Annotated in this window: 36 protein-coding genes (2 of these 36 cut by a window edge); 26 read left to right on the top strand and 10 right to left on the bottom strand. The window is 73.7% G+C overall.

What is annotated here, in order from left to right; all coding sequences use genetic code 11:
* A protein-coding gene (locus JOF41_RS15650; RefSeq protein WP_209619820.1) for an aldo/keto reductase crosses the window boundary here: on the top strand, positions 1-543 show its 3' portion. Its footprint begins 378 nt before the window's first position; 543 of the gene's 921 nt are visible here — the last part of the coding sequence; its start codon lies beyond the left edge, outside the window; it ends in the stop codon at positions 541-543.
* Here JOF41_RS15650 and JOF41_RS15645 read toward each other — a convergent pair.
* Positions 540-1,121 carry a TetR/AcrR family transcriptional regulator gene (locus JOF41_RS15645; protein ID WP_189227395.1) on the bottom strand — a complete coding sequence of 194 codons (582 nt, stop codon included), beginning with the start codon at positions 1,119-1,121 and terminating at the stop codon, positions 540-542. The two genes, JOF41_RS15650 and JOF41_RS15645, sit on opposite strands and share 4 nt — an antisense overlap.
* A 133-nt stretch (positions 1,122-1,254) precedes the next feature.
* On the opposite strand from JOF41_RS15645, the gene JOF41_RS15640 reads away from it, so the two are divergent.
* Positions 1,255-2,166 (top strand): alpha/beta hydrolase family protein, encoded by a 912-nt coding sequence (locus JOF41_RS15640; protein WP_189227396.1) that lies wholly within the window; start codon positions 1,255-1,257, stop codon positions 2,164-2,166.
* Between the two features lie 43 nt (positions 2,167-2,209).
* Here JOF41_RS15640 and JOF41_RS15635 read toward each other — a convergent pair whose 3' ends face one another.
* Positions 2,210-2,731 (bottom strand): NUDIX hydrolase, encoded by a 522-nt coding sequence (locus JOF41_RS15635; protein ID WP_209619818.1) that lies wholly within the window; start codon positions 2,729-2,731, stop codon positions 2,210-2,212.
* A gap of 102 nt (positions 2,732-2,833) precedes the next feature.
* Here JOF41_RS15635 and JOF41_RS15630 point away from each other — a divergent pair, with 102 nt between their 5' ends.
* The 5 genes from JOF41_RS15630 (at position 2,834) to prcA (ending at position 8,846) form a co-directional block, all read left to right on the top strand.
* Positions 2,834-5,308, top strand: coding sequence for an FtsX-like permease family protein (locus JOF41_RS15630; RefSeq protein ID WP_209619815.1), 2,475 nt, complete (start codon positions 2,834-2,836; stop codon positions 5,306-5,308).
* Between the two features lie 51 nt (positions 5,309-5,359).
* Positions 5,360-6,853 (top strand): depupylase/deamidase Dop, encoded by a 1,494-nt coding sequence (gene dop, locus JOF41_RS15625; RefSeq protein WP_189227399.1) that lies wholly within the window; start codon positions 5,360-5,362, stop codon positions 6,851-6,853.
* 83 nt (positions 6,854-6,936) lie between these two features.
* On the top strand, positions 6,937-7,131 hold the full coding sequence (locus JOF41_RS15620) for a ubiquitin-like protein Pup (protein ID WP_189227400.1): 195 nt from the start codon (positions 6,937-6,939) through the stop codon (positions 7,129-7,131).
* A 31-nt stretch (positions 7,132-7,162) separates the two neighbouring features.
* Positions 7,163-8,008: a proteasome subunit beta gene (gene prcB / locus JOF41_RS15615; protein ID WP_189227401.1), complete on the top strand. Its 846-nt coding sequence runs from the start codon at positions 7,163-7,165 to the stop codon at positions 8,006-8,008.
* A gap of 40 nt (positions 8,009-8,048) precedes the next feature.
* Positions 8,049-8,846, top strand: coding sequence for a proteasome subunit alpha (gene prcA, locus JOF41_RS15610; RefSeq protein WP_189227402.1), 798 nt, complete (start codon positions 8,049-8,051; stop codon positions 8,844-8,846).
* Positions 8,847-9,011: 165 nt separating this feature from the next.
* Here the strand turns inward: prcA and JOF41_RS15605 are convergent, their stop codons facing one another.
* Complete coding sequence (locus JOF41_RS15605) at positions 9,012-10,433, bottom strand: bifunctional phosphatase PAP2/diacylglycerol kinase family protein (RefSeq protein ID WP_372448481.1); 1,422 nt, start codon at positions 10,431-10,433, stop codon at positions 9,012-9,014.
* An 80-nt stretch (positions 10,434-10,513) separates the two neighbouring features.
* On the opposite strand from JOF41_RS15605, the gene pafA reads away from it, so the two are divergent.
* From pafA to JOF41_RS15540, 13 genes are all read left to right on the top strand, one after another.
* Positions 10,514-11,872: a Pup--protein ligase gene (gene pafA, locus JOF41_RS15600; RefSeq protein WP_189227403.1), complete on the top strand. Its 1,359-nt coding sequence runs from the start codon at positions 10,514-10,516 to the stop codon at positions 11,870-11,872.
* 40 nt (positions 11,873-11,912) lie between these two features.
* A complete protein-coding gene (locus tag JOF41_RS15595; protein ID WP_189227404.1) occupies positions 11,913-12,938 on the top strand; it encodes a WD40/YVTN/BNR-like repeat-containing protein in 1,026 nt (341 codons plus the stop codon).
* Between the two features lie 78 nt (positions 12,939-13,016).
* Positions 13,017-13,577: an ArsR/SmtB family transcription factor gene (locus JOF41_RS15590; protein WP_189227405.1), complete on the top strand. Its 561-nt coding sequence runs from the start codon at positions 13,017-13,019 to the stop codon at positions 13,575-13,577.
* Positions 13,570-14,451, top strand: a complete 882-nt coding sequence (locus JOF41_RS15585) for an SRPBCC family protein (protein WP_209619813.1) — start codon at positions 13,570-13,572, stop codon at positions 14,449-14,451. The genes JOF41_RS15590 and JOF41_RS15585 overlap by 8 nt, the downstream gene beginning before the upstream one ends.
* A gap of 71 nt (positions 14,452-14,522) precedes the next feature.
* The gene (locus JOF41_RS15580) at positions 14,523-15,506 is read left to right on the top strand and encodes a helix-turn-helix transcriptional regulator (protein ID WP_189227407.1); all 984 of its coding nucleotides are present in this window, start codon (positions 14,523-14,525) and stop codon (positions 15,504-15,506) included.
* A complete protein-coding gene (locus JOF41_RS15575; RefSeq protein WP_189227408.1) occupies positions 15,503-16,474 on the top strand; it encodes a helix-turn-helix transcriptional regulator in 972 nt (323 codons plus the stop codon). Before JOF41_RS15580 ends, JOF41_RS15575 begins: the two co-directional genes overlap by 4 nt.
* A gap of 18 nt (positions 16,475-16,492) precedes the next feature.
* Positions 16,493-16,759, top strand: a complete 267-nt coding sequence (locus tag JOF41_RS15570; protein ID WP_189227409.1) for a bacteriophage holin — start codon at positions 16,493-16,495, stop codon at positions 16,757-16,759.
* A 34-nt stretch (positions 16,760-16,793) separates the two neighbouring features.
* The gene (gene tatA, locus JOF41_RS15565) at positions 16,794-17,096 is read left to right on the top strand and encodes a Sec-independent protein translocase subunit TatA (protein ID WP_229796359.1); all 303 of its coding nucleotides are present in this window, start codon (positions 16,794-16,796) and stop codon (positions 17,094-17,096) included.
* A gap of 105 nt (positions 17,097-17,201) precedes the next feature.
* On the top strand, positions 17,202-18,092 hold the full coding sequence (gene tatC / locus JOF41_RS15560; protein ID WP_209624231.1) for a twin-arginine translocase subunit TatC: 891 nt from the start codon (positions 17,202-17,204) through the stop codon (positions 18,090-18,092).
* A gap of 63 nt (positions 18,093-18,155) precedes the next feature.
* Positions 18,156-19,037, top strand: coding sequence for a diacylglycerol/lipid kinase family protein (locus JOF41_RS15555; RefSeq protein ID WP_209619810.1), 882 nt, complete (start codon positions 18,156-18,158; stop codon positions 19,035-19,037).
* Between the two features lie 73 nt (positions 19,038-19,110).
* Positions 19,111-21,879, top strand: coding sequence for a DEAD/DEAH box helicase (locus JOF41_RS15550; RefSeq protein WP_189227412.1), 2,769 nt, complete (start codon positions 19,111-19,113; stop codon positions 21,877-21,879).
* Between the two features lie 103 nt (positions 21,880-21,982).
* The gene (locus tag JOF41_RS15545) at positions 21,983-22,639 is read left to right on the top strand and encodes a DUF4333 domain-containing protein (protein ID WP_189227413.1); all 657 of its coding nucleotides are present in this window, start codon (positions 21,983-21,985) and stop codon (positions 22,637-22,639) included.
* Between the two features lie 111 nt (positions 22,640-22,750).
* Complete coding sequence (locus JOF41_RS15540; RefSeq protein WP_209619808.1) at positions 22,751-23,953, top strand: GNAT family N-acetyltransferase; 1,203 nt, start codon at positions 22,751-22,753, stop codon at positions 23,951-23,953.
* A 365-nt stretch (positions 23,954-24,318) separates the two neighbouring features.
* Here the strand turns inward: JOF41_RS15540 and JOF41_RS15535 are convergent, their stop codons facing one another.
* Positions 24,319-25,311 (bottom strand): 5'-3' exonuclease, encoded by a 993-nt coding sequence (locus tag JOF41_RS15535; protein WP_189227415.1) that lies wholly within the window; start codon positions 25,309-25,311, stop codon positions 24,319-24,321.
* Here JOF41_RS15535 and JOF41_RS15530 point away from each other — a divergent pair.
* Positions 25,310-26,440 carry a M24 family metallopeptidase gene (locus JOF41_RS15530; protein WP_209619807.1) on the top strand — a complete coding sequence of 377 codons (1,131 nt, stop codon included), beginning with the start codon at positions 25,310-25,312 and terminating at the stop codon, positions 26,438-26,440. The two genes, JOF41_RS15535 and JOF41_RS15530, sit on opposite strands and share 2 nt — an antisense overlap.
* On the top strand, positions 26,437-26,886 hold the full coding sequence (locus JOF41_RS15525) for an Lrp/AsnC family transcriptional regulator (RefSeq protein ID WP_189227417.1): 450 nt from the start codon (positions 26,437-26,439) through the stop codon (positions 26,884-26,886). The genes JOF41_RS15530 and JOF41_RS15525 overlap by 4 nt, the downstream gene beginning before the upstream one ends.
* Before the next feature lie 68 nt (positions 26,887-26,954).
* Here the strand turns inward: JOF41_RS15525 and JOF41_RS15520 are convergent, their stop codons facing one another.
* On the bottom strand, positions 26,955-27,701 hold the full coding sequence (locus tag JOF41_RS15520; protein WP_209619806.1) for an aminotransferase class IV: 747 nt from the start codon (positions 27,699-27,701) through the stop codon (positions 26,955-26,957).
* 79 nt (positions 27,702-27,780) lie between these two features.
* Here JOF41_RS15520 and JOF41_RS15515 point away from each other — a divergent pair, with 79 nt between their 5' ends.
* From JOF41_RS15515 to JOF41_RS15500, 4 genes are all read left to right on the top strand, one after another.
* The gene (locus JOF41_RS15515) at positions 27,781-28,734 is read left to right on the top strand and encodes a GlxA family transcriptional regulator (RefSeq protein WP_189227419.1); all 954 of its coding nucleotides are present in this window, start codon (positions 27,781-27,783) and stop codon (positions 28,732-28,734) included.
* 14 nt (positions 28,735-28,748) lie between these two features.
* Positions 28,749-29,390 (top strand): DJ-1/PfpI family protein, encoded by a 642-nt coding sequence (locus JOF41_RS15510; protein ID WP_209619803.1) that lies wholly within the window; start codon positions 28,749-28,751, stop codon positions 29,388-29,390.
* Between the two features lie 120 nt (positions 29,391-29,510).
* Positions 29,511-32,855 carry a tetratricopeptide repeat protein gene (locus JOF41_RS15505; protein ID WP_209619798.1) on the top strand — a complete coding sequence of 1,115 codons (3,345 nt, stop codon included), beginning with the start codon at positions 29,511-29,513 and terminating at the stop codon, positions 32,853-32,855.
* Entirely contained in the window at positions 32,852-34,141 is a 1,290-nt protein-coding gene (locus JOF41_RS15500; protein ID WP_209619795.1) for a carboxylesterase family protein, read from the top strand. Before JOF41_RS15505 ends, JOF41_RS15500 begins: the two co-directional genes overlap by 4 nt.
* Before the next feature lie 15 nt (positions 34,142-34,156).
* Here JOF41_RS15500 and JOF41_RS15495 read toward each other — a convergent pair whose 3' ends face one another.
* The 5 genes from JOF41_RS15495 to JOF41_RS15475 form a co-directional block, all read right to left on the bottom strand.
* On the bottom strand, positions 34,157-35,818 hold the full coding sequence (locus JOF41_RS15495) for a DEAD/DEAH box helicase (protein ID WP_189227423.1): 1,662 nt from the start codon (positions 35,816-35,818) through the stop codon (positions 34,157-34,159).
* 248 nt (positions 35,819-36,066) lie between these two features.
* Positions 36,067-36,258 carry an MbtH family protein gene (locus JOF41_RS15490; protein ID WP_189227424.1) on the bottom strand — a complete coding sequence of 64 codons (192 nt, stop codon included), beginning with the start codon at positions 36,256-36,258 and terminating at the stop codon, positions 36,067-36,069.
* Positions 36,255-37,472 (bottom strand): MFS transporter, encoded by a 1,218-nt coding sequence (locus tag JOF41_RS15485; RefSeq protein WP_209619792.1) that lies wholly within the window; start codon positions 37,470-37,472, stop codon positions 36,255-36,257. Before JOF41_RS15485 ends, JOF41_RS15490 begins: the two co-directional genes overlap by 4 nt.
* Positions 37,469-56,215: a non-ribosomal peptide synthase/polyketide synthase gene (locus JOF41_RS15480; protein WP_209619790.1), complete on the bottom strand. Its 18,747-nt coding sequence runs from the start codon at positions 56,213-56,215 to the stop codon at positions 37,469-37,471. Before JOF41_RS15480 ends, JOF41_RS15485 begins: the two co-directional genes overlap by 4 nt.
* Before the next feature lie 8 nt (positions 56,216-56,223).
* Positions 56,224-57,671 carry the 3' end of a non-ribosomal peptide synthetase gene (locus JOF41_RS15475; protein ID WP_209619787.1) on the bottom strand. The gene runs 6,265 nt beyond the window's last position, so 1,448 of the gene's 7,713 nt are visible here — the last part of the coding sequence; its start codon lies beyond the right edge, outside the window — the gene reads right to left on this strand; its stop codon occupies positions 56,224-56,226.

Below are 57,671 nucleotides of genomic sequence, written 5' to 3'. Positions count from 1 at the left end.
TACCAGGTGCACTCGCTGACCGACGACAGCCCGCTGTTCGGCGATTCCGAGCTGCTCGCCGCACTGGGGGCGCTGCGCGACTCCGGGGTGCGGCTGGGCTTGTCCACCTCCGGACCGCGCCAGGGCGAGGCGGTGCGCCGGGGGCTGGAGGTGGAGGTGGCCGGGCGGCGGCTGTTCGACGCGGTGCAGTCCACCTGGAACGTGCTGGAGCCCTCGGTGGGGCCCGCGCTGGCGCTCGCGCACGAGGCGGGGGCCGAGGTGCTGGTCAAGGAGGGGCTGGCCAACGGCAGGCTCGCGGTGGACCCGCCGCGCCGCGTCCGCGAGCTGGCCGCCGAGCACGGGGTGGGGCCCGACGCGATCGCGCTGGCCGCGGTGCGCGCCCAGCCGTGGGTCGACGTGGTGCTCTCCGGCGCGGCCAGCCCGGACCAGCTGCGCGCCAACCTGGCCGCGCGCGAGGTCGAGCTGGCCCCCGACGCCATGGCCGAGCTGGCCGAGCCCGCCGAGCGCTACTGGGCCACCCGAGCCTCCCTGCCCTGGAACTAGTCCTTCACCGCCAGCCCCGCGACGAGGACCGCCACCAGTCGGCGCGCGTCGTAGCGGCGGTTCTTGCCCGCGCCCGCGCAGATGCCCCCGACGCCGCGCATCAGCTCGTAGGCCGCCAGGTCGTCCCGGATCTCGCCGGAAGCTGCGGCGGCGTCCAGCAGTCGGGCGCACACCGGCACGAGGTGGTCGAGGAAGTAGGTGTGCAGGGGGTCGAAGCAGGGGTCGTCGGACTGCAGCACGGCGGCGAGCCCCTGCTTGGTGATCACGAAGTCGACGAACGCGTCCATCCACCGCCGCAGCGCGGCGTACGGGGTGGGGCTGGTCGCCAGCAGGACGGGACCGGCCTGGGCGAGGGATTCGACCTGGTGCCGGTAGACGGCGACGATCAGGTCCGCCCGCGTCGGGAAGTGGCGGTAGATGGTCGCCGTCCCGACGCCCGCCGCGGCGGCGATGTCGCGTATCGGCGCTTCCACGCCGGAGGTCACGAAGACCGAGGCGGCCGCGTCGAGCAGGGCCTCCTGGTTGCGCCGCGCGTCCGCCCGCTTGGGACGGGCCGTCCCCCGATCGCCGTCGTCCACCGCGCGTTGCCTCCCATCGCCCCGGCTAAGCGGGACACTGTCCCGTATGCTTAAAACGGGACGCTGTCCCGCTTACATGGTGCCAGGTCGGCGCCGCCGGCCCCACCACGGGTCACTACGAGGAAGACTCCCCATGACTGGAACAGCCCTGCCCGTCATCTCGGTCAAACCGGTCGCGCTGCCCGCCCCCGGCCGCGGCGAGGACCTGCGAGTGCGGGTGTCCGCGCCGGTGACCGGCGACGGACTGCCGATCGTCGTCTTCTCGCACGGCTTCGGCTCGTCGATGGACGGCTACGGCCCCCTGACCGACTTCTGGGCCGCCCACGGCTTCGCGGTGGTCCAACCCACCCACCTCGACTCGCGCACGCTGGGCATCCCCCCGGACGACCCCCGCACCCCGCGGATCTGGCGCTTCCGCGTCGAGGACGTCAAGCTCGTCCTCGACCGGCTCGACGTGCTGGAAGCCGCCGTCCCCGGCCTCGCGGGCCGCCTGGACCGCGACCGGATCGCCGTGGCCGGGCACTCCTTCGGCGGCCAGACGGCGGGCAACCTGCTGGGCCTGCGGGTCCTCGACCCGGCGGGCGGGGGAGGGCAGGACCTGTCCGACCCCAGGGTCGCGGCCGGCGTGCTGCTGGCCACGGCCGGACGGGGCGGAGCCGACCTGACGCCGTTCGCGGCCGAGAACTTCCCGTTCCTCAACCCCGACTTCACGACCATGACCACGCCCGCGCTCGTGGTCGCCGGGGACCGGGACGACTCCCCGCTGACCGTTCGGGGACCGGACTGGATGACCGACCCGTACTTCCTCAGCCCCGGCGGCAAGAGTCTGCTCACCCTGTTCGGGGCAGAGCACTCGCTCGGCGGCATCCCCGGCTACGAGGCCAAGGAGACCACGGACGACAACCCCGAACGGGTCGCCCTGCTGCAGCGGATCACCTGGGCCTACCTGCGCCACGCCCTCGGCGTCGAGGACGACAGCTGGGCGGCGGCGCGGAAGGAGCTGGCCGACAGCCCCCGACCACTGGGCCGCCTCGAATCCCGCTGAGCCGCCTGCAAGTACTACCCGAGGCGCCCGCGCGGGCCGCTGACTACCACCCGCCGTCGCGAAAGCGCGGACCACCGCCGTCGAACCACATCCGAACCAGCTCCCGGCCATCCGGCACCACCGGCCAGTCGGGGTCGGCGACCAGCCGCCGGACCTCCGCCACGTCCACCCACCCGCCCCAGGCGACCTCCTCGGACTGGTGGTGGAACGGACCGTCGCTGCGCGCCAGGTAGACGTGCGCGACGTAGCGGATGGTCCCGTCGACGAACCGCGACCGGAACAGCGGCGTCAGCGGCGCGGTGACGCCCAGCTCCTCGGCCAGCTCGCGGCGCGCGCACTCGTCGGGCGTCTCCCCGGCCGCGACCACGCCGCCGCACGTCGGGTCGTACAGGCCGGGGTAGACGTCCTTGGTGTCGGTGCGGCGGTGCACGTACAGCCGCCGCCCGTCCAGCGAGGTCACCACGATGGCCGCGCACGCGTGCCACAGCCCTTCGGCCCGCACCCGCGCCCGCGTCGCCGACCCGACCGGCGTGCCGTCGGGGTCCACCAGCGCCACCAGCTCCACGATCGTCCTCCTCCGGTCGTACCCGATCGTGCTACCGCGGGCCGACGCCCGCCGACGAACCCCGTTCCTACCTTCGTGACGTCCACGTCACGAGGAGGAATCGTGCCCACATCCCTGCGGCTCGCGGTGGCCGAGTTCCGCTCCCGGCCGGGCCGAGCGGTGCTGCCCGGTGTCGCCCTGGTCGTCGGCGTCGCCTGCCTGCTGGCCTCGCTGGTGCTCAGCCAGGCCATGGTCCAAGCCGTCGAGCAGACCGCGCCCGCGGTGCCCGCCGGGGTCGACCACGTCGTGCGGCCCGGCACGTCCGGCGGGGCCGTGCTGGACCAAGCCGCGCTGGACCGGGTCGCCGCGCTGCCCGGCGTCGCGGAGGTCGTGCCGGTCCGGCAGGTGCGCGTCGACCTGCTGCTCGACGGGGGCCGCGCGGGGAGCCAGCGGGCCGACGCCGACGTCGAGCCCGACCGGGCGGAGCTGCACCGCATCCCGATCCGGGACGGCCGCACCCCCGCGCGCGACGGGGAGATCGCGCTCGACCGGGTCACCGCCCACCAGCACGGCCTGGGCCCCGGCTCGGCGATGCGGGTCGCCGACGCGCGGGGCAGGCCGCTGGACGTGGTCGTCCGAGGCGTCACCGAGCGCGGGTCGCTGAGCGAGGAGCCGCTGGTCGTGGTCGGCGAGGACCTGGCCGCGAAACTGGGGACGCCGCGGGTGGTGGAGGCGCACGTGCGGGGCGGCCACGCGGCGGCCGTCGAGCGGGCGCTGGGCGAGGGCTTCGCGGTGCGGTCCGCCGCGCAGGTCGTCGCCGCCGCGGCGGACGACGCCGACGACCTGCGGGTGATGCTGCTGCCGTTCAGCGTCCTGGCGCTGGCCACCTCCGTGTTCGTCTCCTCGGCGACCTTCCGCGCGGTCTACGCGCAGCGGCAGCGCACCACCGCGCTGCTGCGCTGCCTGGGCGCCCACCGGGCCCCGCTGCTGCGCGCCAACCTGCTCGAAGCGCTGTTCACGGGCGCGGTGGCGGGCGTGCTGGGCGCGCTGCTGGGCGGCCCGGTCGCCCTGCTGCTGGCCCGCCTGTTCGACGCGACCGGCCTGTCGGCGGTGCTGGGCGCGGTCGAGCTGAGCCCTCGGCTGCTGCCCTCGGCCGACCACCTGCTGCTCGGCGGGTTCGTCGCCGCCGCGCTCAGCGCGTTCGCCGCGGTGCGGCCGTCGCTGGCCGCCGCGCGGGTGGCCCCGCTGTCGGCGTTGCGGTCCTCCGAAGGGGGGACCCCGGACGCGGCCGTGGCGCGCAGGCGGCTGGTCCTCGGCCTGCTGCTGGTGGGCACCGCGGTCGCGCTGGCCGCGCTGGGGGTGCTCGCGAAGGGCTCGATCGGCGCGGTCTTCCTCGTGCTGTTCTCCGGCATCGCCGCGATGGCCGGGCTGTTCGGCGTGCTCGGCCCCGTCGTGGTGCCCGCGCTGGGCCTGCTCTTCGGGCACATCGCGGGCCGCTTCGGCGGCGCGCAGTGGAAGCTGGCCGCCGCCGAGGTGCGCCGGGTGCCGCGGCGCGCCGCGTCGGTGGCCATGCCGCTGGTGCTGGCCGCGGCCATGGTGACCTTCTTCGCGGTCGCGGTCGGCACCGCGCAGCGCGTAGAGGACGAGTTCAGCGGCGCGTCGCGCCCGGACGTCATGGTCGCCGACGTGGGCGACCGCCCCCTGCCCGCCGGGGCGGAGGCCGCCGTGCGGCGGCCAGGAGCGGAAGCCTCCGTCGTCCTGCACGAGGCCGAGAGCGCGGAGGTCGACGCCCAGGGCGAGAGCAGGACCATGACGGTCGCGGGCGCCGATCCGCGGCGGATGCGGGACTGGCTGGCCGCCCAGCAGGCGGACGCCCCCGACTTCGCGACGGGCCAGGTGCTGCTGTCGGAGGGGACCGCGCAGCGGCTCGACGCGCGGCTCGGGCACGCCGTGACGCTCTACGGGATGCCCGGCGGGGCGCGCACCGCCACGTTCGCGGGCACCTACCCCGGCGAGCTGGTCGAGGCCTCCGCGGTGCTGGCCGACCCGTCCATCGCGCCCGCCTCCCGCGTCCTGGTGGCGCTGGAACCCGCCGCCGACCCGGCCGCCTACCGCGACGGCGTGCGCGAGGTGCTGGCGGGCGCGCCCACCGTGCTGGTGACGACCAGGGCCGACATCGCCGCGCGCAGCCAGCGCTACCTGGACATGGGCACCACGCTGCTGATGGTGCTGCTGGGCCTGTCCGCGGCGGTCGCGGTCACCGGCATCGGCACCGCGCTGGCGATCTCGGTGCAGGAGCGCCGCAAGGAGCTGGCGCTGCGCCGCGCGCTGGGCGTGACCAGGGGCGGCATCCAGGGCGGCGTGGTCGCCGAGGCGGTGCTGCTGTCGCTGGTCGGCTTGCTCGGCGGCGGGGTGTTCGGGCTGGTGTACGCGGAGCTGGCGATGGCCGCGCTCGGGGTGTTCACCTGGCCGACCGCGGCGGTGCCTCCGCTGCTGCTGGGCGGGCTGGGCGTGGTGGTCCTGGCGGTGCTGGCCGCGGCCGGACCCGCCCGCGGCGCGGCCCGCGTCCGACCCGCCGCGGGGTTGGCGGCAGGCTGAAAACGCGCGTGGGTGCCGCGCGGTGCCCGCCGTAGGTCGTAGGCTGCAGCTATGCGGCGGATCATGGGAACCGAGGTCGAGTACGGCATCGCGGTGCCGGGTGACGCGACCGCCAACCCGGTGCTGACCTCCACGCAGGTGGTGCTGGCCTACGCGGCCGCCGCCGACATACCGCGCGCCCGGCGCGCGCGGTGGGACTACGAGGTCGAGTCCCCGCTGCGCGACGCGCGGGGGTTCGACCTCGGCGCCCCCGGCGGCCACCCCGGCGACAGCGACGTGGAAGACCTCGGCGCGGCCAACGTCATCCTCACCAACGGCGCGCGGCTCTACGTCGACCACGCGCACCCGGAGTACTCCGCGCCCGAGGTCACCAACGCCCGCGACGCGGTGATCTGGGACAAGGCGGGCGAGCGGGTGATGGAGGAGGCGGCCATGCGCGCCGCCACCGTCCCCGGCCAGCCGCGCCTGCAGCTGTACAAGAACAACGTCGACGGCAAGGGCGCCAGCTACGGCACCCACGAGAACTACCTGATGGCGCGCAGCACCCCGTTCACGGCGGTGATCGCGGGCCTGACCCCGTTCTTCGCCTCCCGGCAGGTCGTGGTCGGCTCCGGCCGCGTCGGCATCGGCCCGGCGGGCGAGGAGGCCGGGTTCCAGCTGTCCCAGCGCTCGGACTACATCGAGGTCGAGGTCGGCCTGGAGACCACGCTCAAGCGCGGCATCATCAACACCCGCGACGAGCCGCACGCCGACGCGGACAAGTACCGCAGGCTGCACGTGATCATCGGCGACGCCAACCTCGCCGAGTACTCCACCTACCTGAAGGTGGGCACCACCTCGCTGGTGCTGGACATGATCGAGGCGGGCAGGCGGTTCGACGACCTGCGCCTGCTGGACCCGGTCCGCGCGGTGCACCAGATCAGCCACGACCCGACGCTCAAGACCCGCGTGGAGCTGGCGGGCGGGCGCAAGTTCACCGGCCTGGACCTGCAGTTCGCCTACTTCGAGCGGGCCTCGCAGTTCGTCGAGCAGGAGGGCGTCGGCGACCGCGACGTGCTGCGGGTGTGGGGCGAGGTGCTCGACGCGCTGGCCCGCGACCCGCAGGAGTGCGCCGACCGGCTGGACTGGCCCGCCAAGCTGCGGCTGCTGGAGGGCTACCGGGCGCGCGACGGGCTGGCCTGGGGCTCGCCCCGGCTGCACCTGGTCGACCTGCAGTACGCCGACGTGCGGCTGGACAAGGGCCTGTACAACCGGCTGGTGGCCCGCGGCTCGATGAAGCGCCTGGTCAGCGAGGAGGAGGTGCGCGCGGCCGTGCTCGCGCCGCCGGAGGACACCAGGGCCTACTTCCGCGGCCGCTGCCTGGAGCGCTACCCGACCTCGGTGGCCGCCGCGTCGTGGGACTCGGTGATCTTCGACCTGGGCCGCGAGTCGCTGGTGCGCATCCCCACTCTGGAGCCCCTGCGCGGCACCAAGGCGCACGTCGGCGCGCTGCTGGAGGCCGCCGAGACGGCCGAGCAGCTGGTGGAGGCGCTGACCAGGGGCTGATCAACTTACCCGAGTGGTAGACGAAAATTGTCACACTCGATGGGTAGGGTTGACGTGCACGACCCGAGGACCGGGAGGTCGACATGGCCCAGGAACAGGTTCAGCGCCAAGGCGGCGGTGACGGCGACGACGGCGGCGACGCCGCGGCGGCGGCGGGCCAGGAACGCCGCGAGAAACTCGGCGAGGACGTGGACGCGATCCTCGACGAGATCGACGACGTCCTGGAGGAGAACGCCGAGGACTTCGTCCGCGCGTACGTGCAAAAGGGCGGCCAGTAGGCCGCTGGCGGGACAGGAGAAGAACCCACACATGGACCTCAGCTCGACCGGGCACTACCCGGCCGCGTCGCTGCCCCCGGCCTACCTCAGGCCGGGGTCCTCTTCGTTCGTCGACTTCCTGCGCGCGCAGGCGCCCGAGCTGCTGCCCTCGCCGCAGCGGCTGCCCGAGGGGACCGTCCAGGCACCCCACGGCACCACGATCGTGGCACTGACCTTCCGCGGCGGCGTGGTGATCGCCGGGGACCGGCGGGCCACGATGGGCAACGTCATCGCCCAGCGGGACATGAAGAAGGTCTTCATCACCGACGACTACTCGGCGGTGGGCATCGCGGGCACGGCGGGCATCGCGGTCGAGATCGTCCGGCTGTACGCGGTGGAGCTGCGGCACTACGAGAAGATCGAGGGCGTCTCGCTGTCGCTGGACGGCAAGGCGAACCGGCTCTCCGGCATGATCAAGGGCAACCTCGACGCGGCGCTGGCGGGGCTGGCCGTGGTGCCGCTGTTCGCGGGCTTCGACATCGACGCGCCCGATCCCGAGCGCGCGGGCCGGATCGTGTCCTACGACGTCACCGGCGGCCGTTACGAGGAGTCCCAGGGCTACCAGGCCGTGGGATCGGGCTCGCTGTTCGCCAAGTCGGCGCTGAAGAAGCTCTACAACCCCGACGCGGACGCCGAGGCGGCCGTGCGCAGCGCGATCGAGGCGCTCTACGACGCCGCGGACGACGACTCGGGCACCGGCGGCCCCGACACCGTCCGCAAGATCTACCCGGTGGTCGTCACGATCACGGCCGACGGCGCGGCGTACCTGTCCGAGGACCAGGTCGCGGCCCAGGCCGAAGCCGTCGTGGAAGCCCGTCGGACCAGCCCGACGGGCTGACCACCGTGATCACCATCCGCCGAACACGGGAGCCGCACCAGTGACGTTGCCGTTGTACGCCTCACCCGAGCAGATCCTGCGGGACCGCTCGGAGTACGCCAGGAAGGGCATCGCGAGGGGCCGCAGCGTCGTCGTGCTCAGGTACGCCGACGGGGTGCTGTTCGTCGCCGAGAACCCGTCCAGCACCCTGCACAAGGTCTCCGAGATCTACGACCGCATCGGCTTCGCCGCGGTCGGCCGCTACAGCGAGTTCGAGAACCTGCGGCAGGCGGGCATCCGGTTCGCCGACGTGCGCGGGTACCAGAACGACCCGCGCGACGTGACCGGCCGCTCGCTGGCCAACGTCTACGCCCAGACCCTGGGCTCGATCTTCACCCAGGAGATCAAGCCCCTGGAGGTGGAGATCTGCGTGGCCGAGGTCGGCCACTCCGCGGAAGAGGACACGCTGTACCGGCTGACCTACGACGGTTCGATCGTGGAGGAGCCGCAGTACGTGGTGATGGGCGGGCAGGCCGAGGCGACCGGCACCGCCCTGAAGGAGAGCTACGCCGAGGGCCTGGCACTGGCCGACGCGGTGCGCCTGGCGGTCAAGGCGCTCAGCAACGGCAGCACCAGCACCGGCAACGGCAAGCCGGACCTGCTCGACTCCGCCAAGCTGGAGGTCGCGGTGCTGGAGCGGGACCGCCCGCGCCGGGCGTTCCGCCGCATCGTCGGTGCCGCGCTGGCCCCGCTGCTGCCCACCTCCGACGCGGCGCCCGCCGAGCCGGAGGCCAAGGACGAGGGCAAGAGCAAGCCCGTCACCGACGCCAGCCTGCCACCGGACGACAACAAGTCCTGATCCGACACGTGTGAGGCCCGGCCCGCTCCCGCGAGCCGGGCCTCACACGTGCTCCAGGCCGCGTCAGCAAGTACCACCCGAGGCCCTCACCAGGGCGGGTAACTACTACCCGAGGTGCGCGAACGCTCAGTTCGCAGTGCCCGAACGCGCGACTCGCGCCGGGTGTCACGGTCGGTAGATGCCCAGGGCGGCGGGTTGGGAGCGGAACGAGAACGCCGTGCCGGTCGGGCCCACCTCGCCGTCGGTGGCGATGGCCACGGCCGCGTCGAAGACCCGCACTTCCAGGGCGCGCGTCTCCAGGTGCCGGTAGGTCCGGCTGTGGTGCAGCGAGCCCAGCAGCGCCCCGAGGAAGAACCGGGCGCGGGAGAACCGGGTGTCGGCGCGGATGTAGCGCACGTCCAGCAGCCCGGCGTCCAGCGCGGGGCGCACGGTGGGGGCGAAGCCCTTGGGCCGGTACGGCCCGTTGCCCACGAACAGCATCCACACCAGGTGCGGCTCGCCGTTGAGCTCCACCCGCAGGGGTCGGGACGTGCGCAGCACCTCGGCCAGCGCGATGGCCGCCGCGGGCCACTTGCCCCACCGGTCCTGCAGGCGCTCACGCAGCCGGACCATGTCCGGGTAGCCGCCGAGGCTGGCGGTGTTGACGAACCACCGGGGCGCCGCGCCGTCCACCGACACCGAGGCCAGGTCGATCAGCACCCCGTCGCCCGCCGAGACGGCCCGCGCGGTGTCGTCCAGGCCGTCCACGCCCACGTCGCGCGCGAAGTGGTTCAGCGTCCCGGACGGGACCAGCACCATCGGCAACCGGTGCTCGGCGGCCACCGCCGCGACCGCCGCCACGGTGCCGTCGCCACCCGCCACGCCCAGCGCGCGCGGCGCGTGGTCGGCCACCGCGGTGGGCAGGTCCGCCACGCCCACCAGGGTGGCCTTGGGCCACTCCTGGGTGATGGCCTCCGTCGGGTCCGCGCCGCCCGCCTGCGGGTTCACCACCACGACCAGGCCCTCGCCGTCGGTCAGCGGCTCCAGCGCGGCGTGCTCGTAGGCCGACGCGGGTTCTTCGCGGCCCAGCGGCCACCAGCGCCGCGTCGCCAGGCCCACGGTGGTGCCCAGCAGCGCGCCCGCCAGCACGTCGGAGGGCCAGTGCACGCCGGTGTGCACCCGCGAGTAAGCCACCGCCGCCGCGACCGGCCCGACCACCGCCGCGGCGGTCGGGGACTCCATCGCCACCGCCGCGGTGAACGCCGCCGCCGAGGCCGCGTGGCCGGACGGGAAGGACGACGAGGTGGGCCGCTTGGTCAGCCTGCGCGGCACCGGCAGCAGGTCGGCGGCGGGCCTGCGGCGCGGGAACAGCGTCTTGCCGACCAGGTTGGCCCCGGCGCTGGCCCCGGCGATGGCGGCCACCCCGCGCAGCGCCGCGCGCCTGGTCCGGCCCCTGCGGGCGGCCAGCACCGCGGCCACCGCGAACCACAGCAGGCTGTGGTTCGCCGCCCTGGACAACTTCTTCAGACCCCGGTCCGCGGGGGTCGCCGGGAGCGCCGCGCAGCGCCGCATCAGGCCCTGGTCCAGGCGGTTCACTCGTCGGAGCACACCTGAACGTTATCGTCGAAAACCGGCTGACGCCCGATTGGATCACTGAAGGAAGCGCCGGATGCGCTTACTGTTGAGGGATGCAGCGGCGGATCTTCGGCATTGAGACTGAGTTCGGGGTGACCTGCACCTTCCACGGGCAGCGCAGGCTGTCCCCGGATGAGGTCGCGCGTTATCTGTTCCGCCGGGTGGTGTCGTGGGGTCGTTCGTCGAACGTCTTCCTGCGCAACGGCTCTCGGCTCTACCTGGACGTCGGGTCGCACCCCGAGTACGCCACCGCGGAGTGCGACGACCTGACCCAGCTCGTGACGCACGACAAGGCGGGCGAGCGGATACTCGAGGACCTGCTGGTCGACGCCGAGCGCAGGTTGGCCGACGAGGGCATCGGCGGCGACATCTTCCTGTTCAAGAACAACACCGACTCGGCGGGCAACTCCTACGGCTGCCACGAGAACTACCTGGTCGCACGGGCCGGGGAGTTCTCCCGCATCGCGGACGTGCTGCTGCCGTTCCTGGTCACCCGCCAGCTGATCTGCGGGGCGGGCAAGGTGCTGCAGACCCCGCGCGGGGCGGTGTACTGCCTGTCCCAGCGGGCCGAGCACATCTGGGAGGGCGTCTCCAGCGCCACCACCCGCTCGCGCCCGATCATCAACACCCGCGACGAGCCGCACGCCGACGCCGAGCGCTACCGCAGGCTGCACGTCATCGTCGGCGACTCGAACATGTCCGAGGTCACCACGCTGCTCAAGGTGGGCAGCGCGAACCTGGTGCTGGAGATGATCGAGCAGGGCGTGCAGTTCCGCGACTTCAGCCTGGACAACCCGATCCGGGCGATCCGCGAGATCAGCCACGACCTGACCGGCAGGCGCACGGTGCGGCTGGCGGGCGGCAAGGAGGCCTCGGCGCTGGACATCCAGCGCGAGTACTACGAGCGCGCGGTGGAGCACGTGGCCAAGCGCTCGCCCGACCCGATGGCCGAGCGGGTGCTGGAGCTGTGGGGCCGCACCCTGGACGCGATCGAGGCCGAGGACCTGTCCAAGATCGACCGCGAGATCGACTGGGCCATCAAGTACCGGCTGATGGAGCGCTACCAGGCCAAGCACGACATGGACCTGTCCAACCCGCGCATCGCCCAGCTGGACCTGGCCTACCACGACATCCGGCGCGGCCGGGGCGTGTTCGACCTGCTCCAGCGCAAGGGGCAGGTGGACCGGGTGACCGACGACGGCGAGATCGAGGCCGCCAAGGACACCCCGCCGCAGACCACGCGGGCCAAGCTGCGCGGCGACTTCATCGCCGCCGCGCAGGCCGCGGGCCGGGACTTCACCGTGGACTGGGTGCACCTGAAGCTGAACGACCAGGCGCAGCGCACGGTGCTGTGCAAGGACCCGTTCCGCGCGGTGGACGAGCGGGTGGAGCGGTTGATCTCCTCCCTCTAGCGGTTGTCGGGGGAGGGGGACTTCGTGAGGCTCTGAGCCCATGAAGATCCTCCTCCTCGCCGCGGTCGCGGCATCGCTGCTGGTGGTGGCCCCGGCCGGGGCCGCACCCGAGACCCGCTGGGAGCTGCGGCCCACCGGGGTGGACGCCCGGCTGCGCGGCCTCTCGGCGGTGGACGCCCGCGTCGCGTGGGTCAGCGGCAGCAAGGGCACGGTCCTGCGCACCACCGACGGCGGCCGCAGCTGGGCCTCCGTCGCGCCGCCGGGCACCGAGGCGCTGGACTTCCGCGACGTCGAGGCGTTCGACGCCCGCAACGCCGTGGTGCTGTCCATCGGGCCGGGTGACAGCTCGCGCATCTACCGCACCTCCGACGGCGGCCGGACGTGGGCGCAGACCTTCGCCAACCCGGAGCCGGACGCCTTCTACGACTGCGTGGCCTTCTTCGACCGGTTCCGCGGCCTGGCCATGGGCGACCCGGTGGGCGGGCGGTTCCGCGTGCTGGTCACCCGCGACGGCGGGCGCAGCTGGCGGCGGGTGCCCGAGGAGAACCTGCCGCCCGCCTCGGACGGCGAGTTCGGCTTCGCCGCCAGCGGCCAGTGCCTGACCACGGCGGGCTCGCGCGACGCCTGGATCGCCACCGGCGGCGGCGCGCGGGCGCGGGTGCTGCACTCCGGCGACGGCGGGTGGCGCTGGACCGCCTCGGACACGCCGCTGCTCAGCTCACCCTCGGCGGGGGTGTTCGCGGTGGCGTTCCGCACCCCGCGGCAGGGCGTGGCGGTCGGCGGCGACTACGCGGACCCGGCGGGCGCGGTGGCCAACCTGGCGCTCAGCGGCGATGGCGGCCGGACGTGGCGGGCGCCGTCGCAGGCCCCGGTGGGCTACCGCTCGGGCGTGGCCTGGCGCGGCGGCTCGGTGGTCGCGGTCGGACCGGGCGGCAGCGACCTCAGCCGCGACGGCGGGCGCCACTGGCGGCAGTTCGACCAGGGCAGCTTCGACACCGTGGACTGCCCGAGCACCTGCTGGGCGGCCGGTGAGAAGGGCCGGGTCGGTGTGCTGACCGGCGGCTGACCTCTCGGGTGGAGCCTGTCCAGGGCTCCGCACGCCCCATTGACAAAATAGATTTGTACGTTCAAAGTTGTTTTCGCGATGAGAGATGTCCTGTACCTGGATCAGATCGAGCAGGCCGAGGCACTGCTCAAGCCGCAGCGCGTCGAGGTGCTGCGGCAGTTGGCCGAGCCCCGCTCGTGCACCGAGGTGGCGGCAGTGCTCGACCAGACCCCGCAGCGGGTCTACTACCACGTGAAACGCCTGGTCGAGGCCGGTCTGGTCACCCAGGTGTCGGAGCGCCGGGTGCGCGGCGTGCACGAGGGCGTCTACCAGGCCGCCGCGCGGTCGTACTGGCTGTCGCCGCACCTGGTGGGGCGGCTGGGGCTGCGCCGGGAGCGGGACGAGCTGAACCTGGCTCGTCTGCTCGACCTGGTCGAGCAGGTGCAGTTCGACATCGCCGCGCTCGACCGCACCCGCCCGGAGCTGCCGTCGCTGGGGGTCTCCGGGGAGATCCGGCTGCGCCCGGAGGACCGGCAGCGCTTCTTCGCCGACCTCAAGGCCACCCTGCAGGACCTGTTCACCCGCTACGGCGGCGCGGAGGGCGACGCCTTCCGGCTGGCCGTGGCCTGCTACCCGGAGGGCGAACGAGACGATGAGTGAGACCCTGACGCTGCGGGTGCGCGCCCGCGTCCCCGCCGAGCGCGTGCACCGCGCCCTGACCGACGGCGCCGAGCTGGCCACCTGGCTGGCCGAGCGGGCCGAGGTCGACCTGCCCGACCGCTACCAGTTCTGGGGCCGCCACACCCCCGAGGGCGACCGGCCGCGCCAGCGGCCCCTGCGCGTGGACGACCGCGCGGTCAGCTTCGGCTGGCACCTCGGCGGCGAGGACACCACCGTCGAGTTCCTGCTCGCCGACGAGGAGGGTGGCACGCTGGTCACGCTCACCCAGAGCCACTTCCCCAGCTGGCGGACCGCCATCGCCGAGACCAGCGTGCTGGGCTACCTCTACACCTACTGGTGCCTGGCGCTGGCCAACCTGGTCGACCACGTCGAGGGCCGCCCGCTGACCCCCAAGCCCGACTTCACCAGCGGGCGGATGCGCGCCGTGGTCGACGTCGCCGCCCCGGTGGACGAGGTCTACGACGCGCTGGTGGACCCGGTGAAGTTCGAGCGCTGGTTCGGCGCGAAGGTCGACATCGAACCGGAGGTCGGCGGCCGGTTCGCGATGGGCGGCTTCGAGCACAACCCGGAGCCCGCCACGATCGTCGACCTGCGACCCGGCCGCGCGATGACCGTCGACTGGGGAGACTCGGTGTCGACCTGGGAGCTGGAGGGCTCCGGGGGACGCACCCGGATGACGTTCACGCAGAGCGGGTTCGACGAGGGCAGGCCGCCGTTCGGGGCCTGGCTGGGCTGGCTGGCCGGGGTGGCCGAGCTGCGCCGGTTCCTGGAGCTGCCCGACTGGCGGCCGATGTGGCTGACGCCGGAGGTGCCCGAGCTGCCCGACGGCATCCTGACCGACCAGCGCGGGTGAGCGGACCGTTCACCCGAGCAGTGCGGGGGAGTGGGCGTCACCGGGTGGCCGCGCGGGGTTAGGGTTCCCTGGTGGCCACCGCACGTGCTGAACGGCTCGTCAACCTGGTGCTGTGCCTGCTCTCCACCCGCCAGTACCTGACCGCCGAGCGCATCCGCGCCATCGTCCCCGGTTACGCCGACGCGTCCACCGACGAGGCGTTCTTCCGCATGTTCGAGCGCGACAAGACCGAGCTGCGGGACCTGGGCGTCCCGCTGGAGACCGGGCGCAGCGGCGCGTTCGACGCCGTGGACGGCTACCGCATCGCGCGCCGCGACTACGAGCTGGGCGACGTCGACCTGGAGCCGGACGAGGCCGCCGCCGTGGCGCTGGCCGCCCGGCTGTGGGACTCGCCGCAGCTCACCGGCGCCGCGCACGGCGCGCTGATCAAGCTGCGCGCGGCGGGCGTGGACGTCGACCAGGACGTGCACGTGCCGGTGGAGCCCAAGGTGCGGGCCACCGAACCGGCGTTCCCGCCGCTGCTGGCCGCGGTGCAGGAGGGGCGGGTGGTGGAGTTCGACTACCGCCGCCCGGTCCCGGTGGAGGTGCGCAAGCGCACCGTGGAGCCGTGGGGCGTGGTGGCCTGGCGCGGCCGCTGGTACCTGGTCGGGCACGACCGCGACCGCGACGCCCCCCGCTGCTTCCGGCTCTCCCGCATCGTCGGCGAGGTCCGCGCGGTCGGCAGGCCCGGCGCGGTGGCCCGCCCCGACGACGTGGACCTGCTCAGCTTCGTCGCGCGCACCCAGCGCGACCCGCAGACCACGGCCACCGCCAAGCTGTGGGTGGCCAAGGGCCGGGGACAGGGGGTGCGCCGCCGTGCCCGGCCGCTGGGCGAGCGGGAGCACGACGGCGTGCCCGGCGACGTGCTGGAGATCGAGCTGCGCTTCCCGGACTCGGCGGCGGGCTGGATCGCCGGGTTCGGCGAGGACGTGGTGGTGCTGGAGCCGGAGACGCTGGCCAAGACGGTGCGGGAGAAGCTGGTGGGCGCGCTGCGCGGAGCCGGGGTGAAGGTGTGAACGCGGTCAACGACCGGCTGCCCAGGCTGCTGGCGCTGGTGCCCTACCTGCTGGCCCGGCCGGGCATCCCGATCGAGGAGGCGGCGGCCGACTTCGAGGTCACCCCCAAGCAGCTGCGCCGCGATCTGGAGCTGCTGTGGATGTGCGGGCTGCCCGGCTACGGCCCCGGCGACCTGATCGACCTGTCGTTCGAGGGAGACACGGTCACCGTCACCTACGACGCGGGCATGAGCAGGCCGCTGCGGCTGACCGCCGCCGAGGCCACCGCCCTGCTGGTCGCGCTGCGGGCGCTGGCCGAGACGCCCGGCGTGGTGGACAAGGCCGCCGTGCAGCGGGCCGTGGCCAAGATCGAGTCAGCGGTCGGCCAGGCCCGGCCCGCGGGCGTCGCGGTCGGCCTGGCCGTGCGCGAGGCCCCGGAGACCGAGCGGGTCCGCGACGCGGTCTCCGACGGCGTCCGGCGCGGCCGGGCGCTGCGGCTGCGCTACTACACGCCGTCGCGGGACGAGATCACCGACCGGGTGGTGGACCCGATGCGGGTGCTGCTGGTCGAGGGCCGCGGCTACCTGGAGGCGTGGTGCCGGGCCGCGGACGGCGTGCGGCTGTTCCGGCTGGACCGCATCGACGGCGTGGAGGTGCTCGACGAGCCCGCCAGCCCGCCGCCGCACGCCACGCCCACCGACACCTCGGAGGGGTTGTTCCACCCCGACCCGTCCCAGCGCACCGCCGTGCTGGTGCTGGAGCCGGACGCGCGCTGGTTCGCCGAGTACTACCCGATCGAGGACCTGGAGGAGCTGGGGGAGGGCCGCGCGCGGGTGCGGATGCGCTACTCCGACACCGCCTGGATGGTCCGACTGCTGCTCGGCCAGGGCGGCGAGGTGCACGTCGAGCAGCCACCGGACCTGGTGGAGGCGCTCGTTCGCCGGGCGGAGGCCGCGTTGCGGCGGGCGGATCACCTCCCGTCCACCTGAGCCCTATACGGTTGTGCCGTGCCGTACTTGCCGATCCTGGCGCTGGTCCTGCTCGGGCTGGTCGCGCTCGTCGTGGTGGTGGTCCGAGTGATCGGATCGTTGCGCCGATTCCGCGTCGCAAGCACTCTGGTAGGTGACAGGGTCGGCGACGGCGTGGGTCTGCTGCGGGCGCGGTTCGCCGCGCTCGGGGTGGCCTTCGCCGAACGGCGTCCGGACCGGGCCCGACAGGGCGAGCCCCGAGTACGATCGACGCACCGGGGGAGACAGGAGGACCACCGTGGGTAACCTCGGACCAACCGAGCTGATCATCATCGCCGTGGTGATCATCTTGCTGTTCGGCGCGAAGAAGCTGCCCGACATGGCCCGCTCGATCGGCCGCTCGGCCAAGATCCTGAAGGCGGAGACCAAGGGCCTGCGCACCGACGAGGACGGCCAGCAGCAGGCGCAGGCGCAGCCGCCCGCGCAGCAGCAGCTGCCGCCCGCACAGCCGCCCGTCGCGCAGCAGCCCATCGTGCAGCAGCCTGCCCAGCAGGTCCCGGTCCAGCAGCCCCAGGCGCAGCAGCCGCAGGTGGCCCCGCCGATCGAGCAGACGCCGCAGAACATCCAGCACAAGTCCAACTAGCAGTGAAGGACGGTCCGCACGGTGGGGGCTAGCCCTGTCCGGTGGTGGTCCCAGCGCCGGGAGCGCCGCAGGCTGACGAGCCGTCGGAGCAACCCCGACGGCACGATGTCGCTCAAGGACCACCTGTACGACCTGCGGCACCGGCTGGGCTTGGCGCTGCTGTTCATCGCGTTCGGCGCGATCTTCGGGTTCCTGTGGTGGGGGTGGCACCCCTTCGGCCTGCCCAGCCTGGGCCAGATCGTCACCGGGCCGTACTGCGGCATCCCGGTCACCGACCGGCTCAGCCAGAACGGCAGCTGCCAGCTGCTGCAGACCAAGCCGTTCGAGGCCTTCATGATCCAGCTGAAGGTCGGCGCGGCGGCGGGCATGGCGCTGACCGCCCCGCTGTGGCTGTACCAGGTCTGGCGCTTCATCGCGCCCGGCCTGTACGCCAAGGAGCGGCGGTTCGCGCTGGTCTTCGTGGCGGCGGCCTCGGTGCTGTTCGTGCTGGGCGCGGCGCTGGCGTTCTACGTGGTCCCGCAGGGCCTGACGGTGCTGGTCGGGTTCGGCGGCAGCCAGTTCCTCACCGCGCTGTCGGCGGGGGACTACATCGACTTCGTGCTCACCCTGCTGCTGATCTTCGGCGTGAGCTTCGAGCTGCCGCTGATCGTGGTGATGCTCAACCAGGTCGGTGTGCTGACCTACGAGAAGCTGAGCCAGTGGCGGCGGGGCATCGTGTTCGGGCTGTTCGTCTTCGCCGCCGTGGCCACGCCGGGCACCGATCCGATCTCGATGGTGGCGCTGGCCATCGCGCTGGCGCTGCTGTTCGAGCTGGCCATCCAGATCGCGCGGGTGCACGACCGGCGCGCGGCGCGCAAGCGCAAGGCCGAGGGCTGGGACGACCTGGCCGACGACGAGGCCGCGCCGTTCGACTACACCCCCTCGCAGATCGACGAGCCGGAGCCGGTGACCGAGTCCGCGAGCCGGGAGCGCGTGCGCTACGACGACGCGACCTGATCGACGACCCACCAGGCCCCGCCGCGCACCCGTCGCGGCGGGGCCTCGTGCGATCATGCGGCCGTGACTCGCGCGGCGCTGCTGGTCTGCCCCGCCTCGGGCAGGGGCCGGGCGGGACGGGTGGCGGACGCGGTGGCCGCGCGCCTGCGCACCGCCGTGGACTCGCTGAACTCGCACGTCGCCGACTCCGCCGAGGGCACTTTGGCGCTGGCCCGGCGCGCGGTGGACGACGGGGTCGACGTGCTGGTGGTCCTGGGCGGCGACGGCGCCGCGCACCTGGCCGTGCAGGCCTGCGCGCGCAGCGGCACGGCGCTGGCCGTGGTGCCCGCGGGCACCGGCAACGACCTGGCCTCGGCGCTGGGCGCCTCCTCCGTCGAGGACGTGGTGGCCGCGCTGCGCGCGGGCGGCAGGCGGTCGGTCGACCTGGGCAGGCTGGAGACCGGGACGTGGTTCGCCACCGTGCTGTGCGCGGGCTTCGACTCTGCGGTCAACGAGCGCGCCAACGCCCTGCGCTGGCCCGCCGGTCCCCGCCGCTACGACCTGGCGATCCTGGCCGAGCTGGCGGTGCTGCGCCCGCAGCGGCTGCGGGTGGACGCCGACGAGCGCGTGCTGGAGCTGGACGCGCTGCTGGTGGCGGTGGGCAACACGAGCAGCTACGGCGGCGGCATCCCGGTGTGCCCGGACGCCGACGTGAACGACGGGCTGTTCGACGTGACCGTGCTCGCCGCGGCACCGCGCCGCGCGTTGCTGCGGATGCTGCCCGCCCTGCGCACGGGCAGGCACGTCGACCACCCGGCGGTCCGCACCTTCCGCGCCAGATCCGTCACCCTGTCCGGACCTCCCTGGGTGGGCTACGCCGACGGGGAGCGGATGCACGAGGTGCCGGTGAGCGCGACCTGCGTTCCCGGCGCCCTGACCGTAGTCAGCTCAATAACTTCAGTGTAGAACGAAATATCTGCTCCGGCCCGCGCGCGATATCCGACCAGCTTTTGTCGGGGTCATGTGACAGCCTGGAGGGGTGTCAAGCGCTTCGCGGTCCCCGGCCGACGCCTACGCGGAATTCCGACGCCGCTCCACCCGGCCCAAGCTGACCGACTTCCTCTCGGTGATCTCCTTCGAGCTCGACCCGTTCCAGCGGCGCGCGTGTGAAGCGCTGGAGGACGGGCACGGCGTGCTGGTGTGCGCGCCGACCGGCGCGGGCAAGACCGTCGTCGGCGAGTTCGCCGTCCACCTCGCCCTGTCCGAGGGGCGCAAGTGCTTCTACACCACGCCGATCAAGGCGCTGTCCAACCAGAAGTACGCCGACCTGTGCGCCCGCTACGGCGCGCAGCGGGTGGGTCTGCTGACCGGTGACACGTCGGTCAACGGCGACGCGCCGGTGGTGGTGATGACCACCGAGGTGCTGCGCAACATGCTCTACGCGGGCTCCTCGACGTTGAACAGCCTGGCCTACGTGGTGATGGACGAGGTGCACTACCTGGCCGACCGGTTCCGCGGCCCGGTGTGGGAGGAGGTCATCCTGCACCTGCCGGAGTCGGTGCGGCTGGTGAGCCTGTCGGCCACGGTGAGCAACGCCGAGGAGTTCGGCGAGTGGCTGGTCGAGGTGCGGGGCGACACCACCGTGGTGGTCGACGAGCACCGGCCGGTGCCGCTGTGGCAGCACATGCTGGCGGGCAACCGGATGATGGACCTGTTCGCCGGGGAGGGACCGGACGGGCACGCGCGGATCAACCCGCAGCTGCTGCGGCACACCGAGGACCTGGCGCGCTTCCACGTGCCGTGGAGTCGCGGGCGGGGTGGCCGGGACAAGGACCGGGGGCGGGCGCCGCGGTCGACGGGGTTCAAGCCGCCGTCGCGGGTGGAGGTGGTGCAGCGGCTGGACGCGGCCGGGTTGCTGCCCGCGATCGACTTCGTGTTCAGCCGGGCGGGCTGCGACGCGGCGGTGGCCCAGTGCGTGCGGGCGAACCTGCGGCTGACCTCGGCGGAGGAGACCGCGCGGATCCGCGACATCATCGAGGACAAGACCGGTGACCTGCCGCAGGGCGACCTGATGGTGCTGGGGTACTGGGAGTGGCGGGAGGCGTTGGAGCGGGGCATCGCCAGCCACCACGCGGGGCTGCTGCCCGCGTTCAAGGAGACGGTGGAGGAGTTGTTCGTGCGCGGCCTGGTGAAGGTCGTGTTCGCCACCGAGACGCTGGCGCTGGGCATCAACATGCCCGCGCGCACGGTCGTGCTGGAGAAGCTGGTCAAGTACAACGGCGAGGCGCACGTCGACCTGACGCCGGGGGAGTACACGCAGCTGACCGGGCGGGCCGGGCGGCGGGGCATCGACGTGGAGGGCCACGCCGTGGTGGTGTGGCAGCCGGGGGTGGACCCGAAGGCGGTGGGCGGGTTGGCCTCGACGCGGACCTACCCGCTGCGCTCGTCGTTCCGGCCGGGTTACAACATGGCGGTCAACCTGGTGCACCAGTTGGGCGCGGCGGCGGCGCGGGAGATCCTGGAGCAGTCGTTCGCGCAGTTCCAGGCGGACCGGTCGGTGGTGGGGCTGGCGCGGCGCATCGAGCGCAACCGGGAGGCGTTGGGCGGGTACGCCGAGGCGATGACCTGTCACCTGGGTGATTTCAGCGAGTACGCCTCGCTGCGGCGGCGGGTGGCCGACCGGGAGAAGGCGCTGGCGCGGCAGAACACCACGGCGCGGCGGGCGGAGACGGCGGCGTCGTTGGAGAAGCTGCGCAAGGGTGATGTGATCGCGGTGCCGTCGGGGCGGCGGTCGGGGCTGGCGGTGGTGATCGACCCCGGTCTGGAGCCGCTGGGTGAGGCGCGGCCGCTGGTGGTGACCGAGGACCGGTGGTCGGGGCGGTTGTCGTCGGCGGACTTCCCGGTGCCGGTGGAGGTGCTGGGGCACGTGCGGTTGCCCAGGCAGGTGGACACGCGGTCGCCGAGGTCGCGGCGGGACTTGGCGTCGACGTTGCGCAACACCGGGATCGTGGCTCCCGCGCTGCGCAAGCGGCGGTCCACGGCGGATGACGACGCGGAGTTGGCGACGTTGCGGCGGGCGCTTCGGGCGCACCCGTGTCACGGGTGCGAGAAGCGCGAGGACCACGCGCGGTGGGGTGAGCGGTACCACCGGCTGCTGGGGGAGACCGAGCAGTTGGAGCGCAAGGTGGCGGCGACGACGCACTCGTTGGCGCGGGAGTTCGACCGGATTCGCGGGTTGCTGCGAGAGCGCGGTTATCTGACGCAGGAGGAGGCCGGGCCGGGTGAGGAGGTCACCGAGCACGGCAAGCGGTTGACCCGCCTGTACAGCGAGTCGGATCTGCTGGCGGCGGAGTGCCTGCGGCACGGGGTGTGGCGGGGGCTGGACCCGGCGGAGTTGGCGGCGGTGGTCTCGGCGCTGGTCTACGAGGCGCGGCGGGACGGGCCGTTGGAGACGCGGCTGCCGCCGGGCAAGGTCTACGACGCGTTGACGGCGACGTCGCGGTTGTGGGCGGAGTTGGAGGAGGACGAGCGTCGTCACCGGCTGGACCGGACGCGGCAGCCTGATCCGGGGTTCGCCTGGGCGGTGTTCCGGTGGGCGCGCGGGGAGTCGTTGGAGAAGGTGCTCAGCTCGGCAGAGGCCAGTGGGGTGGAGTTGGGCGCGGGTGACTTCGTGCGGTGGTGCAGGCAGGTGATCGACTTCCTGGACCAGATCCGGGATGTGGTGGGCGGTGGCGATCCGGTGGGGGCCACCGCGCGCAAGGCGGTCGAGGCGCTGCGGCGCGGGGTGGTGGCGATGGCCACGGTCTGACAAAGGTTTGCGGGGTGGCTGGGTGGCCGCCCCGCGCCTGTGGTTTGATCGCGCCCGCAAGCCCTGTACGTCCAACTCTCAGACCGACCGTCGGAGGCCGAGCATGACCAGTCCGTACGGACCGTCCGGAGGGAACGACCCGCAGCCGCAGTGGGGCCAGCAGCCCTACGGTGGTGGGTACCCCGGCACGCCGTCGGGTGGTTTCCCCGCTCAGCAGCCCGGTTACGGGCAGCCGGACCCGTCGCAGCAGTCGCCGCAGCAGCCGCAGTGGGGGCAGCAGCCGCCGCCTCAGCAGCCGTACACGCAGCAGTACCCCGGTGCGTACGACCCGACCCAGTCCAACCCCTACGGGCAGCCCGCGCAGGGTCCGTACGGTCAGCAGCCCTATGGTCAGCAGCCGTACGGGCAGCCGGGTTACGGGCCGCAGCCGCCCGCGAAGAAGTCCAGCGCGGTGTTGTGGGTCGTGGTGGCGCTGGCGGTGCTCGTGGTCGGCGCGGTGGGCATCACCGGGTTCGTGACGCCGGGGTTCCTCAACACGAAGGTGTTCGACAACACCGCCGTGCAGAACGGCATCGTGCAGGTCCTCAAGGACGACTACAAGATCGCCGACGTGGAGAGCGCGTCCTGCACGGGTGAGCACGAGGTGAAGCCGAACACCACCTTCGACTGCACTGTCAAGGTCGGGGACAAGGACAAGAAGGTCAAGATCACGGTGAAGACCGCCGACGGCGAGTACGAGGTCGGTCAGCCCACCGGCTGAGCGCGTTCCCGGATCACTGACGAGGCCACCCCCGCGCGGGGGTGGCCTCGTCGCTGTCCGCCGAGGGGAAAGTCGTTAGCGTTGCGAGCGACCTCGGGGGAGGATCGGGGCGTGACCGACATCCGCGTGCTGGACGACGAAGCCGACTACCGCGCCGCGCACGCCCTGTTCCGGGGGACGCTGCACCACCCGCCCGCTCCCGACGACCGGTGGAAGGTGGCGCTGGAGTCGTACCTGCCCGGTCGCGTGCTGGCCTCGTTCGACGGTGGGGAGATGGTCGGCACGGTGCAGTCGTTCCCCTCGGCGTTGGCGCTGCCCGGTGGGGAGGTGGTGCGGATGGGCGCGGTCAGCCGCGTGGGCGTGCGCGCGGACCGGACCCGGCGAGGTGTGCTCAGCGGGTTGCAGTCGGCGCAGCTGCGGGGGTTGCGCGAGCTGGGGGACGTGGCCGCGACGCTGCGCGCCTCGGAGGCGGTCATCTACGGCCGGTTCGGCTACGGCGCGGCCACCAGGGGGCGGACGCTGCGCCTGGACCGGCGGCGAGCGGCGCCCCGGTCGCGGGTGCGCGGTGACGTGCGGCTGGTCGGGTTGGAGGAAGGGGAGCGGATCATCCGCACCCTGTTCGAGCGCGTCTCACCGGGCCGCCCCGGCACCATCGCGAGGTGGGACGCCTGGTGGAGCATGAACGTGCGCCACTCCGGTGAGGAGGCGCTCCGGATCGTGGTGCGCAGCGGCCCCGGTGGGGACGACGGCTACGTGGCCTACAAGGTCGACCCCGGCAGCGGAGGTCTGCTCGACGAGCGGTCGTCGGTGCTCACCGTCCTGGACCTGTGGGCGGTCACGCCCGAGGCGTGGGCGGACCTGTGGCGGTTCCTGGTGGGCGTGGACCTGGTGAGCGAGATCAGCGCCCCGCTGCGCCCGCTGGACGAGCCGGTGGGGTGGCTGCTGGCCGACCCGCGCGCGTGCAAGGTGGTCGCCGAGGACGACGAGACGTGGCTGCGGCTGCTGGACGTGCCGCAGGCGCTGGCGCGGCGGGACTACCGGGCGGCGGAACCGGTGGTGCTGGGCGTGCGCGACCGGTACCTGCCGGACAACGAGGGCGCGTACCTGGTCGCGCCGGACGGGGCGACGCGCACCGACCGGGAGCCGGACCTGGTGCTGGACGTGGACGTGCTGGCCGCGGCGTTCCTGGGGGACGTGCCGTTCCGGGCGTTGGCGGCTACCGGCAGGCTGGAGGTGGTCGATCCTGCCGCCGTGGCGCGCGCCGATGCCCTGTTCGCCGTTGACCAGTCCCCCTGGTCCGGCACCTACTTCTGACCGCCACGCCCGCTCCCGGTGTCGCCCACCTATGGGCGTGTCGGGCATGTCGCCCCCGCGAGTCGAACGCTCAGACACCCCGAACTCAACATTCGCGCACCCTGAGCCGCGCTCTCGCGCACCCTGAGCCGCGCTTTCACGCGCCCCGCCGCGCGCTTCCCGTGCCTCGGGTAGTAGTTACCGGCCTCCCCAGCCCCGTCGGGTGGTACTTGCCGACGCACCAGGGCGCAGTGGGGTGCCCGTGAGCGCCGTCCATGGCGACCTGCTGCGCGGCGAGCGCACCCCCACCGCACCCCAACGACGAACTCGCGGTACCCGAGCGTTCGACTCGCGGTACCCGAGCGTTCGACTCGCGGGGTGGGGGGTCAGGCCCGGCGGCGTTCCAGGGCGTTGAGCAGGCGCGGCAGAGAGCTGCCCAGGCCCCAGTGCCGGGTCAGCTCCGCCACCCGGTCGGGGTCGGCCGGGGCGGCGGGCACGGCGTCGTCGCGGTCCTGCAGCACCGGGGCGTCCACCGCCACGTCGACCACCGTCGGGGCGACCGCCAGGTAGTCCTGGGCGTTGAGCAGCGCGGTGCGGGCACGGGTGGTCAGCTTGCGGTCGCGGCCGTCGTGCACCGCGGCCAGCACCGCTTCCAGCGAGCCGAACTCGCTGATCAGCTTGGCCGCGGTCTTCTCGCCGATGCCCGCCACGCCGGGCAGCCCGTCGGAGGGGTCGCCGCGCAGCACCGCCATGCCCGCGTACGCCCGCCCCGCGTCGACCTCGGGCAGGGCGTACTTGGCGGCCAGTTCCGCCGGGCCGACCAGTTCCGCCTTGGCCCAGCCGCGCCCCAGGTACAGCACGCGCACCGGGGTCGGTCGCTCGCGCACCACCTGGAACAGGTCGCGGTCGCCGGTGATGACCTCCACCGGGTCGGTCTCCTCGCGCGCGGCCAGCGTGCCGATCACGTCGTCGGCCTCGTAGCCGACGGCCTCGGCGGTGGCGATGCCGACCGCGTCGAGCACGTCGAGGATGATCGGCACCTGGGGGCTCAGCGCGTCGGGCACCTCCTCTTCGCCGTCCGCGCCGTCCGCCGCCACCCGGTGCGCCTTGTACGAGGGCAGGGCGGCCACCCGGAACTCCGGTCGCCAGTCCGCGTCCAGGCACGCGACCAGCCTGCCCGGCCGCCGGTCGGTGATCACCTTCGCGATGGTGTCGACGAATCCGCGCACCGCGTTGACCGGTGTGCCGTCGGGGGCGGTCATCGACTCGGGCAGCGCGTAGAAGGCCCGGAAGTACAGGCTGGCGGCGTCCAACAGGACGAGCGGGGAACTCACGGCGACCAGCGTGCCAGAGACCGCCTCGACTAGGCTCCCCGACATGTCGACCCGTGTTGGACCCCTGGACGTGGACGCGCTGCGCGCGCGGTTGGACCGGGCCACCGCCGCGGCCGCCGCCGCCGGGCTGGACGCCCTGCTCATCTCCCCCGGTTCCGACCTGCGCTACCTGATCGGCGCGGGTGGCTCGTCGTTCGAGCGGTTGACCTGCCTGGTGCTGCCGGTGGGTCGGGAGCCGGTGCTGGTGGTGCCCAAGCTGGAGCAGCCCGGCTACGCGGGCGTGCCCACCGACGCGCTGGGTGTCGGGGTGGCCACCTGGGTCGACGGCGAGGACCCCTACGAGCTGGTCCGCAAGGCGCTCAAGGGCACCGGCCGGGTCGCCGTGGCGGACATGATGCCCGCGCTGCACAACCTGCGCCTGCGCGCGGTGATCGGCGGCGAGCAGGTGCTGGCCGGGCCGGTGCTGCGGGAGCTGCGGATGCGCAAGGACGCCGCCGAGGTCGCGGCGCTGCGCAAGGCGGGCGCCGCGATCGACCGGGTGCACGCGCGCGTGGGCGAGTGGCTGCGGCCCGGTCGCACCGAGGCCGAGGTGGGCGCGGACATCGCCGCCGCCATCGTGGCCGAGGGGCACGAGCTGGCCGAGTTCGTCATCGTCGGCTCCGGCCCCAACGGCGCCTCGCCGCACCACAGCCTGTCCGACCGGGTGATCGAAGCCGGTGACGTGGTGGTGGTCGACATCGGCGGCCCGGTCGCCGAGGGCTACAACTCCGACTCCACCCGCACCTACGTGCTGGGCGAGCCGCGTGAGAAGGACGTGTGGGAGACCTACGCGGTGCTGCAGGCCGCGCAGCAGGCCGCGGTGGACGCGGTGCGGCCGGGGGTGACCTGCGAGGAGGTGGACGCGGCGGCCCGCCAGGTCATCGCCGACGCGGGCTTCGGCGAGTTCTTCGTCCACCGCACCGGCCACGGCATCGGCCTGGACGTGCACGAGGAGCCCTACATCGTGGCGGGCAACGACCTGCCCCTGGAGCCGGGCATGGCCTTCAGCGTCGAACCGGGCATCTACCTGCCCGGCCGGTGGGGCGCGCGGATCGAGGACATCGTGATCGCCACCGACAGCGGCGCGGAGAGCGTGAACACCCGACCGCACGAGCTGGTGGTGCTGCCCGCGTGACGAACCTGGAGCCGACGGACCGGGCGATCCTGCGCGAGCTGGCCGCCGACGGCCGGTGCAGCTTCACCGACCTGGCCGAGCGGGTGGGGCTGAGCGTCTCGGCCGTGCACCAGCGGGTGCGGCGGCTGGAGCAGCGCGGCGTGGTCAAGGGGTACGCGGCGCGGCTGGACGGTGACGAGATCGGCCTGCCGCTGACCGCGTTCATCTCGCTGACCCCGATCGACCCGGCGGCTCCGGACGACTACCCCAGGCGGGTCGAGCACCTGCCGCAGATCGAGGCGTGCTACTCGGTCGCGGGGGACGCCTCCTACGTCCTGCGCGTCCGGGTGGCCTCGCCGACCGCCCTGGAGGAGCTGCTGCGGCAGATCCGCGAGGCGGCGCACGTGTCCACCCGGACCACGGTCGTGCTGTCCACGCCGTACGAGGACCGGCCCCCGGCTGTATAGGATCGCCGCGCCTCCGGCGCGGCCTCGCGCGGTGACCACCGAGGGGCGGTGGTCACCGCGGGCGGTGGTCAGTCGAAGGGGTCCTGGGGGATGGCGTCGTAGGCGGTTCGCAGGTGGGTCAGGGTGGGCTCGGTGACGTCGAAGTCGACCTCGCCGACGCGGGACACCGGGACCACCCCGTTGGAGTTGCTCAGGAACGCCGCCTGGAACGAGCGCAGGTCGGCCAGCCGCACGACCTCCCGGTGCGACGGCACCTCCCGCTCCAGCAGCTGCATGGTGATCCCGTGCAGCCAGTCCGCCTGCGGCCACACCACCCGGCCGTCGCGCACGAACCCGATGTTGGCGATCGCGCTCTCGACCACCACGTCGTCCGGCGTGGTCAGCAGCGCGTCGTCGAACCCGGCCGCCACCGCGCGTCGGCCGTGCAGCAGCTGACCGAAGCCGCCGGTGTGCTTCACGTGCGGCAGCGGGCGGGTGTAGCGCACCGGCAGCAGGCTGTGCGGGTGTGACGAGCCCTGGTGGGGCGGGCGCACGGTCACCATGGTCGTCGGCTCGTCCAGGCCGAACACCGTGACCCGCACGGAGGCGTCGCGGACGTCGTCGGCCAGTGCGTGCGAGACCAGGTCGGCCACCCCGGTCAAGCCCTGCCCGTACAGCTCCCGGTGCGCCGAGTCCAGCCTGCGCAGGTGCAGTTCCAGGCCGCGCACCCGCCGGTCGCGCACCTGCATGGCGGTGAAGTGGCCGTAGTTGGCCAGCAGGCCGCGCGCCACCTGCTCGGGTGTGGCGGGGCCGCCGTCGATCTCGATCCTCAGCACGACCGGGAACCGTAGCGTGGCGGGAATCGAGGGTTGTGGGTCGTTGCCGCCGCGTCGGGCGGGGAACAGGGTGGAACACGTGGAACGCGAGGTGCTGATCGTCGGCTACGACGGGGCGACGCTGCTGGACGTCGCCGGGCCGGTGGACGTGTTCGACGGGGCGGGGCAGGTCTGCGGCGGCTACCGGGTGCGGCTGGCCGGGCTCGGCGGCGGGTTCGCGGTCACCGCGGGCCTGCGGATGCGGGCCGAGGACCTGCGCGAGGTGACCGGACCGGTGGACACCCTGGTCGTGGTGGGCGGCCAGGGGTTCACCCGTGCCGCGGCCGACGCCGAGCTGCTGGCGCACCTGACCCGGTTGGCGGCCACCGCGCGGCGGGTCGCCAGCGTGTGCACCGGGGCGCTGGTGCTGGCCGCCGCCGGGCTGCTGGAGGGTTGCCGGGCCACCACGCACTGGGCCTACTGCGCGGAGTTGGCCGCTCACCCCGGTGTCGAGGTGGTGCCCGACGCGATCTTCGTCCAGGACGGCCGCACGGCCACCTCGGCGGGTGTCAGCGCGGGCATCGACCTGGCCCTGGCGCTGGTGGAGCAGGACCACGGGGCCGCGCTGGCCAGGCTGCTGGCCCGCTGGCTGGTGGTGTTCCTGCAGCGCCCCGGCGGCCAGTCGCAGTTCAGCGTGCGCTCGCGGGTTCCGCCGGTGCGCGAGGCCGGGTTGCGGGCGGTGCTCGACGCCGTGGTGGAGGACCCGACCGGGCCGTGGACGGTGGAGCGGATGGCCCGCCGCGCGGCGATGAGCACCCGCCACTTCGCCAGGGTCTTCCCGCGCCGGGTAGGCCTGTCGCCCGCCCGGTACGTGGAGCGGGTGCGGGTCGAGGCGGCGGCCACCGCGCTGGAGTCCGGTGACGACGGGCTCGACGTGGTGGCGCGGAACTGCGGCTTCGGCACGGCGGAGACCCTGCGCCGGGCGTTCTCGCGGGTGCTCGGCGTGACGCCGGGCGGTTACCGTCACAGGTTCCGCACCACCGGTGCGGCATGAGGAGGGGAAGAGACATGGACTTGGCGTTCGTGCTGTACCCGGAGTTCACCGCGTTGGACCTGATCGGGCCGTTGGACGTGCTGGGGCACCAGGGGCTGGTGGGGCAGGAGGAGGTGCGGGTGCACTTCGTCGCCGCCACGCGCGAGCCGGTGCGCTCCGACGTGGGGCTGACCGTCACGCCGAGCACGACCTTCGACGAGCTGGCGCGGGCCGACGTGGTCGTGGTGCCCGGCGGGGACGTGAGGCAGGCGCTGGCCGGGGGACAGGTGTCGGCGTGGCTGCGCGAGGTCCACCCGACCGCGACGTGGACCACCTCGGTGTGCACCGGTTCGATCCTGCTGGCCGACGCGGGTCTGCTGGCGGGCCGCCCGGCCACCACGCACTGGGCCTTCCGCGACGCGCTCGCCCAGCGGGGGGCGGTGATCAGCACCGACCGGGTGGTCCGCGACGGGAAGGTGATCACCGCGGCGGGCGTGTCGGCCGGGATCGACATGGCGCTCACCCTGGTCGAGCTGATCTGGGGGGAGCGGCGGGCGCAGGCGACCCAGCTGTTCATCGAGTACGACCCGCAGCCTCCCCACGACGCGGGCGCGGTGGAGAAGGCGCCCGCCGAGGTGGTGGACGGCGTGCTGGCCGCGCTGGGGCGCATGGCCTGACACCACGGGCGCGGCTTTGCCCTCCTTGTGGTTCGCACGGGCCCCCGATGGCGGTACGTTCTGCCCCGCCATCACTCGTCGGGGGATCCCCGACCTCCGTCGTCGCAAGGGTTGTGAGCCGTGGACCTGGGTGCCTCGCACGGAATCCGCTTCCGGTTCGAGACGGGACTGCTGTGCGCGGTCCTGCTCGACGCGCACGGCAAACCCCCGCTCAGGCTCGCCGAAGCGCTGTCCGCCGAGGTCGGCGAGCGCGACCTGGTGGTCACCGACACCGGTGACGCGCCGGAGGGCGCGCTGCGCGTCGAGCTGCGGCAGCGCTACGAGCTGGCCAGGCCGGTCGAGTGGAGCCTGCGGGTGGGGGTCGCCGGGCGTGATCGCGGTGGCGCGGTGGAGTTCGACCTGCCCGGCGGCGTGGCGCTGCGGGTGGCCTCCACCGCGCCCACCGAGCCGACCGACGACGGCGCGCGGGTGCTGCTGCCCGCCGGGCCCGCCGAGCTGGTCGTGGCGGTGACCAGCGAACCGGTCTTCGCGGTCGGTGACACGGTGGTGCTGTGCCGCCCGGACCAGGTGCGCGAGGCCGCGGTCGTGGTGTCGTGCCTGCCAGGGGACCGGTTCACCCCGGTGGTCGCGTTGACCGCGCCGCCGCCCGAGCCGGAGCACGACGCCCCGCCCGCCGCCCTGGCCGCGCGCCGGTCGTGGCGCAACCGCGTCGAGCGGCTGTCGGAGCTGTTGACGCGCACCGGGGTGCGGCGCGCGGTGGTGCTGGACGGGTCCGTGGTCGACGTGGTGCCCGAAGGGGTGTTCGCCGACCTGGAGCACCTGCGCCTGCCCGAGGACGAGGACCTGACCGACGCGGCTTGGCGGCTGCTGCGGGGTGACGGCGGCCCGGAGCGGACGCTGTCGGTGCGCCCGGACGACGACCTGGTCGCGGCGCTGTTCACCGCGCTGCGCACCGGGTCCGCGCTGCGCGTGGCCGAGCACGCCGAGCCGGTCGCCGCGCGGTTCGCCGAGGTCGACCCGGACGGCGACGAGGCCGTGCTGGTGGAGGACACCGGCGAGGCCGACGCGCTGGTGGCCGCCGTCTACGCCCACCACCGCGGCGCGCGTCTGGTCGTCACGCCCCGACCGGACCTGACCGAGGTCTGCCGGGTGATCACCCAGGAGCAGGAGCGGGTCACCGAGTCGGCGCGGGCCATCGGCGACGCGGTCAAGGGCATCGCGGTCGGCGAGGCGCTGTGGCGGTACCTGTCCACCGGTGGCCACGACCCGTTCCCGGCGGTGGAGGCCGCGGTGAGCGCCCAGGTGCCCGCGGAGGTGGTCGAGCGGGTGGGGGACCGGGCGCTGACCGCGTTCACCACCGGGCTGCCCTACCCGTTCGTGCACACCGGGCGGGCCAACTGGGCGCGCAAGCCGATCGGGCACGTCGTCGCCGACCCGGCGCTGGTGGTGCTCACCGAGCTGCACCGGGCCGCCACGGCCCGCCCGCCCGCGGCGTTCAGCCTGGTCGTGGGCACCGGGCCCGCTCCCGAGCCCGCTGCAGGCGCCGCGCACCTGACCCACCAGATCACCCTGTCCGGGCCGGACGCCTCGCTGCCCGCGTTCACCGCGCTGACCTCGCGGCTGCCGGTGGAGCTGGTCTTCCTCAACTCCCACGCCCAGGACGGGACGATCCTGGTCGGCGAGCAGCCGCTGCCGACCCGGCTGATCGCCCAGCGGCTGCGGCTGGCCCACGGCCCGATCGTGCTGGACAACTCCAGCCTGCCCTGGACCGAGGTGGGCCGGGAGCTGCTGCGGGTCGGCGCGCGCGGCTACGTCGGCGCGCTGTGGCGCATCCCCGAGGCGCTGGCGGCCGACTACGCCCGCGTGCTCGCGCGGCGGCTGACCGTCCACGAGGCCCCCGCCGCGCGGTCGGTGGTGGACACCGGGCTGCCCAGCGGCATCGAGCGGTCCTACCTGTACGTGGGCACCGTCAACGGGTGCCTGGACCGGTGGCGTGACCGCGCCGCGACCGAGGGCGCGACGGCGCTGGCCGCGTGCGAGCTGCTCGCGGGCGTGGCGCGCGTCGAGGAGGACCAGGCGCTGCGGCGCGTGCTGCGCCGGGAGATCGCGGCGCTGCGCCGCGTCGCGGAGGAGCACGGCCTGGACCGCACCGCGGCCTACGTCGACGTGCTGCTCGAGGAGCTGGCGCTGGCAGGCGATCCCGACCGGGCGCGGGAGCAGGCGGAGCGGATCGACCGCGCCCTGCCGGAGCTGGACCTGCCCGCCGGGGAAGCCGACCGGCGGTGGGCGGCCCGGTTCGAGCTGACCGCCGCGCTGCACGATCGGCGCGGTGACGCGGACGCGGCCTTGGCCGACTACACCCGCTGCGCCTCCTACGGCGACCCCCGCCGCGACCGGCCCCAGGTGCTGCTGCGCCTGGCCGAGCTGGAGCCCGACCCGGCGCGGGCGCTGAGCCTGGCCGAGCAGGCCCACCAAGGGCTGTCCGATCGTGACGACCGGGCGGGAATGCTGGCGGCCTGCCGGGTGCTGGACGAGGTGGGGCAGCGCGCAGGCGACCAGGAGACCGCGCTGCGGTACGCGGTGGAGGGCTACCGGTTGGCTGTCGAACTGGAACACGAGGACGAGCGGATCGCCTTCAAGCTCGACGAGTTCGCCCTGCGCCAGAGCACGGGCGACCTCGACGGCGCGATCCGGGTGGGCACCGAGGCGCTGGAGCTGTGCCGGGAGCGCCGCGACGAGCACGGCGAGCTGGCGGTGATCGGCAGGCTCGGCCAGTGCCACCGCGACCGCGGCGACCTGGACACCGCCCAGCACTACGCCACGGTGGGGTTGGCGCTGGCCGCGCGGCTGGACCTGCCGGTGGAGACGGCCCGGTTCGAGGACTTCATCGGCGACGTGCTGACCCGCGCGGGCAAGCACGCCGAGGCGCTGGAGCACTACCGGCACGCGGTGGAGACCGCGGTGGCCGTGGGCGAGCTGGCCCGCGGCGCGGAGCTGCTGCCGCACCTGGCCGTGGGCGCGGTGCGCGCGGACGACCCGGAGGCGCTGTGGACCACGGCCCTGTGCGGCGGTCTGATCTGCGAGGTCGTCGAGCGCGACGTGTGGGCCGCGATCGTGCCGCTGGTGGTCGACTCGATGAAGCGGGCCATCGAGATCGGGCCCCCTCGGCTGACCCAGCGCGGCATGACCGACTTCGCCAGCGCGGTCACCGCGGGCAAGCGCGAGGAGATGCCCGTGCAGGTGGGCTTGCTTGCCGACGTGGTGGTGCTGCTGCTGGCGTGGCTGATGGACCGGGTCGACGCGAACATGACCGCGTTCGCCAAGCAGTTGGACCGGCAGACCTCCGGGGTGCTGGGCCTGGTCGACTTCGTCTCCACGCCCTACGCCCGGCGGGCCCGCGCGGCCAGCGGTGACGATCCGCGGCCCGCTCGGGCAGCGCGGGGGGCGACAGGAGCCCCACGATGACCGGGCGTGGGCGCTTCCGGGGCGTGGACCGGGACGGCGTGCTGGCGTTCCTGGGCATCCGGTACGCGGCGCCGCCGTTCGGTCCTCGGCGCTTCGGCCCGCCGGAGCCGGTGCGCGAGTCCGGCGACTGCCTGCGCTTCGGCCCGATCGCGCCGCAGTCGGCGCGGCTGCCCGGCGCTCCGGTGTGGACACCGGGGCAGGAGGACGTGCTGAGCCTGAACGTGTGGACGCCGTCCGCACCGGACGGCCCGCTGCCCGTGCTGCTCTACCTGCACGGCGGCGCCTACACGTTCGGCTCCTCGGCCCAACCCGACTACGACGGCACCGCGCTGGCCCGTGCCGGGCTGGTCGTCGTCACGTGCAACTACCGCCTGGGGTTCGAGGGCTTCGGCCACGTGCCGAGCCACCCGGACAACCGCGGCCTGCTCGACCAGGCCGCCGCGTTCGACTGGGTGCGCGAGGAGATCGCCGCGTTCGGCGGCGACCCGGACAACATCACCGTCGCGGGCCAGTCCGCGGGCGCGGCCTGCGCGCTGCTGCTGGCCGCCGCGCGCCCGGTGCGCCGGGTGATCGCCCACAGCGTGCCCAACCGCTTCTACACCGCGGACTTCGCCCGCCGGGTCGCCGAGCACATCGATCCCACCACGCCGGAAACGGCCGTGCTGTCGGCGGACGCCCTGGCCAAGGCCCAGCGCACCGGTCCGCTGCGGCACGACCCCGTCCTGTTCGGACCGGTGCTGGACCGGCTGCCGGTGCCCGCGGTGGACCTGCTGCTGTGCCACACCACCGAGGAGCACCGGCTGTTCGACCGCCTGGGCACGATCCCCTTCGCCCGCACCGACGCCGACCTGGCCGGGTTCGCCCGTGAGATGGGCATCCCGCCGCACGTCGTCGACGGCTACCGCGCCCGGCACGCCACCGCCTCCGGGGCGCACATCGCCCTGTGCGGCGACTTCGTCTTCGCCGAGCCGACCGCCCGCCTGGCCGACGCGCACGGCCGCGCCCACCTGGCCAGGTTCGGCAGGCCGCCCGCCTGGCACACCGCGGACGTCCCGTTCGCCTTCGGCAACCTCGACGGCGCGGACTTCCTCATCGGCGGCCCGGCGGGGCGGGCCGAGCACGCCCTGTCCCGGCGGATGCGCCGGGCCTGGGCGGACTTCGCCGCGACCGGCGATCCGGGGTGGACCGGGGTGCGCCACTGGGGTCCGGCGGTGCCGGACACCCGCGAGCTGTGGCGCGGCGTGGACCTGGACCGGCCGATCGACTGGCCGGTCCAGGCCCCCTGACCCGCGCCGCCGCGGTCAGCGGGGGTCGTCGCGCTCCCGCCGCACGGTGACCTTGCGCCCCTTGATGCTCGCCCCGCGCAACGCCGAGATCACCTGCTGCGCCGCCGACTCGGGCACCTCCACCAGCGAGAACCGGTCGGCGATCTCGATCGCGCCGATGTCGCGGCCGGGCAGCCGCGCCTCGCCCGCGATGGCGCCGACCAGGTCCTGCGGCCGGATGCCCGCGCTGCGGCCCGCGCCCACGAACAGCCGGGTCATCCCCGCCGACGGCGGACGCGGCCTGCGCTCCCGGCGCGGACCCTGCTGCTCGCGCCGCTCCACCCGGTGGGTGACGTCGGGGATCTCCTCCTCGTCCGCCGCCGCGCCGGTGGCCTCGTGGGCCAGCTTCACCGCCGCGAGCGCCACCTCCATCACGTCGAACTCGTCGGCCAGCGTCTCCACCACGACCCGGAAGCCCTCCAGGTCGTCCTCCAGCAGGCTCTCGTGCAGCGCCGCGCGGGTCAGCTCCAGCCTGCGCGCCCGCAGGTCCGCGATCGTGGGCACCTTCTCCACGGCGATGCGCTGCTTGGTGACCCGCTCGATGGTCTTGAGCATCCCGTGCTCGCGCGGCTCGGCCAGCGTGATCGCCACGCCCTCGCGGCCCGCGCGGCCCACTCGGCCGATGCGGTGCACGTACGACTCCGGCGCGGAGGGCACGTTGTAGTTGACCACGTGGGTCAGCTGCTCGACGTCCAGGCCGCGCGCGGCCACGTCGGTGGCCACCAGCAGGTCGGCGGTGCCGTTGCGCAACCGGGCCATCACCCGGTCGCGCTGCTCCTGGCTGATGCCGCCGTGCAGCGACTCCGCCCGGTAGCCGCGCCCGTTGAGGGTCTCGGTGAGCTGGTCGACCTCGTCGCGGGTGCGGCAGAACACGATCGCGGCGGTGGGCGCCTCCACGTCCAGCACCCGCCCCAGCGCGGCGGGCTTGTGCGCCCTGGGCACCACGTAGGCGCTCTGGCGCACCCGCGGCGCCTCGCCGGGCTCGGTCCGCTCGCGGCCGATGGTGATGCGCACCGGGTCGGTCAGGTGCTGGCGGGCCAGCCGGTCGATGCGCGGCGGCATGGTGGCCGAGAACAGCACGGTCTGCCGCTGGCTCGGGGTCTCGGCCAGGATGGTGTCCAGGTCCTCGGCGAAGCCCATGTCGAGCATCTCGTCGGCCTCGTCGAGCACCACGACCTGGAGCGACTCCAGCTTCAGCGTGCCGCGGTTGAGGTGGTCCACGGCGCGGCCGGGGGTGGCCACCACGACGTCCACGCCGTGCTCCAGCACCCGCAGCTGCCGCCCGATGGGCTGGCCGCCGTAGATCGGCAGCACCCGCGCGCCCAGCTCGCGCCCGTACCGGTGCACCGCCTCGGACACCTGCACGGCCAGCTCGCGGGTGGGCACCAGGACCAGCGCGTACGGCTCGCGGTCGGTCCGCGAGCCCATGCGCTGCAGCACGGGAAGCGCGAACGCGGCGGTCTTGCCGGTGCCGGTCGCGGCCTGGCCGAGCAGGTCGCGGCCCTGCGACAGCGGCGCGATGGCCTCGCGCTGGATGGGGGTGGGTTCTTCGTAGCCGAGTCCGGACAGCGCCCGCAGCAGTTCGGGGCGCAGCCCCAGGTCGGCGAAGCTGGTCCGGTCGTCGGGCGCGTCGGTCATGGGTCAAGTTTCGCTGATCGACGCGGACGCGCGCGGCGAGGGGGTGATCAGGTGGCCGGGAACACCACGCGGAGCCCGGACGGGTGGGGTGCGTCCTGCGGCTCCACCTCGGATGACCCGTTCAGCTCAGCCGCACCACCGGCTTGATCGATACACTGGGCGCGTGGCCCCCTCCGCCCCCGACGGAGGGGGCTTCTTCGTCGGGGTGAGCGGGCGGCGGACCGCCGACCGGCCCGCCGCCCACCGGCTCAGGACATGGCCTCGCGCAGCGAGCGCGGGCGCATGTCGGTCCACACCTCGTCCACGTGCGCGGCGCACTCCTCGCGGGTGCCGGTCGTGCCGTCCGCCCGCCAGCCCGCCGGGACCTCGTGGTGCGCGGGCCACAGCGAGTACTGCCCCTCGTCGTTGACCAGCACCTGGTAGGTGATGTCGTCCCTCATGCCGTCTCTTCCTTCCTCTCCGCGTACCGGCGCAAGGTCGGGCTGACCGTGACGAACGCCGTGACGAGTGCGATGCCCGCGGCGCACACCAGGACCGCCTGGTGCGCGGGCAGGAGTTGGGTGAGCGCGCCCCCGACCAGCGGGCCCGCGGCCCCGGCCGTGCCGACCACCACGGCCAGCACGCCGCTGAGCCTGCCGCGCAGCTGGTCGGGGGTGAGCAGGAGCTGGTGGGTGCTGATGGTGGTGTTCGCGGTGGGGGCCAGGAACGCCATCCCCGCGAACAGGGCGCCCAGCAGGTAGCCGTCGTGGACCGGGGCCGCCAGCGGGGTGAGCAGGGTGACCGCCCAGAACACCGCCGCGATGGACTTGTGCGGGCCGAGCACCCGGTGCAGCCGGGGCGCGGCCAGCGCGCCCAGCACACCGCCCACGCCCAGCATCGCGGCCATGACGCCGATCTCGGCCTTGGCCACGCCGCGCTGCTCGGCCAGCACGATCACCACGACGTAGAACGCCGTGAAGAACAGGTTCAGCACGACCGCGCACGCGGCCGTGGCGCGGACCTCCCGGTGCCGCCACACCCAGCGCAGCCCCTCGCCGATCTCCCGGAGGAAGTGGCGCTCGGCGCTCGGGCCGCGCGGCGAGGGCGGCACCCGCAGGAACAGCAGGGCCAGGAACGCCGCGCAGTGGGTGAGCAGGTCGACCAGGAACGGCAGCCAGCGGGTGACCGCGAACAGCGCGCCGCCCAGCGCGGTGCCCGCCATCTGGCCCAGCGACGAGCGCGCCGAGTTCATCGCCACCGCCGTGGCCAGCTGCTCGTCGGGCACCAGCTTGGGCAGGCAGGCGTCCTCGGCGGGCTCGAACAGCGCCCGGCACACCCCCAGCACCGCCGCCACCGCCACCATGTGCGCGACGGTGGCGGTGTCCAGCCAGATCGCCACCACCAGCCCGCCCAGGGCCAGCACCTGCGCCGCCTCGCAGGCCAGCATGATCTTCCTGCGGTCCCAGCGGTCCACCAGCGCCCCCGCGGGCAGCCCGGCCAGCAGCTGCGCGGTGGCGTCGGCGGAGAGCACCAGGCCCGCGGCCACCGGCGAACCGGTGACCGCCAGCACCAGCAGCGGGAACGCGATCATGGTGGCGCTGAACCCGACCTCGGCCAGCGCCTGGCCGCTCCACAGCAGGGTGTAGTTCCGGTTGCGCGCCAGGGGAGTGGTCACAGCGCGCCCCGGCAGTCCTCGGCGATGGCGCGCAGCGCGTCGGCGAAGTCGTCGGCGACCCGCCGGATCACGGCCTCCTCGTGCACCTCGGGGTGGAAGTACCAGAGGAACCCGAGCCGTCCGCCGCCCGCTTCGCCCACCACGTCGATCAGGTGGTGGCCCGCGTCGGCCGGGTCGTGGTCCTGGCCGATCGAGGGGTGCACCGCGCGGTAGAGGCCCTCGCCCCCGGAGCCGCCGGAGTCGAACTGGCCCAGGTAGTTGAACGAGACGGCGGGGGAGGGGCCGACCTCGCCCAGGCGGCCGTGCTCGCGCAGCGCGCTGTAGCCGAAGCCGTTGCCGGGCACCGCCCGCAGCTGCCTGCGCACCGCCTTGACCAGGTCGCGCCAACCGCCCTCCGGCACCTCCAGCGCCACCGGGTAGACCGTGGTGAACCAGCCGACGGTGCGCGACAGGTCCACCCCGTCGAACACGTCCTCGCGGCCGTGCCCCTCCAGGTCCACCGCCACCCGGTCGCCGCCGGTCCAGCGGGACAGCGCCCAGGCCAGCGCGGCCAGCAGCACGTCGTTGATCCGCGTGCGGTACGCGGCCGGGGCGCCCCGCAGCAGCGCGTCGGTGTCCTCGGCGGACAGCTGCACGGCGACGGAACCGGTCGGCCCGGACGGGGTGGCCGCGCCGGGGACCTCGGCGGCGTCCAGGGCGCGGGTCCAGTGCCCGATCTCCTCGTCCAGGCCGCCGGAGCTCACGTGCTCCTCCAGCCTGCGCGCCCACTCCTGGAACGACGTGGTCTTCGCGCCCAGGGAACCGCCCCGGTAGGCGGTCTCCAGGTCGTCGAGCAGGATGCGCCAGGACACGCCGTCCACCACCAGGTGGTGGCCCACCAGCAGCAGCAGCGGCCCCCGGTCGGGCAGCTCGAACAGCACCGCCCGCAGCAGCGGCCCCGTGGCCAGGTCGAAGCTCGCGTGGACCTCGTCCGCGACCGCCTCCATCTCCGCCTCGTCGGCCACCCGGCGCACCTCCAGCACCTCGACCGGCTCCACGTCGGCGTTGTGCTGCCGCCACTGCCCGTCCACCCGCTCGAACCGCATCCGCAGCGCGTCGTGGTGGGCCGTCAGCGCGGCCAACGCCCGCCGCAGCGCCTCGACGTCCACCGCCGGGTCGAGCTCGACCAGGTGCGACTGGTTGAAGTGGTGCGGGCTGCGGCGCTGGGAGCCGAAGAACCAGCGCTGGATGGGGGTCAGCGGCACCGGCCCGACCACCGGCGCGTCCGCGTCGGTCCGCTCGGCCTCCACCCGCACGTGCGGGGCCAGCTCGGCGATGCTCTGGTGCGCGAACAGGTCCTTGGTGCTGAACCGGTAGCCCGCCTGCCTGGCCCGCGCCACCACCTGCATGGACAGGATGGAGTCGCCGCCCAGCGCGAAGAAGCTGTCCGCCACGCCCACCTCCGGCAGGCCCAGCACGTCGGCCCACACCGCGGCCAGCGCCGCTTCCACCGGGTCGCGCGGCGGGACGTGGCTCGCGGTCAGCGCGGCGGTGAAGTCGGGCTCGGGCAGCGCCTTGCGGTCCACCTTGCCGTTGGGGCTCATCGGCAGCGCGTCCAGCGCCACGAACACCGACGGCACCAGGTAGTCCGGCAGCGTCTCGCCCAGGAACTCCCGCAGCTTGGCCGTCTCGCCCACCACGTAGGCCACCAGCCGCTTGTGCCCCCTCGCGTCGGCGCGGGCCACCGCCACCGCCTCGCGGACGTCCGGGTGGCGCAGCAGCGCCGTCTCGACCTCGCCCAGCTCGATGCGGAAGCCGCGGATCTTGACCTGCTCGTCCGCCCGGCCGACGAACTCCAGCTCGCCACCCTTGGTCCAGCGCACCACGTCGCCCGTGCGGTACATGCGCTCGCCCGGCTCCCCGAAGGGGTTGGCCACGAACCGGGAGGCGGTCAGGCCGGGGCGGTCGAGGTAGCCGCGGGCCAGGCCGACCCCGGAGACGTACAGCTCGCCGGGCACCCCCACCGGCACCGGTTGCAGCTCGGCGTCCAGCACGTGCGCCCTGGTGCCGGGGATGGGGCGGCCGATCGGCGGGATGCCGCCCGGTTCCAGCGCGCCGCTCCACGTGGCGACCACGGTGGACTCGGTCGGCCCGTAGGCGTTGACCATCCTGCGGCCCGGCGCCCAGCGCTCCACCAGGTCCGCCGAGCAGGCGTCGCCGCCCACCACCAGCGAGCGGAAGTGCGGCAGCGCCACGTCGGGCAGCGTCGCCAGCGCCACCGGGGGGATCAGCGCGTGCGTGACCCGGTACTCCTCCAGCACGTCGGCGAGCTGGTCGCCCAGCAGCGGGCCCGGTGGCGGCACGACCAGAGCCGCGCCGGCGGGCAGCGCCATGCACAGCTCCAGCACCGAGGCGTCGAAGCTGGGCGAGGAGAACTCCAGCACCCGGTCGCCCGGCCGCACGTCCAGGTGCGCCACCTCGGCCGCGGCGAAGGTGGCGATGCCCCGGTGGGTGACCACGACGCCCTTGGGCCTGCCGGTGGAGCCGGAGGTGTAGATGACGTAGGCCGGGTGGTCGGCCCCGACCACGACCTCGGGGTCGGTGTCCGGGCAGGACGCGGTGTCCACCGGGCCGTCCAGCACCAGCAGCGGCTTGGCGTCGTCGAGCATGAACGCGATCCGCTCGGCCGGGTAGGACGGGTCCACCGGCAGGAACGCGGCACCCGCCTTGAGCACGGCCAGCTCCGCCACCAGCAGCTCCACCGAGCGGGGCAGCCGCAGCGCCACGATCCGCTCCGGCCCCGCGCCCCGCGCCAGCAGCCAGTGCGCCAGCCGGTTGGCCCGCGCGTTCAGCTCCGCGTAGGAGAGCTCCTGCTGACCCACCAGGGCGGGCGCGTCGGGCGTGCGGGCCACCTGGGCCCGCACCAGCTCGGCCAACGGCGTGGCGGGCAGCCCCCGACCGGTGTCGTTCCACGACGCCAGCAGCGCCGACTCGGACTCCGGCAGCACCGGCAACATCCACAGTGGACGGTCGGCGTCGGTGGCGATGCCGCGCAGCAGCACCGACAGGTGCTCGGCCAGGCGCACGACGGTCGAGGAGTCGAACAGGTCGGTGTTGTACTCGATCGACCCGGCCAGGCCGCCGTCGGGCTCCTCGGTGAACTCCACGGTGACGTCGAAGGCCGTGGAGACCACCGGCTGGGCCACGTCCTCGGCGTCCAGCCCGGCGAACCCGGCCGCCTGCGGCGCGTTCTGCAGCGCCACCACCGCCTGGAACAGCGGCGTGCGGCTGGTGTCGCGATCCGGCTGCACCGCGTCCACCACGCGCTCGAACGGCACGTCCTGGTGGGCGAAGGCGTCCAGCACCGTCGCGCGCACCCGGTCCAGCAACTCCGGGAAGCGGGCCTGCGGGTCGATCCTCGCGCGCAGGGCGAGCGTGTTGACGAAGAACCCGACCAGGCCCTGCACCTCGGGCCGCTCGCGCCCGGAGGCCACCGTGCCCAGCGCGAAGTCCTCCTGGCCCGACCAGCGGTGGAACAGCACCTGGCAGGCCGCGACCAGCGCGGTGAACAGCGTGCCGTCCCGACCGCGGGCCAGCTCGCGCAGCGCGTCGGCGATCTCGGCGGGCACCGCGAACTCCACCTGCGCGCCCGCCGAGGTCTGCACCGGCGGTCGCGGGCGGTCGGTCGGCAGCTCCAGCGCGGGCACGTCGGCCAGCTGCTCGCGCCAGTACGCCAGCTGCCGCTCCAGCGGCTGCCCGCGCTGCCACGCCGCGAAGTCGACGTACCGGACGGGCGGCTCGGGCAGCGCGTTCCCGGCGTAGAGCTCGGCCAGGTCGCCGATGAGCACCCCGCCGGACCAGCCGTCGGTGATGATGTGGTGCATCGTCAGCGCGAGCACGTGCTCGTCCGGGGCGACCCGCACCAGCGCCGGGCGGAACAGCGGGCCCTCGGTCAGGTCGAACGGCTCCACCGGGGGCAGCGAGTCCAGCACCGGCAACCGCACCTCGTGCGGCGGGCGGACCACCTGCACCGGCAGCCCGTCCACCGCCGGGAACACCGTGCGCAGCGACTCGTGCCGCGCCACCAGCGCGGTCAGCGCCCGCTCCAGCCTCGGCACGTCCAGCTCGCCGCGCAGCCGCACCGCCAGCGGCGTCGCGTACTCGGTGCCACCGGGGGAGAACTGGTCCAGGAACCACAGGCGCTGCTGGGCGAACGACAGCTCGAACGGGCCGTCGCCGTCGACCCTCGGGATGACCTCGGCGGGACCGGTTCCCGACAGGGCGGTGGCCAGCGCGCCCACCGTCGGGTGGTCGAACAGCGCACGGGGCGACAGGTCGCCGCCGAACTCCTCGCGCAGCCGCGACACCACGCGGATGCTCAGGATGGAGTCGCCGCCCAGGGTGAAGAAGTTGTCCCGCGCGCCGACGCGGTCCAGGCCCAGCACGTCCGCCCACACCCGCGCCACCACCTCTTCGGCGGGGGTGCGCGGCTCCACGTACTCGTCGGAGGCGTCGCGCTCGGGCGCGGGGAGGGCGGCGCGGTCGAGCTTGCCGTTGTTGTTCAGCGGTAGGGCGTCGAGTGCGACGAAGGCGGTGGGCACCATGTAGTCGGGCAGCGACCGGCTCGCGTGCTCCCGCAGCTGCGCTGAGGTCGCCGAGCCCACGACGTAGGCGACGAGCCGCTTGACCTCCGGCTCGTCCTCGCGGACGACGACCGCCACCTGCCGCACCTCGGCGTGGGCCTTGAGCACGGCTTCGATTTCGCCGGGTTCGATGCGGAAGCCGCGGATTTTGACTTGGTGGTCGGCGCGGCCGTGGTAGTGGAGTTGGCCGTTGTGCCAGTGGGCGAGGTCGCCGGAGCGGTACATGCGTTCGCCGGGTTGGCCGTGGGGGTTGGCGATGAAGCGGGAGGCGGTCAGGCCGGGGCGGTTGAGGTAGCCGCGGGCCAGGCCGGGGCCTGCGACGTAGATTTCGCCGATGACGCCGGGGGGTACGGGGTGCAGGTCGTCGTCGAGGAGGTAGACGCGCAGGTCGGGGATGGGGGTGCCGATGGTGTTGTCGTGGTGGAGGTGGGCGTGGGTGACGTGGACGGTGGTTTCGGTGATGCCGTACATGTTGATCAGTGCGGCGGGGTGGTTCCAGTTGTGGAGTTTGCGGATGTCGAGTGCTTCGCCGCCGAAGATGACGTAGCGCAGGTGCAGGTCTTGGGGTTGTTCGGCGGTGAGTTGGTAGAAGGCGGAGGGGGTCTGGTTGAGGACGGTGACCTTCTCGTCCCGCAGTAGTTGGGCGAACTCGCGTGGGGAGCGGGAGACGGTGTGGGGGACGATGACGAGTCGGCCGCCGTGCAGTAGGGGGCCCCATAGTTCCCAGACGGAGAAGTCGAAGGCGTAGCTGTGGAACAGGGTCCACACGTCCTGGGGGCCGAAGTCGAACCAGTGTCGGGTGGCGGAGAACAGCCTGCCGACGTTGCCGTGCGGGATGATCACGCCCTTGGGCTTGCCGGTGGAGCCGGAGGTGTAGATGACGTAGGCGGGATGCTCCGGCCGCAGCGCCACCTCCGGGTTCTGCGCGGGGTGTGCTGAGAGGTCGGGAATCCGGTCCAGCGTCACGACCGGTCGGGCGTCGTCGACCATGCCCTCCACGCGGTCGGTGGGGTAGTCGGGGTCGATGGGCAGGTAGGCCGCGCCGGACTTGAGCACGCCCAGCACTGCGACGACCAGGTCGAGCGAGCGGGGGAACTTCAACGCCACCAGGCGTTCCGGACCCGCGCCCAGGCCGATCAGGTGGTGCGCCAACCGGTTGGCCCGCTCGTTCAGCTCCGCGTAGGTCAGATGGCGGCCTTCACAGGTGACCGCCACCGCGTCGGGGGTGCGGGCGACCTGGGCGGCGAACAGCTCGGGGATGGTGCCGGTGGGCGCGTCGACCACATCACCGTTCCACTCCACCAGAACCTGCTGCCGCTCCTCCTCCGACACCCACGGGAGCTCCGCCAGCGTCCGGTCGGGATTCTCGCCCAGACCCGTCAGCAGCAGTCGCAGTCTGCCCGCCAACCGCTCGACGGTCGCCGCCTCGAACAGCTGCGGGTCGTAGGTCAGCTCGACGTGCAGCGCGTCGTCCACGTGCGCGCGCACGGTGAGCGGGAACGTGGTGGTGTCCAGGCCGTCCAGCACGTGCACCTGCGGGCCGTGCGGGTCGGCCGCCTCCACGGGGTAGTTCTCGAACGCCAGCAGGCTGTCGAACAACCGGGAGCCGGTCCACGACCGCAGCTGCGCCAGCGAGACGAAGTCGAACCGGCGCGAGTCGGTCTGCGCCTCCTGCAGCCGCTTGAGCCACCGCAGCGCGGGCTCGTCGCCGTCCACCGACACCCTGGTCGGCACGGTGTTGATGAACATGCCCACCATCGACTCCACGCCGGGCAGCTCGGCGGGCCTGCCCGAGACGGTGGTGCCGAACACCACGTCCCGCTCGCCCGCCGTCCTGGCCAGCAGCAGCGCCCACGCGCCCTGCACGAGCGTGTTGACGGTCAGGCCGCCCGCCCGCGCCACCCGGTCCAGGTCGGCCACCGGCAGGTCCAGCAGCACCTGGGCGCTGGACTCGGCGCGGTGCGCCTCGACCGGCGGGCGGTCGAACGGCAGCGGCGTCGGCGTGGTGAAACCGTCGAGCACACCGCGCCAGTGCGCTTCGGCCTCGTCCTGGTCCTGCTCGGCCAACCAGCCAAGGTAGTCGCGGAACGGCCGCCGGGCCACGACTTCCGCACCGCCGCCGTACTCCGCCAGCACCTCGCCGAACACCTGCGCGGTGCTCCAGCCGTCCAGCAGCACGTGGTGCGAGGTCCACAGCAGGTCCACCTCGTCGTCCGAGACCCGCCCGATCGCCAGTCGCATCAACGGCGGCGCGGTGAGGTCCACCCCCGCCGCGGCGTCGCGCGCCACCAGCTCGGGGGTGATGTCGGTGAACTCCACCGGCACGACCACGCCGCGCCGGACCACCTGCACCGGCTGGTCCACGCCCTCCCACACGATGCCGCTGCGCAGCACGGGCGTGCGGTCCACGACCTTCTGCCACGCCGCAGCCAACCGCTCCGGGGAGTCCACCTTGGACAGTCGCACGCGCACCTGGTTGAGGTAGGCGGTGCTGTCCCGGTCGACGAGGCTGTGGAACAACATGCCCGCCTGCAACGGGGTCAGCGGGTAGACGTCCTCCACGTCCGGGTCCGCGATCCGGTCCACCTGCTGCTGGGTCAGCCGGGCCAGCGGGAAGTCCGACGGCGTGCGGCCGAACGCCTCGGGGGAGGCGCAGTGCGTCGCGATCCCGCGCAGCGCGTCGAGCATCCGGTCGGCCAGCGCCCGCACGGCCGCCTCGTCGTGGACCCGCGTCGAGTACTCCCAGTCGACCAGCAGCTCGCCGCCCTCCACGGCGGCGGTGATGTCGAGCAGGTGCGGGCGGGTCAGGTCGTCGGGCACCTCCCTGCCGGTGTCCCCGGCGCCGATCCCGCCGGACTCCCACTGGCCGAGGTAGTTGAAGCACACCCTGGGCAGCGCGCCGGTCAGGCCGCGGTCGGCGTAGCGCAGCGCCTCGTAGCTCAGGCCGCGGTGCGGCACGGCCCGCAGCTGCTCCTTGACCGACTTCAGCGCCGTGCCCCAGTCGCCGGGTGGCAGCTCCAGCGCCACCGGGAACTGGCTGGTGAACCAGCCCACGGTGCGGGACAGGTCCACGCCGTCGAACAGCTCCTCGCGGCCGTGGCCCTCCAGCGCCACCAGCGCCCTGCCCTCGAACGCCGCCGCCAGCGCGGTCAGCAGCACGTCGTTGACCTGTGTCCGGTATGCGCGAGGCACGGCGTGCAGCAGCGCGTCGGTCTCCTCGCGCCCCAACCGCACCGACACGCTGCGCGCGGTGCCCGCGGTGGTGGGCACCGGCTCCTCGGTCGGGACGGCGGCCCAGTGCGGTAGCGCGTCGTCGAATCCCCCGGCGGCGACGTGGGTGTTCAACCGCCGCGCCCAGCCGCTGAACGGCGTGCTCTTCGGGCCGAGCTCGCCGCCGCGGTAGGCGGTGTCCAGGTCGGCCAGGATGATCCGCCACGACACCGCGTCCACCACGAGGTGGTGCGCGGTCAGGAACAGCCTGCCGCCGGGGAGCAGCACCGCGCGCAGCAGCGGTCCGTGCCGCAGGTCCAGGCCCGCCCTGGCGCGGTCCGCCTCGGCGGCCACGTCGGAGGTGGTGGCGACGCGGAAGACCTCGCCGTCCTCGACCTCGGCGACCTGCTGCCACCACTGGCCGTCGCGGAAGCTGAACCGGGTGCGCAGCGCGTCGTGGTGGGCCACCACCGCGCGCACCGCGTCGCGCAGGGCGGGCACGTCCACCTCGCCCAGCTCCACCAGCACCGACATGGTGAAGTGCGCCAGCGGCCCGTGCTCGGCGAAGAACCAGCGCTGGACCGGGGTCAGCGGCGCCGGTCCGGCCACGGCCTCGTCGGCTCGCGGCCCGTCCTCGGCGGTGACCGCGAGCGCCAGGTCGGCGACGGTCTGCCGGAGGAACACGTCCTTGGAGGTCAGCCGCATCCCGGCCTGCCGGGCGCGGGAGACCACCTGCATGGACAGGATGGAGTCGCCGCCCAGGGCGAAGAAGTTGTCGTGCGCGCCGACCTTCTCCACGCCCAGCACCTCGGCCCAGATCGCCGCGAGTTCGGTCGCGATGCCCGGTGCGGGTGCGACGTAGCCGCTGTCGCCGCCCTGGACGGTCGGTGCGGGCAGCGCCCGGCGGTCGACCTTGCCGCTGGGCGAGACCGGCAGCGCGTCCAGCGCCACGAACACCGAGGGCACCAGGTAGTCCGGCAGCCGCTCCTTCAGCCACGCCGCCAGATCTGCCGCCGCGCCGACGGTGTAGGCCACCAGGCGCTGGTGGCCGTTGACCTCCCGCGCCGCCACGGCCGCCTGCGCCACGTCGGGGTGGGCCAGCAGCGCGGCCTCGACTTCGCCCAGCTCGATGCGGAAGCCGCGGATCTTGACCTGGTCGTCGTTGCGGCCGAGGTATTCCAGGGTGCCGTCGGGCAGCCAGCGGACCCGGTCGCCGGTGCGGTACATGCGGGAACCGGGTTCGCCGAAGGGGTCGGCGACGAACCGGGACGCGGTCAGACCGGGCCGGGCGTGGTAGCCCCTGGCGACCTGCGGGCCTGCCAGGTACAGCTCACCGGGCACCCCGGTGGGCACCGGGCGCAGGTGCTCGTCCAGCACGTGCGCGACGAGGTTGGCCAGCGGGCGGCCGATGACCGGGTGGTCCCCGGTGACCTCGCACGAGACCGCGTCCACGGTGGTCTCGGTGGGGCCGTAGAAGTTGTGGGCCCGCGTGCGGGAGGCGGCCAGCTCGCGCCACAGCGGTGGCGGCAGGGCTTCGCCGCCCAGCATCAGCAACCTCGGCGCGTGCTCGCCGTCGAGCAGTCCGGCGGGGATGAGCTGCTGGACGTAGGACGGGGTGAGGTCCAGGAAGTCGATCCGGTGCTCGCGCACGTACCGCACCAGCGCCGACGGCTCCAATCGCACCTCGTTGGTGAGCACGTGCAGCTCGTGGCCGTCGGCCATGAGCAGCGGCCCTTCCCAGGAGGTGTCGAAGGAGAACACCGCGGACAGGGCGACGCGCAGGTGTTCGGTGGCGAAGTCTTCGCGGTGGTTGTGCAGGAGGTTGACCAGGTGTCTGTGCTCGACCACGACGCCCTTGGGCTTGCCGGTCGAGCCGGAGGTGTAGATGACGTAGGCGGCGTTGTCCGGCCGCAGCGGCACCTGCGGATCGGTGTCGGGCTGCCCGTCCAGGTCCGGCCACGACACCAGCACCATCGCCGGGTCGGCGTCGCTGAGCAGGAAGCCGACCCGCTCGCGCGGCAGGTCGCGGTCCACCGGCAGGTACACCGCGCCCGCCTTGTGCACGCCCAGGATCGCGGTGACCACGTCCGCCGAGCGCGGCAGCAGCACCGCCACGGCGCGCTCCGGGCCCGCGCCGCGACCGATCAGCCAGTGCGCCAGCCGGTTGGCCCGCGCGTTCAGCTCGGCGTAGGTGTAGCGGGTGTCGCCGCACACCAGCGCGGTGGCGTCCGGTGTCCGGCGGACCTGCGCCTCGAACAGCGCCGGGTAGGTCGTGGCGGGCACCTCCAGCGCGACGCCCCGGTTGTCGGGCTCGTCGCCCAGCAGCAGGCAGTGCTCGGCCATCGGCCGCCGCGGCGCGGCGGTCACACCGGCCAGCAGCGCCAGCAGGTGGCGGGTCATCCGCTCGACGGTGGCCGCGTCGAACAGGTCGGTGCTGTACTCGACCGCGCCGCGCAGCCGCCCGTCGGACTCGCCGAACTCGAAGGTCAGGTCGCAGGTCGAGGTGGTCAGCGGCAGCGGCACCTCGGACACCCGCAGGCCGGGCAGCTCGGGCACCTCGCTGCCGGTGTTCTGCAGCAGCACCATCACGTCGAACAGGGCGTTGCGGCTGGGGTCGCGGTCCGGGCGCACCGCGTCCACCACCCGCTCGAACGGCACGTCCTGGTGCGCGAAGCCCTCCCGCACGGTCTGCCGGACCTCGGCCAGGTACTCGTCGAAGGACCGGTCCAGGTCCACCGAGGAGCGCAGCACGACGGTGTTGACGAACAGACCCACCACGTCGTCCAGCTCGGCCCGGCCGCGCCCGGACACCGCGGTGCCCACCGCGATGTCGTCCTGGCCGGTGTAGCGGGCCAGCAGCACCTGGCAGGCCGCGACCAGGGCGGTGAACAGGGTGTCCCCGCGCCGCCTGGCCAGCTCCTTCAGCGCGGCGGCGAGGTCGGAGGGCACGGTGAACTCGTGCATCGCGCCCGCCGTGCCGCGCACCGCCGGGCGCGGGCGGTCGGTGGGCAGCTCCAGCGGCGCCACCCCGGCCAGCCGCTCGGCCCAGTAGTCGACCGGCGGGTCCTGCCGCCAGGCGGTGTAGTCCACGTACTGCACGGCGAGCGGCGGCAGCTCCCGCCCCGCGTACAGCGCGCCGAGGTCGCGTGCCAGCACACCGGTCGACCAGCCGTCGGTGACGATGTGGTGCAGGGTCAGCACCAGCACGTGGTCGTCGTCGGCGACCCGCACCAGCCGCGTGCGCAGCAGGGGGCCGCGGCGCAGGTCGAACGGCGTGGTCACCTCCTCGCGCAGCACCTGCTCCCAGGAGCCCTCCTCGACGTGCAGGTCGACCGCGAAGGGCTCGTGCACGACCTGCACGTCGTCGTCGAACGTCGTGCGCAGCGACTCGTGCCGCGCCACCAGCCCGTCCAGGGCCCGGCGCAGCGCGGCCAGGTCCAGCTCGCCGCGCAGCCGCAGCGCGGTCGGCGTGACGTACTCCGTGCTGCCCGGCTCGAACTGGTCCAGGAACCACAGCCGCCGCTGGGCGGGGGACTGGGGGTGGACGCCACCGCGCGGGATCACCGGAATGGCGTCCACCCCCACCAGACCGGAGATCGCGGTCGCGAGTCCGGACACCGTGGGGTGCTGGAACACCGCGCGCGGCGAGAGCTGCACGCCGAACGCCGTGCGGAGCCGGGAGGTCAGCCGGATGCTGAGGATCGAGTCGCCGCCCAGGCCGAAGAAGTCGTCGTGCGCGCCGACGCGCCGCACGCCGAGCACCTCCGCCCAGATGCCCGCGATGGTGCGCTCGGCCTCGGTGCGCGGCTCGACGTGCGCGGCGTCGCCGGTGAACTCCGGTTCGGGCAGCGCACGCCGGTCCAGCTTGCCGCTGGGGGACAGCGGGAGCGCGTCGAGGGTCACCACCGCGGCGGGCACGAGGTAGTGCGGCAGCGCGCGGCTCAGCTCCGCGCGCGGGTCGGTCTCCGGTGCGCCGACGACGTAGCCCACCAGCCGGTCGTCGCGCACGACCACGGCGGCCTCGCGCACGCCCGGCACGGCCAGCAGCGCCGCTTCGACCTCGCCGGGTTCGATGCGGAAGCCGCGGATCTTGACCTGGTCGTCGTTGCGGCCGAGGTATTCCAGGGTGCCGTCGGGCAGCCAGCGGACCCGGTCGCCGGTGCGGTACATGCGGGAACCGGGCTCGCCGAAGGGGTTGGGCAGGAACCGGGAGGCGGTCAGGCCCGGCCGGTCCAGGTAGCCGCGCGCCACCTGGGCGCCCGCGAGGAACAGCTCGCCGGGCACCCCCGGCGGCACCGGTCGCAGGTCGGCGTCCAGCACGTACGCGGCCAGGTTGTGCAGCGGGCGGCCGATGACCGGGCGGTCGCCGGTGATCTCGCACGCCACCGAGTCGACCGCGACCTCGGTCGGCCCGTAGTAGTTGTAGCCGGTGACCTGAGACGCGGCGATCTCCCGCCACAGCGCGGCGTCGACCGCCTCGCCGCCGAGCATCAGCTTGCGCACCCCGGACTCCAGCAGACCCGCCCGCACGAGCTGGCGGGCGTAGGACGGGGTGAGGTCGAGCACGTCGATGCCGTGCTCGACCACGTAGGCCACCAGCGCGGTCGGGTCCAGCCGCAGCTCGTCGTCGATGACGTGCAGCTCGTTGCCCGCCGCCAGGAACAGCAGCCCCTCCCACGAGGTGTCGAACGAGAACGTGGCGGTGACCGCGAAGCGCAGGCGTTCGGACATCAGGTCGGCGCGGTTGGCGTGGAACAGGTTCGCCAGCTGCGCGTGCTCGACCACGACGCCCTTGGGCTTGCCGGTCGACCCGGAGGTGTAGATCACGTAGGCCGCCTGGTCGGGCCGCAGCGCCACCTCCGGCGCGGTGTCGGGCTGGTCGGCGGTGTCCGGCAAGGACTCCAGCACCAGCGCGGGAGCGGCGTCCGCGAGCAGGAACGCGATCCGGTCGGCGGGCAGCTCCGGGTCGACCGGCAGGTAGACCCCACCGGCCTTGAGCACCGCGAGCAGCGCGACCACCAGATCGGCCGAGCGCGGCATCCGCAGCGCCACGGTGCGCTCCGCGCCGATGCCGAGGGCGATCAGGTGGTGCGCCAGGCGGTTGACCCGCGCGTCCAGCTCGGCGTAGGTCAGCCGGGTGTCGCGGAACACCAGCGCGGTGGCCTCCGGCGTCCGGCGCGCCTGCTCGGCGAAGACCTCCGGGAACAGCGCCGGGGGGAACGCGGTCGCGGTGCTGTTCCACTCCACCAGCACGCGCCGCCGCTCGTCCTCGGACAGCCACGGCAGCTGCGCCACCCGCGCGTGCGGTCGCCGGGCGATGCCCACGACCAGCTCGCGCAGCCAGGTGGCCAGGCGCCGCGCGGTGGCCTCGTCGAACAGCTCGGGGTCGTAGGCCAGGTCCAGGTTCAGCCGGTCGGTCACCGAGGCGGTCAGCGTCAGGGGCAGCGTGGTGTTGTCCACCGCCTCCACCTCGACCACCCTCGGCGCGTCGCCGCCCTGGTCGAACGGGTAGTTCTCGAACACCACCACGCTGTCGAACAGCCGGGTGCCCGCCCAGGACTGGATCTCCGCCAGCGAGGTGTGCTCGAACCGCCGCGACTCGCTCTGCGCCGCCTGCAGCTCCCGCAGCCACACCGCCACCTCGGCCTGCGCGTCCACCGACACCCTGGTGGGCACGGTGTTGATCAGCATGCCGACCACGGACTCGACCCCCGGCAGTTCCGCCGGGCGACCGGAGACCGTGCTGCCGAACACCACGTCCCGCTCGCCCGACACCCTGGCCAGCAGCAGCGCCCAGGCGCCCTGCACCGCGGTGTTGACCGTCAGCCCGGCCCGCCGCACGGCCCCGCCCAGCTCGTCGGCGTCCAGCGCCAGACGCACCGACGCGGTGCCCTCGGCGCGGTGCGCCTCGGTGGGCGGGCGGTCGAAGGGCAGCGGCGTCGGGCCGTCCACATCGGACAGCACGGCGCGCCAGTGCGCCTCGGCCTCGGCCCGGTCCTGCTCGGCCAGCCAGCGCAGGTAGTCGCGGAACGGTCTGCGCGCGGGCAGCCTGGCGGGGACGCCGCCGGTGATCGCGCGGTAGTGCTCCAGCACCTCGGCGAACACCTGGCCCGCGCTCCAGCCGTCCATGAGCACGTGGTGCGAGGACCAGACCAGCTCCACCCGGTCGTCCGGCAGCGGCGTGATGCCCACCCGCAACAGCGGCGCGACGGCCAGGTCGAACTCGCCCGACACCTCGTCGGCGCGGGTGACCGGCAGGTCCACGCGGCGGTGCACCACCTGCACCGGTTCGGCCACGTCCTGCCACACCACGCTGGTGCGCAGCACGGGCGTGCGGTCCACCACCCGCCGCCACGCCTCGGCCAGCGCGTCCGGGTCGGCGACGCCCTCCAGCACCAGCCGCATCCGGTCCACGTACGCGCCCGGCTCGACCAGGCTGTGGAAGACCATGCCCGCCTGCAGCGGCGTGAGGCGGTAGATGTCCTCGACCTCGGGGGTGGCCAGCCGGTCGACCTGCTGCTGGGTCAGCCGGGCCAGCGGGAAGTCCGACGGCGTGCGGCCGAAGGCGCCGGGCAGCGCGCAGTGCGCCACGATTTCGCGCAACGCCTCCGCCACCCGCTCGGCCAGCCGCCGCACGGTCGCCTCGTCGTGCACCTCCGGCGAGTACCGCCAGGTCAGCTCCAGTTCGCCGCCCTCGACCAGACCGGTCACGTCCAGCAGGTGGCCGCGCGGCCGGTCCGGCGCGACGTCCTCGCCCGCCGAGTCGCGGCGCGCCCGGTACAGGCCCTCCGAGGTGCCGCCCACGTCCCACTGGCCGTGGTAGTTGAAGGAGATCTCGGGCAGCCGCCCGCCCACGTCCAGGGCTTCGAAGCTCAAGCCCTTGTGCGGCACCGCGCGCAGGGCCTCCTTGACCGCCTTGAGGGTCCGCCCCCAGTCCTCGGCCACCGGCAGCACCACCGGGAACTGCGTGGTGAACCAGCCGACGGTGCGCGACAGGTCCACGCCGTCGAACAGCTCCTCGCGGCCGTGGCCCTCCAGCGCCACGCTCACCGAGTCCCGGCCGGTCCACTCGGCCAGCGCCCGGCCCAACGCGCTCAGCAGCACGTCGTTGACCTGCGTCCGGTACACCGGGGGAACCTCGTGCAGCAGCGCGTCGGTGGTCCGGCGGTCCAACCGCACCGACAGCAGCCGCGTCGAGCCCTCCGCGCCCACGCCGTCGTGGTCCACCGGCAGCCGCTCCGGCTCGGGCAGCGAGCGCCAGTGCGGCAGCGCGTCGTCCAGCGCGCCGGACGCGACGTGCTCGGCCAGCCGGTGCGCCCACTCGGTGAACGGCGTGCCCACCGGCTCCAGCGGTTCCCCGCGGTAGGCGGCCTCCAGGTCGCCGAGCAGGATGCGCCACGACACGCCGTCCACCGCCAGGTGGTGCACGGTCAGCAGCAGTCGGGGCGGCGTGCCGGTGAACAGCACCGCGCGCAGCAGCGGCCCCCCGGCCAGGTCCAGGTCGCGGCGCGCGGCGCGGGCGCCCGCTTCGACGTCCGCGTCGGATTCGACGCGGAAGACCTCGGCGGTCTCGGTGTCCGCGACCTCCTGGACCCACCGCCCGTCGACCTCGCGGAACCGCAGCCGGAGCGCGTCGTGGTGCCCGACCACCGACCGCACGGCGGCGCGCAGTCGCGCGTGGTCCACCTCCGGGTCCAGCTCGACCAGCAGCGACATGGTGAAGTGGCGCAGCGGCCCGTGCTCGGCGAAGAACCAGCGCTGGATCGGGGTCAGCGGCGCGGGACCGCTGAACAGCCGCACCTCCGCCGGGGCCTGCTCGGCGACCCCGGCCACCAGCGCCAGCTCGGCCACGGTCTGGTGCCGGAACACGTCGCGCGAGCTGAGCCGGAACCCCGCCTGGCGGGCGCGGGAGACCAGCTGGATGGACAGGATGGAGTCGCCGCCCAGCGCGAAGAAGTTGTCGTGCGCGCCGACCCGCTCCACGCCCAGCACGTCGGCCCAGACGCGCGCCAGCGCCACCTCGACCGGCGTGCTCGGCGCGACGAAGTCGCCCTCGCCCTTGACCTGCGGGGCGGGCAGCGCTCTGCGGTCGACCTTCCCGTTGGGGGTCAACGGGATGCGGTCCAGCTCCACGAACGCCGACGGCACCTGGTACTCGGGCAGCGTGCGCTTGAGGTGCTCGCGCAACGCGGCGTGCGCGACCGGGGACGTGGTCACCACGTAGCCGACGAGCCGGGCGTGGCCGTCGTCGTCACGGGCGACGACGGTGGCCTCGGTGACGTCCGGGTGGCTCAGCAGCGCGGCCTCGACCTCGCCGGGTTCGATGCGGAAGCCGCGGATCTTGACCTGGTCGTCGTTGCGGCCGAGGTATTCCAGGGTGCCGTCGGGCAGCCAGCGGACCCGGTCGCCGGTGCGGTACATGCGGGAACCGGGTTCGCCGAACGGGTCGGGCAGGAACCGGGACGCGGTCAGCCCTGGCCGGTTCAGGTAGCCGCGGGACACCTGCGCCCCGGCGATGTGCAGCTCGCCCGCGACGCCCACGGGCACCGGCTGGAGCTCTTCGTCGAGCACGTAGGCGCTCAGGTTGCTCAGCGGACGGCCGATGACCGGGCGGTCCCCGGTGACCTCGCACGACACCGCGTCCACGGTGGTCTCGGTGGGGCCGTAGAAGTTGTGGGCCCGCGTGCGGGAGGCGGCCAGCTCGCGCCACAGCGCGCCGCCGAGGGCTTCACCGCCCAGCATCAGCAACCTCGGCGCGTGCTCGCCGTCGAGCAGTCCGGCGGGGATGAGCTGCTGGACGTAGGACGGGGTCAGGTCCAGGAAGTCGATCCGGTTGCGCCGCACGTAGTCCACCAGCGCGGTGGGCTCCAAGCGGACGTCGTCGGTCAGCACGTGCAGCTCGTGGCCGTCGGCCATGAGCAGCAGACCTTCCCAGGAGGTGTCGAAGGAGAACACCGCGGACAGCGCGACGCGCAGGTGTTCGGTGGCGAAGTCCTCGCGGTGGTTGTGCAGGAGGTTGACCAGGTGTCTGTGCTCGACCACGACGCCCTTGGGCTTGCCCGTGGAGCCCGAGGTGTAGATGACGTAGGCGGCGTTGTCCGGCCGCAAAGGTAAGCCGGGACTGGTGTCCGGGCAGGAAGCGGTGTCCACCGCACCGTCCAGCACGAGCACCGCACCGGAATCGTCGATCAGGTGCCGCCTGCGCAGCTCGGGCAGTCCGGGATCGACCGGCAGGTAGACCGCGCCCGCCTTCAGCACGCCGAAGACGGCCACCACCGCGTCGACCCCGCGCGGCAGCGACAGGGCGACCACCTGCTCGGGCCGCACACCCCGTCCGATCAGCCAGTGCGCCAGGCGGTTGGCCCGCGCGTCCACCTCGGCGAAGGTCAACCGGTCGGTGCCGCACACCAGCGCGGTGGCCTCCGGCGTCCGGCGCACCTGCGCCTCGAACAGCGCGGTGAACGTGGTCTCGGGCACGTCCAGCGCGGTGTCGTTCCAGTCCCGCAGGAGTCGGTGGCGCTCCGGCGGGGTCAGCAGCGGCAGCGCCCCCACCGGCCGGTCCGGCTCGGCCGTCACGCCCTCCAGCAGCACGACCAGGTGCTCGCCCAGCCGTCGCACGGTGGCCGCGTCGAACAGGTCGGTGCTGTACTCCACCAGGCAGTGCAGCCCGGCGTCGCCCTCGGTGAAGTCGATGCTCAGGTCGAAGTTGGCGGCCTGACGGGTCATCGGGTGCTCGCTGACCGCCAGGCCCGGCAGCACGGGCAGCGCGCGCCCCGCGTTCTGCAGCACCACCATCACGTCGAACAGCGGCGTGCGGCTGGGATCGCGCTCGACGCCGACCGCCTCCACCACGCGGTCGAACGGCACCTCGTCGTGGGCGAACGCGTCCAGCGCGGTGTCCTTGGCGGCGGCCAGCAGCTCGGTGAACGGGCGCGCGGTGTCCACCGAGGACCGCAGCACCACCGTGTTGACGAAGAAACCCACCAGCCCGGCCAGCTCCGGCCGGTTGCGCCCGGCGGTCACGGTGCCGATCGCGATGTCGTCCTGACCGGCGTAGCGGGCCAGCAGCACCTGGCAGGCCGCCAGCAGCGCGGTGAACAACGTCGCGTCGTGCGCTCGGGCCAGCTCGCGCAGCCGGTCCACCACCCCGGCGGGCACGGTGAACTCGTGCGCCGCGCCCGCCGAGGTGCGCTCGGCGGGCCGGGGCCGGTCGGTGGGCAGCTCCAGCGGCGCGGTGCCCCGCAGCCGGTCGCGCCAGTGGTCCAGCTGCCGCTCCAGCGGTCGCTGCCGCTGCCACACCGCGAAGTCCGCGTACTGCAGCGCGGGCGGGGCCAGCACCTCGCCCCGGTACAGCGCGCCCAGCTCGTCGGCCAGCACCCCCAGCGACCAGCCGTCCACCACGATGTGGTGCGAGGTCAGCAGCAGCACGTGGTCGTCCTGGGCCAAGCGCACCAGCAGCGCCCGGAACAGCGGGCCGCGCCCCAGGTCGAACGGCTGCGCCACCTCGGCGCGCAGCAGCTCCTCCAGCGCCTCGGGCGCGCAGTCCACCACCGGGACCGGCAGGTGGGCGTCGGCGTGCACCACCTGCACCGGCTTGCCGTCGGTGTCGACGAACGAGGTGCGCAACGACTCGTGGCGCTCCACCAGCCCGCGCAGCGCCCCGGTCAGCAGCGGCACGTCCAGCCCACCCCGCAACCGCAGCGCCAGCGCGCTGTTGTACTCGGTGTCCTCGGGGCTGAGCTGGTTGAGGAACCACAACCGCTGCTGGCCCAGCGACAGCGGCAGCGGCTCGTGGCGCGGCGCGGGCGGGATGACGTCGGCGTGCCCGACCTTGCCCGCCAGGCGGTCGCGCAGGCGTTCCCGCAGGTGCGCGGGGAGGGCGGAGATGCGGCTTTGCTTGGAGGACGTCATCGTGTGTGTCACGCTTCCCGGTCGACGAGGGCTTCGAGTTCGGCCAGCACGAGTTCCTCGACCAGGTCGGCCAGCGAGGACACCGTGCGGGCGGTCAGGACATCCCGCGGTGAGAGGTCGACGCCGAACGCCTCCTTGGTGCGGGCGGTGATGCGCAGGCTGCGGATGGAGTCGCCGCCGAGGGAGAAGAAGTTGTCCTCCACGCCGACCCGGTCGACGTCGAGCACCTCCGCCCAGATCGCGGCCAGGACCTCCTCGGTCTCCGTCCGCGGTGCCACGTACTCCTCGGAGGTGACCGCGTCGCGCTCGGGCGCGGGGAGGGCGGCGCGGTCGAGCTTGCCGTTGTTGTTCAGCGGTAGGGCGTCGAGTGCGACGAAGGCGGTGGGCACCATGTAGTCGGGCAACGACCGGCTCGCGTGCTCGCGCAGCGCGGAGGCCGAGGCGGTGCCCACCAGGTAGGCGACCAGCCGGTCCTCGTGCACCACCACGGCCACCTGCCGGACGTCCGGGTGCGCGTGCAGCACGGCTTCGATTTCGCCGGGTTCGATGCGGAAGCCGCGGATTTTGACTTGGTGGTCGGCGCGGCCGTGGTAGTGGAGTTGGCCGTTGTGCCAGTGGGCGAGGTCGCCGGAGCGGTACATGCGTTCGCCGGGTTGGCCGTGGGGGTTGGCGATGAAGCGGGAGGCGGTCAGGCCGGGGCGGTTGAGGTAGCCGCGGGCCAGGCCGGGGCCTGCGACGTAGATTTCGCCGATGACGCCGGGGGGTACGGGGTGCAGGTCGTCGTCGAGGAGGTAGACGCGCAGGTCGGGGATGGGGGTGCCGATGGTGTTGTCGTGGTGGAGGTGGGCGTGGGTGACGTGGACGGTGGTTTCGGTGATGCCGTACATGTTGATCAGTGCGGCGGGGTGGTTCCAGTTGTGGAGTTTGCGGATGTCGAGTGCTTCGCCGCCGAAGATGACGTAGCGCAGGTGCAGGTCTTGGGGTTGTTCGGCGGTGAGTTGGTAGAAGGCGGAGGGGGTCTGGTTGAGGACGGTGACCTTCTCGTCTCGTAGTAGTTGGGCGAAGTCACGTGGGGAGCGGGACACCGCGTGCGGCACCACGACGAGTCGGCCGCCGTGCAGCAGTGGTCCCCATAGTTCCCAGACGGAGAAGTCGAAGGCGTAGCTGTGGAACAGGGTCCACACGTCCTGGGGGCCGAAGTCGAACCAGTGTCGGGTGGCGGAGAACAGCCTGCCGACATTGCCGTGCGGGATGATCACGCCCTTGGGCTTGCCGGTGGAGCCGGAGGTGTAGATGACGTAGGCGGGATGCTCCGGCCGCAGCGCCACCACGGGATCGGTCGCGGGTTGGTCGGAGGTGTCCGGGATGTGGTCGAGGACCGCCACGGGTTGTGCGTCCTGGATCGTCGCGGTGATTCGTTCGGTGGGGTAGTCGGGGTCGATGGGCAGGTAGGCCG

The sequence above is a fragment of the Saccharothrix coeruleofusca genome (assembly GCF_017876325.1).
In the GTDB taxonomy this organism is placed as follows: Bacteria; Actinomycetota; Actinomycetes; order Mycobacteriales; family Pseudonocardiaceae; genus Actinosynnema; species Actinosynnema coeruleofuscum.
The sequence above is the reverse complement of the archived record's forward strand: the minus strand, read 5'-3'. Positions and strand labels throughout refer to the sequence as shown.

Bases quoted from the DNA above. Each gene is read 5' to 3' on its own strand.
- JOF41_RS15495 (WP_189227423.1), bottom strand. From the start codon at position 35,818: ATGACCGACGCGCCCGACGACCGGACCAGCTTCGCCGACCTGGGGCTG.
- JOF41_RS15500 (WP_209619795.1), top strand. From the start codon at position 32,852: ATGACCGGGCGTGGGCGCTTCCGGGGCGTGGACCGGGACGGCGTGCTG.
- JOF41_RS15590 (WP_189227405.1), top strand. From the start codon at position 13,017: ATGAGAGATGTCCTGTACCTGGATCAGATCGAGCAGGCCGAGGCACTG.
- JOF41_RS15480 (WP_209619790.1), bottom strand. From the start codon at position 56,215: ATGACGTCCTCCAAGCAAAGCCGCATCTCCGCCCTCCCCGCGCACCTG.
- JOF41_RS15595 (WP_189227404.1), top strand. From the start codon at position 11,913: ATGAAGATCCTCCTCCTCGCCGCGGTCGCGGCATCGCTGCTGGTGGTG.
- JOF41_RS15545 (WP_189227413.1), top strand. From the start codon at position 21,983: ATGACCAGTCCGTACGGACCGTCCGGAGGGAACGACCCGCAGCCGCAG.
- JOF41_RS15535 (WP_189227415.1), bottom strand. From the start codon at position 25,311: ATGTCGGGGAGCCTAGTCGAGGCGGTCTCTGGCACGCTGGTCGCCGTG.
- JOF41_RS15510 (WP_209619803.1), top strand. From the start codon at position 28,749: ATGGACTTGGCGTTCGTGCTGTACCCGGAGTTCACCGCGTTGGACCTG.
- prcB (WP_189227401.1), top strand. From the start codon at position 7,163: ATGGACCTCAGCTCGACCGGGCACTACCCGGCCGCGTCGCTGCCCCCG.
- dop (WP_189227399.1), top strand. From the start codon at position 5,360: ATGCGGCGGATCATGGGAACCGAGGTCGAGTACGGCATCGCGGTGCCG.
- JOF41_RS15530 (WP_209619807.1), top strand. From the start codon at position 25,310: ATGTCGACCCGTGTTGGACCCCTGGACGTGGACGCGCTGCGCGCGCGG.
- tatC (WP_209624231.1), top strand. From the start codon at position 17,202: ATGTCGCTCAAGGACCACCTGTACGACCTGCGGCACCGGCTGGGCTTG.
- JOF41_RS15620 (WP_189227400.1), top strand. From the start codon at position 6,937: ATGGCCCAGGAACAGGTTCAGCGCCAAGGCGGCGGTGACGGCGACGAC.
- JOF41_RS15490 (WP_189227424.1), bottom strand. From the start codon at position 36,258: ATGAGGGACGACATCACCTACCAGGTGCTGGTCAACGACGAGGGGCAG.
- JOF41_RS15640 (WP_189227396.1), top strand. From the start codon at position 1,255: ATGACTGGAACAGCCCTGCCCGTCATCTCGGTCAAACCGGTCGCGCTG.
- pafA (WP_189227403.1), top strand. From the start codon at position 10,514: ATGCAGCGGCGGATCTTCGGCATTGAGACTGAGTTCGGGGTGACCTGC.
- JOF41_RS15585 (WP_209619813.1), top strand. From the start codon at position 13,570: ATGAGTGAGACCCTGACGCTGCGGGTGCGCGCCCGCGTCCCCGCCGAG.